The 40421-nt window shown below is 74.4% G+C and carries 35 protein-coding genes; 23 read left to right on the forward strand and 12 right to left on the reverse strand.

All coding sequences use genetic code 11. The annotated features are described in order from the left end of the window. Positions 1 to 441: hypothetical protein (locus tag VKZ81_RS02125; protein ID WP_324239657.1), on the reverse strand; the 441-nt coding region annotated here is incomplete at its 3' end. Between the two features lie 714 nt (positions 442 to 1155). Beyond that, on the reverse strand, positions 1156 to 1290 hold the full coding sequence (locus VKZ81_RS02130) for a hypothetical protein (protein ID WP_324239658.1): 135 nt from the start codon (positions 1288 to 1290) through the stop codon (positions 1156 to 1158). Positions 1291 to 1328: 38 nt separating this feature from the next. On the opposite strand from VKZ81_RS02130, the gene VKZ81_RS02135 reads away from it, so the two are divergent. From VKZ81_RS02135 to VKZ81_RS02165, 7 genes are all read left to right on the forward strand, one after another. Next, complete coding sequence (locus VKZ81_RS02135; RefSeq protein WP_324239659.1) at positions 1329 to 5321, forward strand: Pls/PosA family non-ribosomal peptide synthetase; 3993 nt, start codon at positions 1329 to 1331, stop codon at positions 5319 to 5321. Then, the gene (locus VKZ81_RS02140; RefSeq protein WP_324239660.1) at positions 5318 to 5947 is read left to right on the forward strand and encodes a 4'-phosphopantetheinyl transferase family protein; all 630 of its coding nucleotides are present in this window, start codon (positions 5318 to 5320) and stop codon (positions 5945 to 5947) included. The genes VKZ81_RS02135 and VKZ81_RS02140 overlap by 4 nt, the downstream gene beginning before the upstream one ends. After that, a complete protein-coding gene (locus VKZ81_RS02145) occupies positions 5944 to 6666 on the forward strand; it encodes a BPL-N domain-containing protein (protein WP_324239661.1) in 723 nt (240 codons plus the stop codon). The genes VKZ81_RS02140 and VKZ81_RS02145 overlap by 4 nt, the downstream gene beginning before the upstream one ends. Continuing rightward, positions 6663 to 7487 (forward strand): dimethylarginine dimethylaminohydrolase family protein, encoded by an 825-nt coding sequence (locus tag VKZ81_RS02150; RefSeq protein ID WP_324239662.1) that lies wholly within the window; start codon positions 6663 to 6665, stop codon positions 7485 to 7487. The genes VKZ81_RS02145 and VKZ81_RS02150 overlap by 4 nt, the downstream gene beginning before the upstream one ends. Beyond that, the gene (locus VKZ81_RS02155; protein WP_324239663.1) at positions 7484 to 8758 is read left to right on the forward strand and encodes a heparan-alpha-glucosaminide N-acetyltransferase domain-containing protein; all 1275 of its coding nucleotides are present in this window, start codon (positions 7484 to 7486) and stop codon (positions 8756 to 8758) included. Before VKZ81_RS02150 ends, VKZ81_RS02155 begins: the two co-directional genes overlap by 4 nt. After that, entirely contained in the window at positions 8755 to 10164 is a 1410-nt protein-coding gene (locus tag VKZ81_RS02160) for a M1 family aminopeptidase (protein ID WP_324239664.1), read from the forward strand. The genes VKZ81_RS02155 and VKZ81_RS02160 overlap by 4 nt, the downstream gene beginning before the upstream one ends. A 120-nt stretch (positions 10165 to 10284) precedes the next feature. Then, positions 10285 to 11331 (forward strand): hypothetical protein, encoded by a 1047-nt coding sequence (locus VKZ81_RS02165; RefSeq protein WP_324239665.1) that lies wholly within the window; start codon positions 10285 to 10287, stop codon positions 11329 to 11331. Between the two features lie 99 nt (positions 11332 to 11430). On the opposite strand, the gene VKZ81_RS02170 is transcribed toward VKZ81_RS02165, so the two are convergent. The 5 genes from VKZ81_RS02170 to VKZ81_RS02190 all read right to left on the reverse strand — a co-directional run bounded on the left by VKZ81_RS02170 (position 11431) and on the right by VKZ81_RS02190 (position 15280). Next, positions 11431 to 12027: an HNH endonuclease gene (locus VKZ81_RS02170; RefSeq protein WP_324239666.1), complete on the reverse strand. Its 597-nt coding sequence runs from the start codon at positions 12025 to 12027 to the stop codon at positions 11431 to 11433. 104 nt (positions 12028 to 12131) lie between these two features. After that, positions 12132 to 12770, reverse strand: coding sequence for a TetR/AcrR family transcriptional regulator (locus VKZ81_RS02175; protein ID WP_324239667.1), 639 nt, complete (start codon positions 12768 to 12770; stop codon positions 12132 to 12134). A gap of 46 nt (positions 12771 to 12816) precedes the next feature. After that, complete coding sequence (locus VKZ81_RS02180) at positions 12817 to 13218, reverse strand: Zn-ribbon domain-containing OB-fold protein (protein WP_324239668.1); 402 nt, start codon at positions 13216 to 13218, stop codon at positions 12817 to 12819. A gap of 3 nt (positions 13219 to 13221) precedes the next feature. Beyond that, positions 13222 to 14406 (reverse strand): thiolase C-terminal domain-containing protein, encoded by a 1185-nt coding sequence (locus VKZ81_RS02185; RefSeq protein ID WP_324239669.1) that lies wholly within the window; start codon positions 14404 to 14406, stop codon positions 13222 to 13224. Between the two features lie 13 nt (positions 14407 to 14419). Further along, the gene (locus VKZ81_RS02190; RefSeq protein ID WP_324239670.1) at positions 14420 to 15280 is read right to left on the reverse strand and encodes a MaoC/PaaZ C-terminal domain-containing protein; all 861 of its coding nucleotides are present in this window, start codon (positions 15278 to 15280) and stop codon (positions 14420 to 14422) included. A gap of 152 nt (positions 15281 to 15432) precedes the next feature. Here VKZ81_RS02190 and VKZ81_RS02195 point away from each other — a divergent pair, with 152 nt between their 5' ends. The 12 genes from VKZ81_RS02195 (at position 15433) to VKZ81_RS02250 (ending at position 29490) form a co-directional block, all read left to right on the forward strand. After that, positions 15433 to 17646, forward strand: coding sequence for an acetate--CoA ligase family protein (locus VKZ81_RS02195; RefSeq protein ID WP_324239671.1), 2214 nt, complete (start codon positions 15433 to 15435; stop codon positions 17644 to 17646). Beyond that, on the forward strand, positions 17646 to 18869 hold the full coding sequence (locus VKZ81_RS02200; RefSeq protein ID WP_324239672.1) for an acyl-CoA dehydrogenase family protein: 1224 nt from the start codon (positions 17646 to 17648) through the stop codon (positions 18867 to 18869). The genes VKZ81_RS02195 and VKZ81_RS02200 overlap by 1 nt, the downstream gene beginning before the upstream one ends. Further along, positions 18866 to 19744, forward strand: a complete 879-nt coding sequence (locus tag VKZ81_RS02205; protein WP_324239673.1) for an SDR family NAD(P)-dependent oxidoreductase — start codon at positions 18866 to 18868, stop codon at positions 19742 to 19744. The genes VKZ81_RS02200 and VKZ81_RS02205 overlap by 4 nt, the downstream gene beginning before the upstream one ends. A gap of 9 nt (positions 19745 to 19753) precedes the next feature. Beyond that, complete coding sequence (locus VKZ81_RS02210; RefSeq protein ID WP_324239674.1) at positions 19754 to 20869, forward strand: acyl-CoA dehydrogenase family protein; 1116 nt, start codon at positions 19754 to 19756, stop codon at positions 20867 to 20869. Continuing rightward, positions 20866 to 22401, forward strand: coding sequence for an MFS transporter (locus VKZ81_RS02215; RefSeq protein WP_324239675.1), 1536 nt, complete (start codon positions 20866 to 20868; stop codon positions 22399 to 22401). The genes VKZ81_RS02210 and VKZ81_RS02215 overlap by 4 nt, the downstream gene beginning before the upstream one ends. Positions 22402 to 22412: 11 nt before the next feature. After that, complete coding sequence (locus VKZ81_RS02220) at positions 22413 to 23198, forward strand: SDR family NAD(P)-dependent oxidoreductase (protein WP_324239676.1); 786 nt, start codon at positions 22413 to 22415, stop codon at positions 23196 to 23198. Continuing rightward, entirely contained in the window at positions 23195 to 23869 is a 675-nt protein-coding gene (locus VKZ81_RS02225) for a CehA/McbA family metallohydrolase (RefSeq protein WP_324239677.1), read from the forward strand. The genes VKZ81_RS02220 and VKZ81_RS02225 overlap by 4 nt, the downstream gene beginning before the upstream one ends. Positions 23870 to 23937: 68 nt before the next feature. After that, on the forward strand, positions 23938 to 24969 hold the full coding sequence (locus VKZ81_RS02230; protein ID WP_324239678.1) for an ABC transporter ATP-binding protein: 1032 nt from the start codon (positions 23938 to 23940) through the stop codon (positions 24967 to 24969). After that, entirely contained in the window at positions 24969 to 25997 is a 1029-nt protein-coding gene (locus tag VKZ81_RS02235; RefSeq protein ID WP_324239679.1) for an ABC transporter ATP-binding protein, read from the forward strand. Before VKZ81_RS02230 ends, VKZ81_RS02235 begins: the two co-directional genes overlap by 1 nt. Beyond that, positions 25990 to 26940, forward strand: a complete 951-nt coding sequence (locus tag VKZ81_RS02240; RefSeq protein ID WP_324239680.1) for an ABC transporter permease — start codon at positions 25990 to 25992, stop codon at positions 26938 to 26940. The genes VKZ81_RS02235 and VKZ81_RS02240 overlap by 8 nt, the downstream gene beginning before the upstream one ends. Positions 26941 to 26951: 11 nt before the next feature. Next, complete coding sequence (locus VKZ81_RS02245) at positions 26952 to 27833, forward strand: ABC transporter permease (RefSeq protein ID WP_324239681.1); 882 nt, start codon at positions 26952 to 26954, stop codon at positions 27831 to 27833. Between the two features lie 16 nt (positions 27834 to 27849). Then, positions 27850 to 29490 carry an ABC transporter substrate-binding protein gene (locus tag VKZ81_RS02250; protein WP_324239682.1) on the forward strand — a complete coding sequence of 547 codons (1641 nt, stop codon included), beginning with the start codon at positions 27850 to 27852 and terminating at the stop codon, positions 29488 to 29490. 14 nt (positions 29491 to 29504) lie between these two features. On the opposite strand, the gene VKZ81_RS02255 is transcribed toward VKZ81_RS02250, so the two are convergent. From VKZ81_RS02255 to VKZ81_RS02265, 3 genes are read right to left on the reverse strand one after another with little or no spacing between them, the layout of a single operon-like run. Beyond that, positions 29505 to 30608 (reverse strand): cystathionine gamma-lyase, encoded by a 1104-nt coding sequence (locus VKZ81_RS02255; protein ID WP_324239683.1) that lies wholly within the window; start codon positions 30606 to 30608, stop codon positions 29505 to 29507. Between the two features lie 30 nt (positions 30609 to 30638). Further along, positions 30639 to 31637 carry an NAD(P)H-dependent glycerol-3-phosphate dehydrogenase gene (locus tag VKZ81_RS02260; protein WP_324239690.1) on the reverse strand — a complete coding sequence of 333 codons (999 nt, stop codon included), beginning with the start codon at positions 31635 to 31637 and terminating at the stop codon, positions 30639 to 30641. Between the two features lie 5 nt (positions 31638 to 31642). Continuing rightward, positions 31643 to 32350: a lysophospholipid acyltransferase family protein gene (locus VKZ81_RS02265; RefSeq protein ID WP_324239684.1), complete on the reverse strand. Its 708-nt coding sequence runs from the start codon at positions 32348 to 32350 to the stop codon at positions 31643 to 31645. A 61-nt stretch (positions 32351 to 32411) separates the two neighbouring features. Between VKZ81_RS02265 and cofC the strand changes: the two genes are divergently transcribed. From cofC to VKZ81_RS02280, 3 genes are all read left to right on the forward strand, one after another. Beyond that, a complete protein-coding gene (cofC, locus tag VKZ81_RS02270; protein ID WP_324239685.1) occupies positions 32412 to 33092 on the forward strand; it encodes a 2-phospho-L-lactate guanylyltransferase in 681 nt (226 codons plus the stop codon). Positions 33093 to 33188: 96 nt separating this feature from the next. Continuing rightward, on the forward strand, positions 33189 to 35498 hold the full coding sequence (locus VKZ81_RS02275; RefSeq protein ID WP_414709318.1) for an RNA degradosome polyphosphate kinase: 2310 nt from the start codon (positions 33189 to 33191) through the stop codon (positions 35496 to 35498). Next, entirely contained in the window at positions 35495 to 36418 is a 924-nt protein-coding gene (locus VKZ81_RS02280) for an NUDIX hydrolase (RefSeq protein ID WP_324239686.1), read from the forward strand. The genes VKZ81_RS02275 and VKZ81_RS02280 overlap by 4 nt, the downstream gene beginning before the upstream one ends. On the opposite strand, the gene VKZ81_RS02285 is transcribed toward VKZ81_RS02280, so the two are convergent. Continuing rightward, positions 36415 to 37905 carry an MFS transporter gene (locus tag VKZ81_RS02285; protein WP_324239687.1) on the reverse strand — a complete coding sequence of 497 codons (1491 nt, stop codon included), beginning with the start codon at positions 37903 to 37905 and terminating at the stop codon, positions 36415 to 36417. The two genes, VKZ81_RS02280 and VKZ81_RS02285, sit on opposite strands and share 4 nt — an antisense overlap. A 104-nt stretch (positions 37906 to 38009) precedes the next feature. On the opposite strand from VKZ81_RS02285, the gene VKZ81_RS02290 reads away from it, so the two are divergent. Beyond that, on the forward strand, positions 38010 to 38879 hold the full coding sequence (locus VKZ81_RS02290; RefSeq protein ID WP_324239688.1) for a helix-turn-helix domain-containing protein: 870 nt from the start codon (positions 38010 to 38012) through the stop codon (positions 38877 to 38879). Here VKZ81_RS02290 and VKZ81_RS02295 read toward each other — a convergent pair. Continuing rightward, complete coding sequence (locus VKZ81_RS02295; RefSeq protein ID WP_324239689.1) at positions 38876 to 40057, reverse strand: lanthionine synthetase LanC family protein; 1182 nt, start codon at positions 40055 to 40057, stop codon at positions 38876 to 38878. The two genes, VKZ81_RS02290 and VKZ81_RS02295, sit on opposite strands and share 4 nt — an antisense overlap. Between the last annotated feature and the right edge of the window lie 364 nt (positions 40058 to 40421).

The raw sequence follows: 40421 nt of genomic DNA on the forward strand, positions 1-40421 counted from the left end.
GGCCTCGACTCCGCCCGACAGGTCGATGACGTGCGCCCGCCGTGCGATCCGCGTGATCCCAGGCCCGTCCACCGCCGCCCAGGCGTGCGCCTGCAGCGGATCTGGCCGCACGGTGACCCGCACCGCGTCGAGCGAACGCAGGTCGTCGACGACCGCGGCGACGACCCCCGCGTCGACGCCCGCGCCCGCGAGGCCACCGATGCCCCACCCCGTCGGGTAGGACCCGTACCAGCCACCGGGTGCCGACGGCCCCCGCCGCCGGACGAGCGGCAGGACGAAGCGGCGGCCGTCGCTGAACTCGTACAGGCGGGAGGCGTCCTCGTACGCGCCCCGGGCGACCATCGCGTCGATCCACTCCGGCGCGTGCTCGGGCAGGGCGTGCGGATCCCGGGCAAGCACCTCCCGCCACGGCTCGCGAGGAGCCGGGGCGATCACTCGCATCACGTTCTGCTACTCCCGATGTGCGGTCCCTGGCGTCGAGGACGGGCGTCCCCGTATCCCCGCGGCACGACCCGGAGCATCCGGACGGGGACCGACTCGCCGATCAAGTCGCATCGGTCGTCGTCGGCGTTACCGCGCTCCCCGGATGGGCGGGCGCCCCGTCGAACGGGCGCCCGCGAGCGGTCCCGTTCGGGGCCGTTCCTCCTGTCCGGACAATTGCAGAAAAAGGAAAGGTGAACGCGCCAGTCGGCGCGTGAAGTCATTTTCCAGAAAGGGAACGTCCGATCCGGCAGTAGCCCGAACATCCCCGCGGATTGCACCGTCCAGCGGCTACCGCGGCCCTCCGGACACGCGACCCGCCGCCCGGCATCGGGCCCGGCGGCTGCATTCGTGGAAGGCGATCACACCGACCACGTCCCGGGCGGACAACCCCGCATCGAACGACCGGCACCGGCCCCCCGGAACCGATCATTGCCACGTGGCCGGCACCCGACCGGCCTCACCGTTCACGGTGGACCACACCCCCACGGTCCGCGCCGACCCCGCACCCGGGACGGCGGCTCCACGACTCCCCTCACAACCTGCCCAACGTCGCGGACGCGAACATCGTTACACGAAGCCCGAACAGCGCACCCCCGTGCTCCGTTCGGCGCAGACAATGGCGTGCGCGAGAAGGCCGAACGCAGCAACCGGTGCAGCACCGAAAGCGAACTCTCAGAAATCGGCACCCGCGCCGCGTAACAGCGCCGGTAACACGGGCGAAACCATCAGCGTGCCGCGCGCGACGGGGGATCGGCGGCCGTCCTCGATCGAATCCGACAGGCCGACCAGGCGCTGCGCGACGCGCACGACAACACGCATTGGGGGGGAACGCACGAATGGCGCTGATGCCGCCTCCGGGGCTCCTCGACCGCCGCATTGCGGATCGACGACGACCCCGTCCACCGAGAAGACTCGAGCACTTCTTCGAAGCCAGCTGCGACCGCAATCCGTCGGCGATCGCCGTCGAGGACGGCGACCTCGTCCTCACCTACGCCGAGCTGGAACGACGGGCCAACCAGCTCGCCCACCTGCTCCGCGCGTACGGCGTCGGCGCCGGGTCACGGGTCGGCCTGCTGCTCGAGCGGTCGTGGCTCACGTACACGGCCCTGCTCGGGATCCTCAAGGCCGGCGCCGCGTTCGTGCCGATCGACCCGGGCGCGCCCGCCGAGCGCGTGGCCTACATCGCCGAGAACGCCGACCTCAACCTGCTGCTCAGCAGCACGACGCTGGCCCCGACCACGGCCGAGCTCACCGCCACCCCGGTGTGGCACCTCGACGAGCTGGGCGAACACCTGCACGGCTCCCCCACCACCCGGCCGGGGCCGCTGCCCACCGATCCCGACGACGACCCGGTCTGCTACGTGATCTACACGTCCGGGTCGAGCGGGCGACCGAAGGGCGTCGCCGTCGCGCAGTCGAGCATCTGCAACTTCATCGACGTCGTGCCCCGCATCTACGACGTCCGCCCCACCGACCGCGTCTACCAGGGGATGACGGTCTCCTTCGACTTCTCGATCGAGGAGATCTGGCCGACCTTCGCCGTGGGCGCGACCCTCGTCGTCGGGCCCACCGACTCGCGCAAGCTGGGTGCGGAGCTCGCCGACTTCCTCGACGAGCGCGGGGTCACCGTCCTGTACTGCGTGCCGACGCTCCTCGCGACGATCCCCCGTGACCTGCCCCGGATCCGCAACCTGCTGGTCGGCGGGGAAGCGTGCCCGGCGGGGCTCGTCCAGCGGTGGAGCCGCCCCGGGCGCCGCATGCTCAACACCTACGGGCCGACCGAGACCACGGTCACCTGCACCTGGGGGGAACTCGTCCCCGACAAGCCCGTGACCATCGGGCGCCCGCTGCCCACGTACTCGATCGTCATCCTCGACGACCGGCTGCGCCCGGTGCCCGATGGCGAGGTCGGCGAGATCTGCGTCGGCGGCCCCGGCGTGGCGCTGGGCTACGTCGGTCTGCCCGAGAAGACCGCCGAGCGGTTCGTCTTCCACCCGCTCGCCCCTCCGCTGCCGGACGGCAGGCCGGGCCGGCTCTACCGCACCGGCGACCTCGGGCGCATCGACCCGAACGGCGAGATCGTCTACCTCGGCCGCGCCGACAGCGAGGTCAAGATCCGCGGCCACCGGGTGGACCTCGAGGAGATCGAGAACGTGCTGCTCGAGGACCCCGACGTCGAGAGCGCCGTGGCCGCGCTCAAACGGGTGCGCGGCAACGACGAGCTCGCGGCCTACTTCGTGCCGCGCGACGGCGCCGTCGATCCGGACGCGGCCGTGGACCGCCTGCTCGCGCAGCTGCGCCGGCGCCTACCCGGCTACATGGTGCCCGCCTACCTCGAGGTGCTCGGCGCCCTGCCGATGATGCCCAGCGGCAAGGTCGACCGGAACCGGCTGCCCGACCCGACCGAACGGCGCGTCGCCGCCGGGCCCGGCGGCCCCGTGGTGGGGGCCGCGAGCGAGGTCGAGCAGCGGATCCGCGAGGTGTGGGCCGAGGCGTTCGGCATCGAGCCGGACGCCCTGTCGGTCGAGGCCGACTTCTTCGCCGACCTCGGCGGGCACTCGATGCTCGCGGCCACCGTCGTCTCCGCGCTGCGCGAGCGGGGCATCGGGCGCAGCCCGGCCATCCGCGACCTGTACGCGAACCCGACGGTCCGCTCGCTCGCCGCCGCCCTCGACACGTCCGACGCCACCCAACCCCTCACCGCCGTGGCGGCGCCGCGCGAGCCCGCGAAGCCCCACCCGTGGCGCCGGGTCGCGGCGGCGGGGACGGCGCAGGCGGCGATCCTCTACGCGCTGCTGTTCGTCGCGGGGTTCCCGGTCGTCGCGGTCTACAGCGCGAACGACGGGGACGTCTCGATCGAGGTGCTCGGCGAGCTGGCGCTCGCGATCTCGGCGGCCTTCCTCGGCGCGCGCTGGCTGCTGGTGCCGTTCTTCGTCCGCCTGTGCGCCGCGGACATCCGCCCCGGCCGCTACCCGCTGTGGTCGATGACGTTCGTGCGCCTGTGGGCGATGGACGTGCTGCTCGGGTTCGCACCCCTCCCCGTGCTCAGCGGCTCGCCGTTCATGCCGGGGTTCCTGCGCGCGCTCGGCGCCCGCATCGGGGAGGACGTGCACATCGCCACCAGCGCCGTGTCGATGCCGACGATGCTCGCGGTCGGCCCCGGCGCCTCGCTCGGCTACGGCGTCGAGGTGCGGCCGTGGACCGTCGAGGACGGGTGGGTGCACGTCGCGCCGGTGCAGGTCGGGGCGGACGCCTTCGTCGGCGCCGGGGCGGTCCTCGAGCCCGGCGCGTCCATCGGCAACGAGGCCGCCGTCGCGAACCACTCGATGATCGCGCAGGGCCAGGTCATCGGCGACGGCGAGCGGTGGGCCGGCTCGCCGTCGGCGCGGGTCGAGCGGCTCTCGCCCACGGTCGAGTCGATGCTCGCCGCCGGGCCCGTGCCCGGGTGGACGCAGCGGCTGCGGGGCCGGGCGCTCGCGGGCCTGTGCCTGCTCGAGCTGCTCCCGCTGGTGATGTTCGTGCCCGGCGTCGCGCTCGTGTGGTGGGCGCTGCTCAACCACGGCATCGTCGCCGGCCTCGTGGCGGCCGCGCTCGTCGGGCCGGTGTTCGTGCTCACCGTGTGCGGGCTCGTCGCCGGGACGCGGCGACTCGTCCTCCCCCGGACCCCACCGGGGGTGCACGGCTTGCGCTCCGGCCTCGGCATCCGCAAGTGGATCGTCGACAAGCTGCTCGAGCAGAGCCTCACCCACACCAACTCGCTCTACGCCACCCTCTACACGGTCCCGTGGCTGCGGGCGCTGGGCGCCAAGGTCGGCCGAGGCGCCGAGGTCTCGACCGCGGCCCACCTCGACCCGGCCCTGCTGACGCTGCAGGACGAGAGCTTCGTCGCCGACATGGCGAGCGTCGGCAGCGCCACGTTCGCCAACGGCCGGATGGCCCTGCAGCACACCGTGGTCGGGCGGCGCGCCTTCGTCGGCAACGCCTCCATGGTCCCGGCAGGCACGACGATGGGCGACGACTCGCTCGTGGGCGTGCACACGGTGCCGCCCGCGGGCGGCGTGCCGCCCGGGACGTCCTGGCTCGGGTCCCCGGCGATCTACCTGCCCAAGCGGCAGGACAGCGGGACCTACGACGAGACGCTCACCTTCCGGCCCAGCCGGCGGCAGCGCGCCGAGCGGCTCGTGATCGAGTTCTTCCGGATCACGCTCCCGGCGTCGCTGCTCGCGGTCGCGTTCTACCTGTACCTGCTCGGGATCTCACAGCTCGCCGACCGGTTGGGCCTGCTCATCGTCGCCGCGCTCGCACCGCTGCTCGCGATCGGCGCGAGCCTGGCCGTCGTCATCGCGGTGGCGACGATCAAGTGGTGCGTCGTCGGCGCGTACCGGCCGAGGGTCGAACCGCTGTGGAGCCGGTTCGTGCGGCGCACCGAGTTCGTCACCGGCCTGTACGAGGCCGCGGCCGTGCCCGCGCTGCTCAACCTGGTGATCGGCACGCCGTTCCTCCCGCCGCTGCTGCGCCTGTTCGGCACCCGCATCGGCAAGCGGACCTGGATCGGCACCACCTACCTCACCGAGTTCGACCTCGTGACGATCGACGACCACGCGACCGTCGGCCGCGGGGTGTCCCTGCAGACCCACCTCTTCGAGGACCGCGTCATGAAGATGTCCACCGTCCACATCGGAGCGGGCGCGACCGTCGGGGACCGCGCGATCGTCCTCTACGACGCGGTCGTCGGCCGGCAGGCCGTGCTGAACGCGCTGTCGCTGGTCATGAAGGGCGAGGAGCTCCCGCCCGGCACCCGGTGGCGCGGCATCCCGGCCGAGGGGGTGCCGGCGTGACCAGCGTGCGGATCACGGTGCTCGACCTCGACGGCGTGCCGGAGGAGGCGCTCCGGCACGGCCTCACACCGGGTGACGTCGCGCTGGTCGCGCACGTGCGCAACGAGCGGCGGCGGCTGCGGCTCCTCGCGGCCCGGCACGCGTTCCGGGCCGCGGCCGCCGACGTCGCCGGGCACCCGCCTGCGGAGATCACCCTGCGGCGAGGGCTGGACGGCGGCCCGTTCACCGTCGCCCCCGGCGCGCACGTCGCGGCCACCGAACAGGGGCGCTACTGCGCCGTCGCCACCGCGCGCGGCCTGCCCGTCGGGGTGGACCTCAAGCAGGTGGTGCCCACCCCGCCGACCCCGGCGCTGGTGAGCTTCCTGCCCGCGCGTGGCCGCGCAGCGCTCGAGGCCGCCCGACCCGACGGGGCGCCCCGGGAGTTCGCGCTCTGGTGGTGCCGCGTCGAGGCGGCCGCCCGGGTGTGCGGGGCCGGCCTCGACGACGGCGCGCGCTGCCTCGACGCGTGCGCCGACCACGCCGAGGTGGTCGGGCCGGACCTCGCGGTCGCCGTCGCCGTTCCCGGCGGCGGGCCGCTCGCGGTCCGGGTGTCGTTCGCCGCCACCCCGGCGGGAGCGGTGCGATGAGCGCCCCGCTCGCGCTGGTCTACCGGGGCAAGGCCGCGAAGCCGTCCGCGTGCTCGGACGCGGTCGCCGGCCTGCTCGCGAGCTCCGCCCACGGCTTCGACGTCCGGTTCGTCGGCCCGAAGGAACGCCTCGGGATCACGAGCGACGTGCTGGCCGGGGCGGCCCTGTACGCCCAGCCCGGCGGCGGTGAACTCGGGCCCGCGTACCGCAGGATGCGCCGCTACCGCGACACCATCCGGGACTACGTCGCGGCCGGCGGTCGCTACCTGGGCTTCTGCCTGGGCGGCTACCTCGCGGGCCAGACCCCGGGCTTCGGCCTGCTGCCGGGCGACACCGACCAGTACGTCCGGACGAAGCGCGCGACCGTCCGCACCACCGACGACACCGTGGTCGAGCTCCGGTGGCGCGGATCGCAGCGCTACCTGTTCTTCCAGGACGGGCCGGTGTTCCAGCTCGACCCCGACGCCACCGGCGTGGACGTGCTCGCGCGCTACCCCAACGGGGAGCTCGCCGCGCTCGTCGCGCCGTTCGGCGCCGGCCGGGTCGGGGTGGTCGGCCCGCACCCCGAGGCCACGCCCGACTGGTACGGCGACCTCGGCCTCCCCGACCCCGACCCCGAGCACGCCGAGCTCGGCCACGACCTGATCGATGCACTGATGGGCGGCCCCGCCGCCAACGCCGCCCGGCCCGCCAGGGCCGGCTGGAGGAGGATTTGGTGAACTCCCGTCTCCTGGTCTCCGACGTCGACCACTTCCGGATCGACTACGAGATCAACCCCTACATGGACCGGGCCGACCAGCCCGATCGCGCGGCCGCGGCCGCAGAGCACCGCGCGATCCTCGACGCGCACCGACGGGCCGGCCGCGACCTCGCGTACCTGCCCTCCGTGCCGGGCTGCCCGGACATGGTCTACACGGCGAACGCCGCCGTGGTCCGCGGCGACGTCGCGGTGCTCGGCAACCTCCCCGCCCAGCGCCGCCCCGAGACCCCGCACCACCGCTCGTGGCTGATCGAGGCCGGCTTCATCGTGATCGACACGCCCTACGCGTTCAGCGGCCAGGGCGACGCGCTCCCCTGGGGCGACCTGCTGCTCGCCGGGTACGGCCAGCGGACCGACCGGCGCGTGCACGCCGTCCTGCGCGAGTACCTCGGCTACGAGATCGTCCCGCTGCGCACGGTCGACCCGCGCTGGTACGACCTCGACCTCGCCGTCGCCGTGATCGACGAGAACACCCTCGCCTACTGCCCGGAGGCGCTCGACCTGCCCAGCCGCGCCCGGCTGCAGGCGCTGGGCTGCGACCTCGTCGAGGTGGACGAGGCGGAGGCGCTCGGCTTCGCGCTGAACCTCGTCAGCGACGGGAGCACCGTCACGATGTCCGATGGTGCCCCCCGGTTCGCGGCGGCCCTGCGCGAGCGGGGGCTCGTCGTGGACGAGGTGGTGACCACGCAGCTGCGCAAGGGCGGCGGAGGGGTCCGCTGCACCTCGCTCACGCTCGACAACCCGGCTGCGGTGCGCGCCGTGCAGGCGGTGGCCTCGTGACGCAGACCGCGCCCGTGAACGGGCACGCGCTCCCCACGATCGTCTTCCCGCCACCCCGCCGTCCCCGCCTCGCGGGGATCGACATGGCGCGCGGCCTCGCGTTGCTCGGGATGGTCGCGGTGCACGCGCTCGTCGTCATCACCGACGACGGTGCACCCACCCCGCTCTACACGGTCGTCGCGGGCCGGTCCGCGGCGCTCTTCGCCGTCCTGGCCGGCGTCGGGATCGCGTTCACGACCGGCCGCGCCCGGGTGGTGCCCGGCCGTCCCTTCCTCGCCGCCGCGTCCGCGCTCGTCGCCCGCGCGGTGGGCATCGGCCTGATCGGGCTCGCGCTCGGCGGCACGGACGCGGAGATCGTGTCCGTCATCCTGTGCTACTACGCGGTGCTCTTCCTCTTCGCGGTACCGCTCGTGCTGCTGCCGACCTGGGCGATCGCGGCCACCGGCGCCGTGGTCGCCGCCGGGGTGCCGGTGCTGAGCCACCTGCTGCGCCCAGGGCTGCCGGTGCCCGACCCGGACAACCCGTCGTTCGCCCAGCTGTTCGGTGATCCGCTCGGGCTCCTCGGCGAGCTCACGCTCACCGGCGCCTACCCGGCGCTGCCGTGGCTCGCCTACCTCTGCGCCGGGCTGGTGGTCGGCCGGCTGCGGCTCGAGTCGGTGCGCGTCGCGGCGGGGCTGGTCGGCGCAGGCGTCGGCGCCGCTGTCGCCGCCACCGCCGCGTCGCTGGTCCTGCTGTACCCGCTCGGCGGCATGGCGGGCATCGCGGCCGCCACCCCGGCCGAGGAGGTGGAGGGCTACCGCTCGATCGCCGACTACGTCGCCCTGCTCCCGAGCGGCACCACGCCGACGACGACCTGGTGGTGGCTCGCGGTCGCCTCGCCCCACGCGGGCACCACACCCGACCTCGTCCAGACGACCGGCTCGGCGCTGGCGGTGATCGGGGCGATGCTGCTGCTCGACCGGCTGGCCGGGTCGGGGCCCGCCCGCGTCGTCCGGCTCGTCGGCGTGCCGTTGGCCGCCGCGGGTTCGATGACGCTGACCCTCTACACCGCCTCGGTGCTGTTCATGAGCTCCGACCTCGACGTGTACGAGCCGATGGCAGGATTCCTCGTGCAGGTGGCGGCGGGGGTGGTGTTCGCGGTGATGTGGCGGAAGGCGATGGGCAAGGGGCCGTTGGAGTCGCTCGTGAGCTGGGCGGCGCACCGCTCGCGCGCGGCCGTCGACCGGTGGGACCAGCTCCCCGCACCGACGTGGCGCGACCGCACCTGGTGAGGCCGGCCCGGCCGGCCGCCGTCGTCGGGCTGCTCGCCGCCGTCCTCCTCACCGGGTGCACGGCCGTAGCGGGTCCCACCGCCCCGGCCGAGCCGGAGCGCGCCGATCCCTGGGAAGCGCGTCCGGTCGTCGACCTCGCCTACGACGTCTCGGACGACCTCACGAGCGTGCAGGGCCGCGAGTCGCTCACGTTCACCCCGGACGCGCCGGTCTGCGAGCTGGTCGTGCGGATGTGGCCGAACAAGCCGACGACCGCGGAGAGCGGCAGCGGGATGTCGCTGACCTCCGCCGTGGTCGACGGCGTGGCGACGCAGCCGGTCGTGCAGGCCGCCGGCGCCCCGGACACGCACGACGGCACGCTCGTCGAGCTGCCGCTGCAGCGGTGCCGGCAACCGGGCGAGGCGATCCGGGCGGAGCTGGAGTTCGTGCTCGCGCTCGGCGAGGACGCCCCCGAGCGGATGGGCTACTCGTCGTCGGCCGACGTCGCGTGGTTCGCCACCGCGTTCCCCCTGCTGTCCTGGGTGCGTGGCGAGGGCTGGGCGCGCGACGAGGCGGTCGACCTCGGCGGCGAGACCGTCGTCAGCGAGGACTTCCGACTGGCCCAGCTCACCGTCACCGCCCCCAGCCGGTACCGGGTGCTCGCCACCGGCACCCCGGGCGGCACCAGCGGGCAGGCCGGCCGCACGACCCACCGCTTCACCGCCGAGGCCGTCCGCGACGTGGCCGTCGCCGTCGGCGACTACGACGTGACCGCGTTCCAGGCCGCGGGCGTCGACGTCGCGCTGGGCACCCCGGCGAGCGGCACCCGCGTCCCCCCGGACGTGTGGGCGTCGGAGATCGAGAGCATGCTCACCGCCCTGCAGGAGCTGCTCGGCCCCTACCCCTACCCCGAGCTCTCCGTTGCGATCGCGCCGCCGCAGTCCGACGGCATCGAGTTCCCGGCCGCGCTGCAGTTCGGCGACGTCGACCGCCGCGGCCTGCACTCCCTCATCGCCCACGAGCTCGCCCACCAGTGGTTCTACGCGCTCGTCGGCAACAACCAGGCCCGCGACCCGTGGATCGACGAGGCCTTCGCCACCTACGCCCAGGCCGTCGTCGCCGGGCAGCGCGACGTCTACCGGCTCGACGAGCTCCCCCGGCGACGGCGCGGCAACCTCGGCGCCCCGATGTCGTACTGGGCCGAGCAGGGCGGCTTCGGCCGCTACGAGCAGGGCGTCTACAGCCAGGGTGCGGCGCTGCTGCTCGAGGCGCGCGACCGCGTCGGGGCCGACCGGTTCGACCGCGCCCTGCGCGGCTACATCGCGGCCAACGCCCACCGCGTCGCGCAGCCGGCGGACGTCGAGGCGGCCTTCGCCGAGCTGCCGGAGGTCGTTGAGCTGCTCGGGCGGCACGGGGCGCTGGGCTGAACCGCAGGTCCGGCGCTCGATCGCATCGGTAACGGCACCCACCCGGTTGTCGAAAGGCCGAATGGAGCTCCCCAGCCCCCGGCCGACCACGGCCGCCCCTGACGTCGAGGGGTCACGACCTTGCGCAGCACAACGCCCGGGCATCGCGGCCTGATCGGAACCAGCCGCGCACTCGCCTTCGACCTGCTGGTCCTCGCCGCCCTGTTCAGCGGCGCCGTCCTGCTCGGCATCCTGATCCACGGCAGGCACGCGGTCGCCCACGAGGCGGTCGGCGTGCTCGCGCTCGCGGCGGGGCTCGCCGCCGCGATCCTGCTCGCCGCCGTGGCCGCGCTCACCGGCAGCGCGCGCACCGGGCGGACCGCGGGCGCCGTCGCCCTCTACGCGGGCGTGGCGCTGCTCGTCCGGGCCGCGGGCCTCGCCGACCCGATGAACACCTGGGTGCTGGCCGGGTCCATCGCGATGCTCGGCGCGCTCGGGCTGCTCGTGCTGGCCGTGCGCGGGCCGGTCACCGGGCGGACCGGGCGGTGGGCGGCGTGGGCCGTCGGCGGGCTCACCATGGTGATCGTCGTGGCCGTCGGCGCCGTCGCCGTCGCGCTGCCCGGGCGGATGCCGCCCGGCTGGCTGGTCGCCGGGCTCGACGTCGTCGCGTGGTCGGGCACCGGCGCCGCCGGGATCATCGCGCTGATCGCCGGGACCCGGTCCGGGCGGGCGCTGGTCCGTCGCACCGGGATCGCCTTCGCCACGATGTCGGCCGCGCACGCGGTGCGGATCATCGCGGGCCAGCCGCCGGGGTCGGACCCGGGCGCGGTCGACGCCGCGCTCGAGCTCACGGCGGTCGCGATGCTGCTGGTCGCCGCGGTCGCGTTCTTCGTCGCAGTCCTGCGCGGGCTGAACGCACCCACGGTGTCGCCCGTGCCGGCCCGGTTGGGGGCACCGGAACGCGCCGACGGCCGCCGGGGCGCCGACTCCCCGAGCCGGGTCGGCGCCGTCACCGTGGGCCCGGTGACGGACGGGATCCGCATCCTCGCCCCCGCCGTCGCCGCGGGGCCGCACGCCGACGGGCACGACCGGGCCGGTGGGCCGCCGCGCCGGTGGAGCCGCACCAGCCCGCACCGCAGGGGGCGGCCCGACCGCGGGCGGCCGCCGGGGCGTCGGGCGCGCGGCTGAGCCCGGGCCGCGCGCAGCCCGCGACTCGCCCACACTCAGCGCGCGACTCGCCGACACCCAGCGCGCGACTCGCCCGCACTCAGCGCGCGACTCGCGGGGTCAGGCGGCGCGTTGGCCCAGCCAGGGCTCCCAGGACGGCAGCGGCTCGACCGCCAGCACCAGCAGGCCGTTCGCCGCGCGCGGGGCGCGCGGGGTGACCTGCAGGGTCCAGCCCAGCTCCTCGATGAGCCGGTCGGCCTTCTTGGAGTTGCAGGTGCGGCAGGCCGCGACGCAGTTGTCCCAGCTGTGGGTGCCGCCCCGGCTGCGGGGGACGACGTGGTCGATCGTGTCGGCCCGCTTGCCGCAGTAGGCGCAGCGCCGCCCGTCGCGGCGGAGCACGCCGGCGCGGGTCATCGGGACGGTGTGCCGGTACGGCACCCGCACGTAGCGGGACAGCCGCATCACCGACGGCGCGGGGATGGTGAGGTTCTCGGAGTGGAAGGCGGCGCCGCCGAGGGACTCCTCGACGCACTCGGCCTTGCCGGTGAGCATCAGGACGATCGCGCGCTTCGCCGTGACGACGGCGAGCGGCTCGAAGGTGGCGTTCAGAAGCAGGACCCGGGACCCCGTCGGGACCGCGCTCGGGTGCCGCGCGGCCCCCGGCACCTCCCCTGGCTCGGGGTCGGTACCGATGGGGTCGGGTTGTCGGTGCTTCACACGACCACCTCCCTGCCGCAGATAAGACCACAGTGAGGCGGCTTACGCACGTGTGATATAGGACCGTTTTGCCGATCACACGTTCGGCGGCAGGATGAGGTCGGTCAGCGGGCGGCGTCGGCGAGCAGTTCGCTCTCGATGAGAGCCCGCATCCGGCCGAGCACCTCCATCATCGTGTCGACCAGCTGACGGGCCTCCTTCGCGGAGCGAGCGGAGGCGATCTCGCGGCGGGCGTCGCCGATGAAGCTGGTCAGCAGCGCGACGAGGACCCGGTTGACCGGGCTGTTGCTCGCACCGAGCAGCTTGAAGTTGTCCTTCACCCACGCCTTGCTGGTCTGCCGCAGGAGCTTCTGGAATCCGGGCGGGGTGTCCCCGTCGTGCACGAGCTTCACCATGTCGCGGTTGGCCCACGTGGCCTCGAGGTACGCGCGCGCCCCGGCCTCGAACAGCGTGAACGGGTCGGTCTCGCCCGCGGCCCGCGCCGCGGCGACAGCGCGGGCGGCCACCTCGTGCTGCTCGTCGCGGTAGCGCTCCCAGAGCGCCGTGAACAGCTCCGCCTTGCCGCCGAAGTGGTGGTAGAGGCTCCCGACGCTGGCCCCGGCCCGCTCGACGACCTCCGAGACGCTCGCCTCGGCGAAGCCGCGCTGGGCGAACACGATCCGGGCGGCGTCCAGGAACTGCGACCGCGTCTGTTCGGTTGTGCTCCACTGCCGGCCTGCTCCGCGGCCGCTGCGCACTGTCACGGCGCCTCCTCGGACCCCTGGCTCCCCTCGGGCGCCGGTCGCGAGCTTACGTCGCCGCCGATCCCGCGGGACGGAAGACCGGTACGGCGGTCTCGCCGTGGTCCTCCCAGCCCACCTCCACCCGCATGCCGACGTGAACGGCGTCGGGGTCGGCGTCGACCTCCGCGAGCAGGCGGAAGCCCTCGTCGAGGTCGACGTACGCGACGACGTAGGGGGCGCGGGACCGGAAGTACGGGTGCCCGTGCCGGCGCACGACCGTGTACGTGTACACGACGCCGCGGCCGGCCGAGTCGCGCACCTGCCCGCCGTCGGTGCGGCGCGGGTAGAACACCACCCCGCCGTCCCGGTCGGTGGTGTAGGTGAGGCGGTGCTCGCCGCACGCCCGCCAGAACTCGGCGGTGTCGGGCTCGGTGAGCACGGGCAGCGGACGCGTGGGCTCTCCGGGCACCTCTCAGCCCCTCTCCAGGACGACGGTGGCGGCGGCGTGGCGGGTGCCGAGCAACCCGCCGTTGCCGTGGGCGACCGCGGTCCGGGCGCCTTCGACCTGCGCGGTGGACTCCCCGCGCAGCTGCCGGGTGGCCTCGATGAGCAGGAAGATCCCGCGCATGCCCGGGTGGTTCGACGACAACCCGCCGCCGTCGGTGTTGAGCGCCGGGGCGCCGGGCCGGTCGAAGCGCAGCCGCCCGCCCTCGACGTACGGTCCGCCCTCGCCCTTCTTCGCGAACCCGAGGTCCTCGAGCAGGGTGAGCACGGTGATCGTGAACGAGTCGTAGATCATCGCGATGTCGACGTCCTCGGGGCGCACCCCCGCCTCGGCGAAGGCGGGCGGCCCGGAGAGCGCCGCGGCGCTGGTGGTGATGTCGCGGTCGTTGCCGGGGTAGCCGACCGCCTCGCCCGCGCCGGTGATCCAGACCGGGGTGGTACGGCAGTCCCGCGCGACGTCCGCCGCGGCGATCACGACGGCGCCGCCGCCGTCGGACACCAGGCAGCAGTCGAGCACGTGCAACGGGTCGGCGACGAGCGGCGAGCCCAGCACGTCGTCGACGGTGATCTCGCCCGAGTTGCGGATACCGAGCGCGGCGAGCCCGGCGACGGCCTCCGGGTTGCGGACGGCGTGCGCACGCGTGGTGACCGCGATCTCCGCGAGCTGCTCGGGGGTGGTGCCGTACTGGTGCATGTGGCGCTGCGCGACCAGCGCGTAGTTGCCGATGAGCGGCAGCCCGTAGGGAACCTCCATGTTGTTCCCCGGCGCCGGGTCGCCCATCGACCGGGCGCCGGTGCCGATGGCCCGCGATTCGCTCTTCGCCGTGGACCCGTAGGTCAGCAGGGCGACGCGCGCCCGTCCGGCCGCGATGTCCCGCGCGGCGTGCGCGGCGTGGAACTCGTACGAGCTGCCCCCCACCGCGGTGGTGTCGACCAGCCGCGGCGTGATGCCGAGGTACTCCGGAACCGCGATGCCGGCCATGGGGCCGGTCTCCCCCGCGTCGTACACGGCGTCGACGTCGGCGAGGGTGAGGCCGGCGTCGGCGAGGGCACGGGCCGCGCTCTCGGCCTTGATCTGCCACTTCGACACGCCGTCGACCCGCCTGGACGGGTACTCGTGGATGCCGACGATCGCCGCGGCCCGCGCTGCCATGCGTTACCTCCGGTCAGTGGAAACGGACGCGCCCGCGGTCGATGGCCACGGTGCCGTCGTCGGTGGTGGTGCGGAACAGCGCCGACCCGGCACCGCCGCCCGGCCCGTCGTCCCAGATCGAGACGACGAGCTCCTGGCCCGGCAGCACCGGCCTGGTGAACCGCCCGGACATCGCGTCGAACCGGTCCGGGTCGGATCCGCAGAGCGCGTGCAGCAGCGCCCGGCCGGTGAAGCCGTAGGTGCACAGCCCGTGCAGGATCGGGCGGGGGAACCCGCCGCGTGCGGCGAAGGCGGGATCGGCGTGCAGCGGGTTGCGGTCCCCGGACAGCCGGTAGAGCAGCGCCTGCTCGGGCCGGGTGGCGTAGCGGACCTGTTCGTCGGGGGCCCGCTCGGGCAGCTCCCACGGCTCGCTCGACGGCCCGGACCGTCCGAACCCGCCCTCGCCGCGGATGAACACCCCGCTGCGGCTGGTGACGAGCGGCTTGCCGGTGTCGGCGTCGGTGGCGGTGTTCTCGGTGGTCACCAGGGCCCCGCTGCCCTTGTCGGCGATCCCGGTGACGGTGGAGACCACCCGCACCCGACCGTCGACGGGCAGCGGCGCGTGCAGCTCGAACGCCTGCTCGGCGTGCACGAGCTTGGCCGGGTCGAAGTCGCCGAGGCGGCGCCCGGTGCGGGCCTGGGCGGCCAGCACGCCGAACGTGGGCAGCACGCGCAGCTCGACCCCCGCGGTGTTCTCGGTGGTGAACGCGAGCTCGGCCGTGGGGTCGGGTGCGCCGGCGCCGACGCCGAGCGCGTACAGGATGACGTCGTCGGCGCACCAGGTCCGCTCGACCGGCTCGGACGCGACCCCCACCAGGCTGTGGTCCAGCGCCATCGCTGCCCTCCCGCACACGGTCTTGGAACGCGGTTCTAGGACAGAGTTCCCGGGAGCCGCCTGCGTGTCAAGCCGTTGACATGCGACGCAGCCGGCGCCCATAGTCGAATCCAGTTCTAGGATTCCGATCCAGATCGGTCCGGGAGGACGCGATGGCGCGATCCGCGACGCTCGACGACGAGACCCCCGACCTCGACGCCCCCGGCCTCGACGCCGCACGCAGGAGGCTCGCCACCCCGGACCGGCTGCGGGAGTTCTTCCGGCCGCGCAGCGTGGCGCTCGTCGGGGCGTCCGACGCGTCCGGCTGGGGCCGGTTCATCGTCGACAGCCTGCGCACGGTCGGGTTCACCGGCCCGCTGCGCATGGTCCACCCGAGCCGCCCCACCGCGTTCGACCTGCCGACCGTCCCGAGCCTGCGCGCGCTGGACGAGCCGGTGGATCTGGCCTACGTCCTCGCGCCGACGCACGCCGTCGAGGGGGTCCTCGAGGACGCCGCCGCAGCCGGCATCCGCAACGCGATCGTGCTCGCCTCCGGCTACGGCGACGGCGGTGGCGCGGAGGGCCGCGCGCTCGAGCAGCGGCTCGTGCGGCGCGCCGTCGAGCTCGACATCACGCTGCTGGGTCCCAACTGCCTCGGCTTCGTCAACGCCGCGAGCTCGGTGGCGCCGTTCGGGCTCGGGATCGTGCCGCCCCTGCGCCGCGGACCGGTGGGCATCGTGCTCCAGAGCGGCGCCCTGACCAGCAACGTCCTCGCGTTCGCCCGGGTCCACCAGGTGGGCATCAGCCTGTTGACCTCGATGGGCAACGAGGCCGTGATCACCACGGCGGACGTGGTCGAGCACCTGATCGCCGACGACGACTGCCGCGTGATCGGGCTCTTCCTCGAGTCGGTGCGGGACGCACCGCGGTTCGTCGAGCTCGCCGCGGCGGCGCTCGCGGTCGGCAAGCCGATCGTCGCGCTCAAGGTCGGCCGCACCGAGGCCGGGCAGCGCACCGCGCTCGCGCACACCGGCGCCGTGGCGGGCGACGACGCCGTGGTGGGCGCCGCGTTCCGCCAGTACGGCGTGATCCGGGTCGACAGCCTGGAGGAGCTGCTGGTGACGTGCGGGCTCTTCGGCTCGGGTCAGGTGCCGCGCGGGCGGCGGATGGGCGTGGTCACCGCGTCCGGCGGGGCCTGCGACATCATCGCCGACCGCAGCACCGACGAGGGCATCGCGATCCCGGAGTTCGCCGCGTCGACCACCGAGCGGCTGCGCGCGGCGTTGCCGCCGTTCGCGGCCGCCCAGAACCCGCTCGACGTCACCGGCGTGATCCTCGCCGAGCGCGGGTCGGCGCAGGCCGGGCTCGGCGACGTCGCCCTGGACGCGGTGGTCGAGGACCCCGGCGTCGACTTCGTGTTCAACATGGTGTCCCTGCCGGCCGCCCCACCTCCCGACCCGTCGGTGATCGAGCGGCGGCTGGCCGCGATCGCGGCGACGCGCGACCGTTCCCCGGTCCCGATCGTCAACTTCACCGCCACCTGCACCGACCTCTCGCCCTACGCCCAGTCCCTGCTGGACGCCCACGGGCTGCACGCCCTCGGCGGCATCGAGTTCGGGCTCAGGGCCGTCGGGAACGCGCTGCGCTGGCACGAGACCCGACAGGGCCCACCACCGGTCCGCGCACCGGCCGCGCCGAGCCCGCCCGCCGGGACGCCCGACGGGCCGTGGTCGGAGGCCCGCGGCCGCGAGCTGCTCGCGGCCGCCGGGGTGCCGCTCGTGCCGGCCGAGCTGGTGACGGACGCGGACGCGGCGGTCGCCGCCGCCGAGCGGTTCGGCGGCCCGGTCGCCCTCAAGGTCTGCTCCGCGGAGATCGCCCACAAGAGCGACATCGGCGGCGTCGCGCTCGACGTCGGGAGTTCGGGAGCCGCGGGAGCCGACCAGGTGCGGGCCGCGTTCGCGCGGGTCCTCGCGGCCGGGCGCGCGGCGACGGCGGCCGTCGACGGCGTGCTGGTGAGCCCGATGCGCCCCCGGGCGACGGAGCTCTTCGTCGGCGTCACCGTCGACCCGTCGTTCGGTCCCGTGCTCGCCGTCGGCCTCGGCGGGGTGTTCGTCGAGGTGCTGCACGACGTCGCGCTGCGCCTGCTCCCGGTGGACGAGGCGCAGGTGCGCCGGATGCTCGGCGAGCTGCGCGGGGCGGCCGTGCTCACCGGTGCGCGCGGCGCCCGCCCCGTCGACCTCGACCGCGTGGCCGGGGTCGTCACGGCGATCGCCGCCGCCGCGACCCGGCTCGGGCCGGCCCTGCGAACGCTGGAGATCAACCCGCTGCGCGTCGACGGGAGCGACGTCGAGGCGCTCGACGTGCTCGTGGTGACTGGGAGGAACTGATGGAACTCGACCTGGGGCCGGAGGCCGCCGCCTTCCGGGCGGAGGTCCGCGACTGGATCGCCCGCAACGCCCCCGCCGGGCTCGCCGAGCTGGTCGACTGGACGTCCCCGCCGATGACCGGCGGCGACCGCGCGGCGTGGCAGCGCGCGGAGGCCGACCCCCGCTACGCGGAGTGGGACCGGCGCCTGCTGGAAGGCGGGTGGATCTGCCCCCAATGGCCCAAGCGCTTCGGCGGCCGGGGGCTCACGCCGGTGCAGAACGCGATCTTCAGCGAGGAGCTGGCGCGCGCGGGCCTGCCCCGCGTCCGCCGGGGGTTCGGCGAGAACATGGTCGGCCCGTCGATCATGGTGCACGGCACCGAGGAGCAGCAGAAGCACTTCCTGCCCCGGATCATCACCGCCGAGGACGTCTACTGCCAGGGCTTCTCCGAGCCGGAGCACGGATCCGACCTCGGGGGCGTGCAGACCCGCGGCGTCGTCGTCGGTGACGAGATCGTGGTGACCGGGCAGAAGGTGTGGACGTCCGGGTTCTACCGGGCGAACATGATCTTCGTCCTGTGCCGGACGGACCCGGATGCGCCCAAGCACAAGGGCCTCTCCTACGTCCTGCTCCCGATGCGCGACAACAACATCGACGCGCGGCCGCTCAAGCAGCTGACCGGGTCCGCGGAGTTCGGGGAGGAGTTCATCGACGGCGCCCGGGCCCCGCTGTTCAACGTCATCGGGGGGCTGGGTGGCGGCTGGCGGGTCGCTATGACGACGCTCGGGCACGAACGCGGCGGCAGCGCCACCATCGCCCACCTGCGCTACCGCCGCCAGTTCGAGGAGCTGGTCGAGCTGGCGCGGCGGCAGGGCCGTGACCGCGACCCCGTGGTGCGCCAGGAGCTCGCCTGGTGCTACACGCACGTCGAGATCATGCGCTACCAGGGCATGCGCCTGATGGCGCAGCTCGCTGAGGGCCGCGAGCCGGGGCCCGAGGCGTCGGTGTCGAAGCTGTTCTGGAGCGAGTACGAACGGCGCGTCGGCGAGATCGCGGCGGAGCTGCTGGGCGCGGAGGCGCTGGTGCGGCCGGACGGCGAGGGCTACCGGACCAGCCACTGGCAGGGCGTTTTCCTCGCCAGCCGGGCCGGGACGATCTACTCCGGCACCAGCGAGATCCAGCGCAACATCATCGCGGAACGGGCGTTGGGCCTGCCGCGCGAGCCGGCCGGGGTGGCGCGGTGAGCGGGCGGCTCGAGGGGCGGGTCGCCGTCGTCACCGGGGCCGGACGGGGCATCGGGGCGGGGATCGCCCGGCTGCTCGCCGCCGAGGGCGCCGCCGTCGTCGTCAACGACCTGGGGGTGGAGCTGGACGGCAGCGGCGCCGACACCGGGCCCGCGGCGACGGTGGCCCAGCAGATCGCCGACGCGGGCGGCACGGCCGTGTCCGACGGCGGCGACGTCTCCGACCCGGAGGTCGGTGAGCGCCTCGTCCGTACCGCGGTGGAGAAGTTCGGATCGCTGGACGTGCTGGTCAACGTGGCCGGCATCCTGCGCGATCGGATGATCTTCAACCTGTCCGAGCAGGAGTGGGACGACGTCATCCGCGTCCACCTCAAGGGGCACTTCTCCACGACGAAACCGGCCGCCGCGTACTGGCGCGAGCAGCGCAACCCGGAGGGGCACTACCGGCTGATCAACTTCACGTCGGTGTCCGGCCTGTACGGCGCCCCCGGCCAGCCGAACTACGCCGCCGCGAAGATGGGCATCGTCGGGCTCACGTACTCCTGCGCGAACGCGCTGGCGAAGTACGGGGTCACGGCGAACGCGATCTCCCCCGGCGCGGCCACGCGGATGACCGCGTCGATCCCCACCGAGCGCCGACGCGGCACGTCCGCGGCCGACGACGAGCGCTCGCCGGACAACGTCGCACCGATCGTCGCCTACCTGGCGAGCACCGCGTCGGACTGGCTCACCGGGCAGGTGATCGGCGCGCGCGGTTACGAGGTGCACCTGATGAACAAGCCGGAGCCGATCCGCCACATCGTCTCCGACGGGCCGTGGCAGCCCGACCGGCTCGCCGACATGGTCGAACGCGTCTTCAAACCCGCCGTCCGCTAGGAGCCACCCATGCAGCTCGTGTTCGACACCGAGCAGGAGGACCTGCGCCGCGCCGTGCGCCGGTTCCTGGAGAACGAGGTGCCGCCCTCGAAGGTGCGCACCCTGATGGAGACCCCCGACGCGCACGACCCGGCGCTGTGGCACCGGATGGCCACCGAGCTGGGCCTGCAGGGGCTGCTGGTCCCCGAGGAACACGGCGGGAGCGGAGCGGGTTTCGTCGAGCTCGCGGTGGTGGCCGAGGAGATGGGCCGCGCGGTGCTGCCCGGACCGTTCCTCTCCACCGCCGTCCTCGCGGTGTCGGCCGTGCTCGACGCCGGCGACGACGAGGCGGCGAAGGACCTGCTACCCGGCATCGCGGACGGCTCGACCATCGCCACCCTCGCCGTCACCGAGGGCGGCGGGCGCTGGGAGCTGGACGCCACGACCGCCACCGCACAGCCGACGGGCCAGGGCTGGGCGCTGCACGGCGTCAAGGACTACGTGCCCGACGGCGCGCTCGCCGGGCTCCTGCTCGTGGTGGCCCGTACCGACGCGGGCCTCTCGCTGTTCGCCGTGGACGGCGCCTCCCCCGGTGTCACCCGCACGGCGCGGCCGACGCTGGACCAGACCCGCCCGCTCGCCCGCGTGGAGCTCGACGGGGCGGTCGGCCGGCTCGTCGGTGCGGACGGCGCCGCCGGCGACACGGTCCAGCAGACGCTGCACAAGGCCGCGGTCGCGCTCGCGCTGGAACAGGTCGGCGGCGCGCAGGCCGCGCTGGACATGGCGGTGGACTACGCCAAGCAGCGCGTCCAGTTCGGCCGCGTGATCGGCTCGTTCCAGGCCGTCAAGCACAAGGCGGCCGACGTGATGCTCAAGGTCGAGTCGGCACGGGCGGCGGCCTACTACGGGGCGTGGGCGGTGGCCGCGGGGTCCGCCGAGGTGCCGGCCGTCGCGAGCCTCGCCAAGGCGTACTGCTCCGACGCCTACTTCGCCGCGGCCGCGGAGAACATCCAGATCCACGGCGGCATCGGGTTCACCTGGGAGCACGACGCGCACCTGCACCTGAAGCGCGCCGAGGCCACGAGGCTGTGGCTCGGCGACCCGAGCTGGCACCGTGCGCGGCTGGCTGACGCGATCGGGGTGTGACCGGGTCCGCCGGGCCCGGGTCGGGCGCGCCGCCGGACGAGCGCACCCGGTACGCGTGGCGGCTGCTGTCCGTGGTCTGCCTGGCGTCGCTGATGACCGGGGTCAACGTGAGCTCGCTCAACATCGCGCTCCCGGCGATCGTCGACGGGCTCGACGCCGGCCCGGTCGCGGCGAGCTGGATCCTGCTGTCGTTCCAGCTCACGCACGTCACGCTGATGGTCTTCTTCGGGCGCATGGCCGACGTGCTGGGCCGGCGGACGATGTACCTCACCGGCATCGCCCTGTTCACGACGGCGAGCCTGGTCGCGGGGGCGGCACCGGACGTCGGGCTGCTCATCGCGTGCCGCGTGGCGCAGGCGACGGGCGCGGCCATGCTCATCACGAACAGCGCGGCCCTGGTCACGGCCGCGTTCCCGCAGCGGCTCCTCGGGCAGGGCCTCGGCATCTACATGGCGTCGTTCTCGTTGGCGCAGATGCTCGGCCCCACCGTGGGCGGGCTGGTCACCAGCGAGCTCGGCTGGCGCTGGACGCTGCTGTTGAACGTGCCGGTCGGCGTCGTCTGCCTGCTGTGGGGCCTGCGGGTGATGGAACGGGTGCCGCGCTCGGGCGAGCCGCTGCGGCTGGACCCGGTGGGCAACGTGCTCGTGGTGCTCGGACTCGGCGGCCTGCTCACGGCGCTCTCGCAAGGCGGCACCGCCGGCTGGACGGATCCGGTGGTGGTCGGCGGCCTCGTCGCATTCGCCGTCGCGCTGCCGGCGTTCCTCGTCGTGGAGTTGCGCGTCGCGCACCCGGTGGTGGACGTGCGGCTGTTCCGCGTGCCGGTGGTGGGCGTCGGGGTGCTCGCCGGGTTCCTCGGCGCGATGTCGCGCTTCGCCGTGGTGCTGCTCATGGGCCTGTACTTCCAGGCCGTCCAGGGGGACACGCCCAGCGAGGCAGGCCTGAAGGTGCTGCCGCTCGCGGTGGCCTCGATCGTGTCCGCACCGGGGGCGGGAACGCTGATGCGCTGGGTGCGGGCGCGGACCATGGCGGCGGTCGCCTCGTCGGTCTCGCTGGCCGGGCTGGTGCTGCTGCTGGTGGTGGTGGACGTCGACACGCCGTACGCGCTGCTCATCGCCGCGGTCGTGGTGATCGGGCTCGGCTCGGGAGCGTTCATCCCGGCCAACAGCACGGCGATGCTGCAGGGCGTCCGCTCCGAACGGCTGGGGATCGTCAACGGCGTGCGCCTGATGGCGCAGAGCTCCGGGGTGGTGGTCAGCACCGCCGTGACGCTCACGCTGATCAGCCTCCCGTTGCCGCCCGCCCTGCGCGGACACGTGCTCGACGGCTCGCTCGCCCGGGTCGACCCGTCCGGCCTCGACGGGCTGATCACCGGCTACCGCTGGGCGTTCGGGGTGATGGCGGTGACGGCGGCGCTGTGCGTGCTGACGTCGCTGGTGGGGCGGCGGGTGGCACAGCCAGGGGTTCAGGGAGGCCACCTTCTGGAACCTGCACGACAGCGACGTGGCGTTCCGGAACGTCCGGCATCCGAGTAGGAGGACCGCACATGGGAGTGCTCGACGGACGGGTCGCGCTCGTCACCGGCGCCAGCCGGGGCATCGGGGCGGCCATCGCGCGCCGGCTCGCGGCCGAGGGAGCGGCCGTCGCGGTGTCCGCGCGCACCGCGGCACCGGGCGAGTCGCGCTTCGCGGGCACGATCGCCGAAACGGCCGGGGCCATCGAGGACGCCGGTGGGCGGGCGCTCGCCGTCCGCGCGGACCTGTCCCGTCCCGAGGACCGCGCCGCGCTCGTCGAGCGGGTCGAAGCCGAGCTCGGACCGGTCGACATCCTGGTCAACAACGCGGCGGTCACCTGGTTCGCACCGGTCGCCGAGTTCTCCGACAAGCGCTTCGCGCTGATGTTCGAGGTGCAGGTGACCGCGCCGTTCGATCTGGCCCGGCGCGTGCTGCCGGGCATGCGCGCGCGGGGCGGCGGCGCGATCCTCAACGTCTCCTCGCGGGCGGCGATCCACCCGCCGCCGACGCGCCCCGGTCGCGGCGGGACGGTCTACGGGATGTGCAAGGCGGCGGTCGAGCGGTTCAGCACCGGGCTGGCGGCCGAGGTGCACGCCGACGGCGTGGCGGTCAACGCGCTCTCGCCGAACCGCGTGGTGCCCACCCCCGGCACGCTGCACCACCACCTCACCACCCCCGACGACCCGGCGTCCGAGCCCCAGGCGGTGATGGCGGAGGCCGCGCTCGCGCTGTGCCGGCCGACCGACCCGCTCCTGACCGGCCGGATCGCCTACTCCCAGGACCTGCTCACCGAGCTCGGCATCGCCGTCCCGTCATGAGGCCGGGGTGGGTGCGCGTCGACTGCCACGTCCACACGGTCGCGTCGGGCGACTCGGTGCTCGGGCTGGAGGAGCTGGCCGACCGCGCGCGTGGCGAGGGCATCGACGTGGTGTTCGTGACCGACCACCACGAGATCTCCGCGGCCGTCGCCGCGCGCGGGCGGGACCTCGGCGTGCGCATCGAGGTCGGCGAGGAGATCCGGACGCCCGACGGTGAGGTGCTCGGCCTGTTCCTCACCGAGCGCATCCCGTACGTCCTCCCGCTGCCGCAGGTGGTGGCCCGGATCCGGGCCCAGGGCGGGCTCGTCGGCCTCCCGCACCCCTGTGACCCGGCGCGGGCCGGCACCGGCGCCGTGGCCGACGGGCTCTGCGCGGCCGGCCGGGTGGACTTCGTGGAGGTGTTCAACGCCAAGGTCGCCGACGCGGCGCACAACGCGGCGGCCGCCGCGCTGGCCGCCCGGCACGACCTGCCCGCCACCGCGGGATCCGACGCCCACGACGGGCCCGGGGTGGGCGCCGCGTACGTCGAGATGCCGGAGTTCGACGGCCCCGCGGACTTCCTCGAGCGCCTCGCGGCCGGACGCGTCGTCGGCGAGCTCCGCCCGCACGCACGGCGCTTCCCGAGCCTTGACACGCGCCGTGACGTACCGCACGATCGAGACCGATTCTAGAGCAGGATTCTAGTGGTTTTGGCCGCTCGCAGCGCTGCGAGCGCACTGCGCCCCAACGAGGAGGCCGCATGCCCGCCACCGTGCCGACCCCGCGATCCGTGGCTCCGCTGCTCGAGGTCGAGGACCTCCACGTCGAGTTCGACACCCCGGACGGCCCGGTCGAGGCGGTCACCGGGGTGGGCCTCACCGTCGGGGCGCAGGAGACCGTCGCGGTGGTGGGCGAATCCGGCTCGGGCAAGACCGTCACGGCGCTCGCCGTGCTCCAGCTGCTCGACGGCGGGCGGATCAGCCGCGGCCGGGTGCTGTGGGACGGCACCGACCTCACCGGGCTCGACCGCCGCGCGCTACGCCGGATCCGGGGCAACGAGATCGCGATGATCTTCCAGGACCCGATGACGTCGCTCGACCCCCTCTACAGCGTCGGGCACCAGATCGTCGAGGCGCTGCGGCTGCACAGCCGGATGAGCAAGCGCGCCGCACGGGAGCGGGCCGTCGAGCTGCTGGCGCGGGTCGGCATGCCCGACCCGCGCCGCAGGCTGGACTCCTACCCGCACCAGCTCTCCGGGGGCCAACGGCAGCGGGTGATGATCGCGATCGCGCTGGCCTGCTCGCCCCGGCTGCTCATCGCCGACGAGCCCACCACGGCGCTCGACGTGACGGTCGAGGCGCAGATCCTCGAGCTGCTCCGCGAGCTGCAGGCCGAGTACCGCACGGCGATGCTGCTGGTGACCCACGACATGGGAGTCGTGGCCGAGACCGCCGACCGCGTGATCGTGTTCTACGCCGGGCAGGTCGTCGAGCACGGTCCCGCGGCCGACGTGCTGCGCGACCCGCAGCACCCGTACACCGCGGCGCTCCTGGAAGCCGTGCCCGGGCGGGAGACCGATCGCGCCGAGCCGCTCGCCGCCATCCCAGGCGCGGTCCCGCCGCCCCGGGCGATGCCACCGGGCTGCCGGTTCCACACCCGGTGCGCGATGGCGTGGGACGAGTGCGCGCGCGACGAGCCGCAGCTCTACCCCCTGTCCGGGGCGCGCGCGGCCCGGTGCCTTCGGCACCGCTCGGGCACGGCGGTGCCCGTCGCCACCGGGAAGGGGGCCTGATGTCGTCACCCGCAGCCCGAGCGCTGCCCACCGGCGCCCCACCGGACGAGGACCTGCTGGAGGTCACCGATCTCGTCAAGCACTTCCCGATCACCCGCGGCATCCTGCGGCGCACGATCGGGCACGTCCGGGCGGTCGACGGTGTGTCGTTCCGGATCGCCCCCGGTGAGACCGTCGGGCTGGTCGGCGAGTCCGGGTCCGGCAAGTCGACCGTCGCCCGGCTCGTGCTGCGGCTGCTGGAGCCGACGAGCGGGAGCATCCGGTTCGCGGGCCGCGAGATCGCCCACCTGCCGGCCAAGGAACTCGTTCCGCTGCGGCGCCGGATGTCGATCGTCTTCCAGGACCCGGTGAGCTCGTTCGACCCGCGCATGACGGTCTGCTCGGTGATCACCGAGCCGCTGGAGGCGCAGGGCATCTCGACCGGCCGCGAGGCCCGGCGGCGGGCGGGCGAGCTGCTGGAGCTGGTCGGGCTCTCGGCGGGCGACCTGGACCGCTACCCGCACCAGTTCTCCGGCGGGCAGGCCCAGCGGATCGCCATCGCCAGGGCGCTGTCCACCGACCCGCGGCTGCTCGTCTGCGACGAGGCGGTCAGCGCCCTCGACGTCTCGGTGCAGGCGCAGGTGCTCAACCTGCTGCGCCGGCTGCAGGCCGAGCTGGACCTCGCGTACCTGTTCATCGCGCACGACCTGAACGTCGTCCGCTACGTGTCCGACCGGGTGTGCGTGATGTACCTGGGCCGGATCGTCGAGCAGGGCCCCGCCGACCAGCTGCTCGCCGACCCCCGCCACCCGTACACGCAGAGCCTCGCCGCCGCGATCGCGGCCGACCCGCGCAGCGGTGTGCGGCGCCGCCGAGGTGTCGTCCGCGGGGAGACGCCGAGCCCGAGCGATCCACCACCCGGCTGCCACTTCCACCCCCGCTGCCCGTACGCGTTCGACCGGTGCACCTCCGTCGTCCCGGTTCCCGTCGCGGCGGGACCGGGCCGGACGGCGTCCTGCCACCTCGTCGGGGAGGCCCGCGGTGCTTGAGTACGTCGTCCGCCGCGGGCTCTACGGGGTGCTCGTCGTCGCGCTCGTCACCGTCTTCGTGTTCCTGACGCTGCGGCTGATCCCCGGCGACGTCGTGCGCCTGCAGCTCGCCGACGCACCCGGCGTGGGCCCGGAGCAGATCGCCCAGCGCGCCGCGCAGCTCGGCCTCGACCAACCGCTGCTGACGCAGCTCGGGCGCTTCGTCGCCGACGCGGTCACCGGCGACTTCGGCACGTCGTTCCAGAGCGGCGAGCCGGTCACGGCGCTCATCGCGGAGCGGCTGCCCACCACGCTGCAGCTGGGGGTCATGGCGCTGCTGGTGAGCGTCGTGCTCGGCGTACCGCTCGGGCTGCTGTCGGCCGTGCGCCAGAACAGCTGGCTCGACCAGGGGCTGCGCGCGGTGTCGGTGGCGGGCCTGTCGATCCCGAACTTCTGGCTGGGCCTGCTGCTCGTCACCTACCTCGCCCTGTGGTTCTCGTGGTCGCCGCCGCTGGTGTACCGCACGCCGGCCGAGGACCTCGGCTCCAACCTCGTGCACATGGCGCTGCCCGCGATCGCGCTCGGCGTGACCGGCATGGCCGCGATCGCCCGCATGCTGCGCTCCTCGATGCTGGAGGTGCTGCGCTCGCCGTTCATCCGCACGGTGCGGGCGAAGGGCGCACCGGAGCGGACCGTGCTCCTCACCCACGCCGTGCGCAACTCGCTGGTGCCGGTCTTCAGCCTCATCGGCCTGCAGGTCGGGCACATCCTCGGCGGCACCGTCATCCTCGAGTCGATCTTCGCGATCCCCGGGATGGGGATGCTCATCTTCGAGTCCGTCCAGCTGCGCGACTACCCCGTCGTGCTCGGCTGCGTCGTCGTGTACGGCGCGGTGTTCATCCTGGTCAACCTCGTGGTCGACGTGCTGTACGGCGTGATCGACCCCCGGATCCGGTACGCGTAGAGGAGGCCACGATGAGCGACATCGCGGCATCGGCCCCGCTCCCTCGGCGGACGGTCGGCACTCGGCGGGCGCTGCGCGTGCTGCGCCGCCAGCCGCTCGGCGTCGCCGCGGGTCTCGTGATCGTGCTGCTCGTGGTGGCCGCGGCGCTCGCGCCCGTCATCGCGCCGTTCGACCCCACGGCCCAGAACCGCGCCGATTTCCTCCAGGTCCCCGGCGGGGCCTACCTGATGGGCACCGACGACCTCGGCCGCGACATCTTCAGCCGTGTGCTCCACGGCGCGCGGACATCTCTGCTGGTCGCGGTGTGCACCCTGGCGGTCGGCGGCGCGCTCGGGGTCGCGATCGGCGTGGTGTCGGGGTACTTCGCGGGCGGCTGGGTCGACACGCTGCTGCAGCGCGTCATGGACACGCTGATGGCGATCCCGGGCATCGTGCTGCTGCTGTTCGTGGCCGCGCTGCTCGGCCCGAGCATCCGCAACACGGTGATCGCGCTCAGCCTGCTCGTCGTGCCCTCGTTCAACCGCGTGGCGCGCGGGGAGATGCTGCGCATCCGCGAGGAGCTCTACGTCGAGTCGGCCCGCGCCGCCGGCTGCAGCACGTGGCGCATCCTGCGCCGGCACGGGCTGCCCAACCTGCTGGCGCCGATCCTCGTGGTCACCAGCCTGATGTTCGCGATCGTGATCATCGCGGAGTCCGCGCTGAGCTTCCTCGGCATCGGCACCCCGCCGCCCACCCCGTCGTGGGGCGCCATGCTGAGCGACGGCTCCCGATACATGGAGATCGCCCCGTGGATGGTCGTGTTCCCCGGGGGCGCGCTCACCGTGGCCGTGCTCGCGTTCAACCTGCTCGGTGACGCGCTGCGCGACGTCTTCGACCCGAAGCAGTCCCGCTGACAACCCGGGGGTCCCCATGCGCTCGTTCCGGCTCGCGACCGCGCTCGTGCTCGTCGCACTCCTCGGATCGGCCTGCTTCAGCGCGCCCGGCGGCGACGGCGGCGGCCTCGAGGCCCGCCGCCCCCGGCAGGATGCCGGGCCGGCCCAGCCCGGCGGCGTCTTCCGCTACGCGCTGCCGTCCGACGCCCGCTCGCTCGACCCGCACAGCCAGTCGTCGTTCAACACCCACATCGCGATCGGCTCGACCTACAGCAAGCTCGTCGACTTCCGTACCGGGCCCGACATCCCCTACGGCGCCCCGGAGCTGGAGGGCGACCTGGCGGAGAGCTGGGAGCCCTCCCCCGACGGGCGCACCTGGACCTTCCACCTGCGCCGCGGCGTGCGGTTCCACGACGTGGCGCCGGTGAACGGGCGCGAGTTCACCGCGCAGGACGTCCTCTGCACGGTGCAGCGCATCCGCGAGCTGCCCGGCCACCAGGTCAGCCAGCTCGCGATGGTGCAGGACGTCACCGCGCCCGACCCGTACACCGTCGTCTTCCACCTCACCGAGCCGTACGCCGAGTTCGACACGAACCTCGCCGGGCACTTCATGTGGATGCTGCCGTGCGAGGGCACCCGCGGGGAGTTCGACCTCGCCACCACCGCGATCGGCACCGGGCCGTACGTCCTGGAGCGCTGGGAACGCGACCGGGAACGGGTGCTCACCGCGCACCCCGACTACTACGTCGAGGGCCAGCCCTACATCGATCGCATCGAGATCTCGATCGTGCCCGACCAGGCCGCCGCCATCGCCGCGTTCCGCACCGGGCAGACCGACTACCTCAGCGCGCTCACGCTCGACACCCGGCAGGCCCAGCGCATCCTCGACGAGAACCCCGAGGCGGTGCTGTTCCGCGAGCAGGGCCTCACGCAGACGCGGGTGTACATGAACCAGGAACGCGCGCCGTTCGACGACCTGCGGGTGCGCCGCGCCGTCGCGCTCGCGATCGACCGGCAGGGGATGATCGACTCGATCCGGGCGGGCGGCAGTCCGACGGCCGCCGTCACCCCCACGCTGTTCGGCGGGCTCCCCGCGGAGGAGGTGACGCGGCTGCAGCCGCACGACCCCGAGCAGGCGCGCCGGCTGCTGGCCGAGGCCGGGTACCCGCAGGGCTTCTCCACCAAGATGATCATCACGGACGGCTACGGCGAGAACGTCGTGCGCGAGGCGCAGTGGGTGCAGCAGGACCTCGCGAAGGTCGGCATCCAGGTCGAGCTCGTCGTGCAGGACTACGCCACGTACTTCACCGAGAGCTTCGCCGGCAAGAACTACGACATGGGCTACGGCCTGCAGACCCCGATGCTCTCGGCCGACGAGTACCTGTCCGGCGAGTGGACCTCCGACGGCCCCCGCAACTGGTACGGCATCGCCGACCCGGCGCTCGACCAGATGATCCTCCGGCAGCGCGGCGAGCTCGACCGGGCCGCCCGCGAGCGGCAGCTGCACGACATCCAGCGCTACATCATCGAGAACGTGTCCAACCCGGTGCCGCTCTACGTCTACGACGGCCTGTCCATCTACGCGCCGTACGTGCACGACGTCTTCCCGCACCCGGACTACGGGACCCGGCACCAGGCCCGCATGTGGCTGGGCCCGGAGGCGCCGGGACGGGAGTGAGCGGCCGCCCGTGGTCAGCGGGTGATCGCGTCCAGGGCGGCGCGCACGTCGGCGACCAGGTCCGACGGGTCCTCGCACCCGGCCGAGAAGCGCAGCAGGCCGGGTGCGACGTCGTCGCCCCAGCGCCGACGGCGGTCGACGGTGCTGCGCAGCCCGCCGAAGCTGGTGGCTGATCCGACCAGTCGCGACGCGCCGAGGAAGGCCTCGACGGCCGCCTCCGAGGCGAGCGTGAACCGCAGCACGCCGTTCCAGCGCCGCATCTGCCGTGACGCCACCGCGTGCGCCGGGTCGGCCGGGTCGCCCGGCCAGCGGACGTCGGTGACGGCGGGGTGGTCGCGCAGCACCCCGACGAGCGCCGCGGCGTTCTCGGCCTGACGGGCGAGCCGCAGGTCGAGCGTGGCGAGGCCGCGGTGGGCGAGCCACGCCTCCATCGGGCCGGGGACGGCGCCGCCGCGCGAGCGCGCCTCCCGCAACCTCGCCACCAGCTCGGGGTCGCGGGCGCTGACGTGGCCGAGCACGACGTCGCCGTGCCCGGCGAGCGCCTTGGTGTCGGAGGCGATCACCAGGTCGGCGCCGAGCTCGAGCGGCCGCTGGCCGAGCGGGGTCGCGGTGGTGTTGTCGACGGCGAGCAGAGCGCCCGCTTCGTGGGCGGCCGCCGCGGCCGCGGCGATGTCGACGACGTCGAGCCCGGGGTTGGACGGCGTCTCGACCAGCACGAGCGCGGCCCCGTCCAGCGGCGGCAACGGCGCCGCCGTCGGCGTCTCGCGGACCTCGACGCCCAGCGGCGCGATCTCGGAATGCGCGAGCGAGCGCGCCAGGTAGTAGCCGTCGGAGGGCAGCACGAGCGCCCCGTCAGGGGCGGCGAGGCGCAGCACGGCGGCGATGGCCGCCATCCCGGAGGCGAAGACCACGCACTCGCCGCCGTCGAGCTCGCCGATGGCGGCCTCGAGCGCCCGCCAGGTGGGGTTGTCGGAGCGGCCGTAGAAGTCGGTGGGCGTCGGCTCCGACGGCAGCCCGAGGTGGAACGTCGACGACAGCACCGGCCCCGGGTGCATCGGAGCCCCGGTCTCGCCCGGTGCGTGCCCGCCGTGCACGCACCGCGTGCCGTCCCCGATCACGCGAGGCACCCTACGTCGCGCCGCGGGGCGTCACTCGGGGCGGGGCGCCCGGCTGATCAGCTCCTTGCCCATCTCCGCCGCCGAGAGGCCCTCGTGGCAGACCCGGCGCACCGCGTCGGCGATCGGCAGCTCCACGCCCGTCCGCTCGCCGAGCGCGCAGATCGACTTGCAGCTCTTCACCCCCTCCGCGACCTGCCCGTGGTTGGCCGCCTCGGCCTGGGCGAGCGACTCACCGCGGCCGAGGTGCTCGCCGAAGGTCCGGTTGCGCGACAGCGGGGACGAGCAGGTGGCCACGAGGTCGCCGAGCCCGGCCAGCCCGGCGAACGTCAGCGGGTCGGCCCCGAGCGCCGTGCCCAGCCGGGCGGTCTCGGCGAGCCCGCGGGTGATGAGCGACGCCCTGGTGTTGTCGCCGAAACCCATCCCGGCGGCGATGCCGCAGGCGAGCGCGATGACGTTCTTGCACGCCCCGCCCAGCTCGCAGCCGATGACGTCGGTGTTGGTGTAGGAGCGGAAGTAGCCGGTGGTGCAGGCCTGCTGCAGCTCGACCGCGCGGTCGTGGTCGGTGCAGGCGATCACGGTGGCGGTCGGCTCCTCGGCGGCGATCTCCCGGGCGAGGTTCGGGCCGGACACGACGGCCACCTGGTCCGGGGGCACGTCGGCGACCTCGCAGATCACCTCGCTCATGCGCATCAGCGTGCCCAGCTCCACGCCCTTGGCGAGGCTCACCAGCGTCCGTCCGCGCGGCAGCAGGTCGCGCCACCGCTCGAGGTTCTCCCGCAGCGTCTGCGACGGCACCGCGAACACCACGGCGTCGGCGCCGTCGAGCGCCTCCGCCGGGTCCGGGGTGGCCGTGAGCAGCGTGGGCAGCACGATGCCGGGCAGGTAGTCGGGGTTGGCGTGCTGCTCGTTGATCGCGGCGGCGATCTCGGGGCGGCGCGCCCACAGCTTCACCTCGCGGCCTGCGTCGGCCAGCACCTTGGCGAACGTGGTGCCCCACGAGCCGGCACCGAGCACGGCGACGCGACGCACCGTCGTCACGAGGCGGTCCTCCTGTAGAACTCCTCGGGGGCCTGCTCGCCCCGCACCTCGGCGAGGAGGTCGCGGATCCGGACCATGATCAGGTCGGTGACCTCGCGCAGCAGCTCCGCGTCGACGGGACGGCCCCGGTAGGCCGACAGGTCCACGGGCGGCCCGCAGCGCACCACGACCTTCTTGCGCGGCAACGGGCGGAACTTGCGGTTGTACTTGTCGAGCACATCGCGGGTGCCCCAGTGCACGGCGGGGAGCACCGGAACGTCGGTGGCGAGCGCGAGCCGGGCGACGCCGGTGCGCGCGGCCATCGGCCAGCCGTCCGGATCGCGGGTGATCGTGCCCTCGGGGTAGATCACGACGACCTTGCCCTCCCGCAGCGCCCGCGCGCCGTGCTCGAGGCTCTGCTGGGCGTCGGCCGACTCGCGGAAGACGGGGATCTGCCCGCTGCCGTTCAGCACGGCCCGCAGCACCGGGATGTTCCACAGGCTGTGCTTGGCCAGGAAGCGCGGGACCCGGCGCGCGGTGTGCACGAACAGCGCGCTGTAGATCGGGTCGAGGTGGGAGATGTGGTTGGCGACGAAGAGGGCGCCGCCTGTGGCCGGTAAGTGCTCCCTGCCCTCGTAGCGGGCGCGGGAGAGCAGCCAGCCCAGCGGATACACGAACACCGCCGCGAAGGCGATCCAGAATCCGCCCTTCTCACGCTTGACCACGACCCAGAGTGTTCCTGCCTCGGTGGCGGAGGTCCACCACGGGGTCGGGCACGATGGAGAGGTGACCTCGATCGACGACCGGGCGAGGGTGGATCTCGTCGTCCCCGTCAAGCCGCTGGCCAAGGCGAAGTCGCGGCTGCGCGGTGCCGCCGACGGCGGCATCGGCGAACCCCGCGCCCATGCGCGGCTGGCCATGGCGCTGCTGCGCGACACGGTCGACGCCGTGCGCGCCGCCCGCGCCGTGCGGCACCTGCTGGTGGTCAGCTCCGACCCGGTCGTCGCGGCCGAGCTGGGCGTCTTCGGCATCGACGTGGCGCCGGACGGCCCGGTGCCCGGCCTCAACCCGGCCTACGAGCGCGGCGCCGCGATCCTGCGCGAACGCGACCCCGCCGCGGCGGTCGGCGCGCTGCAGGCCGACCTGCCCGCTCTGCGCCCGGAGGAGCTCGACGACGCCATCGCCGCGGCGCTCGCGCTGTTCGCGGGCGGGGCGCGGCGGGCCTTCGTCCCCGACACCGAGGGCACCGGCACCACGTTCCTGCTCGCCGCTCCCCTCGAACCGCTCGCCCCGAGGTTCGGGGAGGGCTCCGCGCGCGAGCACCAGGCGTCCGGGGCGCTCCGCCTCGCCGGGGAGTGGCCGGGCCTGCGCCGCGACGTCGACACCGCCGCCGACCTGCGCGAGGCGACCACCCTCGGTCTCGGCGAGCACACCGCCTGCGCGCTGGCCCTGATCCCGGGCTGCTGAGAGGGGATCGCGCCACCCGGTTCGTCACCGAGCGTTCACCTCGAAATCCGCCCCGGTCACGAACACATCACCCGCCCGGTGCGGAACAATCGTCCCGTGGCTGAGGACGCGCGCAGGAAGCAGGCGAACGGCGCGGGTGACGGTGCCCGGCGGGCCCGCACGGGCCGCGGCGCACCCCGACCGTCGCGGCGCCGCGTCAGCCCGGCGGGCACCCCGGCGAACGCCGTCGCCGCCCCGGCGGCGCCCTCGGGTGGCGCGGCCCGCACGTCGAACGCGCCGTCGGAGGCCGCGGTGCCGGTGAGCCCGCCCGCCCGCACCCGCGCCCCGGTCTCCGAGCTGCCCGAGGACCGCTACTTCAACCGCGAACTGTCCTGGCTGGACTTCAACGCGCGGGTGCTCGCCCTGGCCGAGGACCCCAGCCAGCCGCTGCTGGAGCGGGCGAAGTTCCTGGCGATCTTCGCCTCGAACCTCGACGAGTTCTACATGGTCCGCGTCGCCGGCCTGAAGCGCCGCGACGAGACCGGGCTCGCCGTGCGCAGCGCCGACGGCCTGTCCCCCCGCGAGCAGCTGGCCCGCATCTCCGCGCGCACGCAGGCGATCCAGGTGGCGCACGCGCGGGTGTTCCTCGACCACGTGCGGCCCGAGCTGGAGGCGGAGGGGATCCGCATCCTGCGCTGGGCGGACCTCACCGACGACCAGCGGGCGCGGCTGTCGGCGTACTTCTCCGCCCAGGTGTTCCCGGTGCTCACGCCGCTCGCGGTGGACCCGGCGCACCCCTTCCCGTACATCTCGGGGCTGTCGCTCAACCTGGCCGTCACCGTCCGCGACCCGGACGGTCGCACCGAACGCTTCGCCCGCGTGAAGGTGCCCGACAACGTGCCGCGGCTGGTGCGGGTCGACACCGACGACGACACCGTCACGTTCCTGCCCATCGAGGACCTGATCTCCGCCCACCTCGGCGAGCTGTTCACCGGGGTCGAGGTGGCCGAGGTGCACGCGTTCCGGGTCACCCGCAACGCCGACCTCGAGGTCGAGGAGGACCGCGACGAGGACCTCCTGCAGTCGCTCGAACGCGAGCTCGCGCGCCGCCGGTTCGGCCCACCGGTGCGCCTCGAGGTCACCGACACGATGAGCGACCACGTGCTGGAGCTGCTGCTGCGCGAGCTCGACGTCGACCCGCACGACGTGGTCACCGTGCCCGGCCTGCTCGACCTCACCGCGCTGTGGGCCGTGCACGCGGTCGACCGGCCCGATCTCAAGGACGAGCCGTGGGTGCCCGCCACCCACCCCGCCTTCGCCGACCGGGAGACCCCGCGCAGCGTGTTCGCCACGCTGCGGGAGGGCGACGTGCTGGTGCACCACCCGTACGACTCGTTCTCCACGAGCGTGCAGCGGTTCATCGAGCAGGCGGCGTCCGACCCGAACGTGCTCGCGATCAAGCAGACGCTCTACCGCACCTCGGGCGACTCGCCGATCGTCGACGCCCTCATCGACGCCGCCGCGGCGGGCAAGCAGGTCGTCGCGCTCGTCGAGATCAAGGCGCGCTTCGACGAGCAGGCCAACATCCGCTGGGCCCGCGAGCTGGAGAAGGCGGGCGTCCACGTCGTCTACGGGCTCGTGGGTCTCAAGACCCACTGCAAGACCTCGCTCGTCGTACGCCAGGAGGGCTCGACGATCCGCCGCTACTGCCACATCGGCACCGGCAACTACAACCCGAAGACCGCCCGGCTCTACGAGGACATCGGCGTGCTCACCGCCGACCCGACGATCGGCGCGGACCTCACCGACCTGTTCAACTCGCTCACCGGCTACTCCCGCCAGACCTCCTACCGCAGCCTGCTCGTCGCGCCCTACGGCGTGCGGCGCGGCATCGTGCGGCGCATCGAGGACGAGATCGAGGCCAAGCGGGAGGGCCGCGCGGCGGGCATCCGCATCAAGGTCAACTCGCTGGTCGACGAGCAGGTGATCGACGCGCTGTACCGGGCGTCGCAGGCGGGCGTGCCGGTCGACATCGTGGTGCGCAGCATCTGCGCGCTGCGCCCCGGCCGGCCGGGGCTGTCGGAGAACATCCGCGTGCGCTCGATCCTCGGCCGGTTCCTCGAGCACTCGCGGATCTTCCACTTCGCCGCGGCCGACGAGTACTGGATCGGCAGCGCCGACATGATGCACCGCAACCTCGACCGGCGGGTCGAGGTGCTGCTGCGCGTGCAGGACCCGCGCCTGGCCAAGCAACTGGGCGACGTGCTCGACTCCGCGCTCGACCCGGCCACCCGGTGCTGGACGCTGAGCCCGGACGGTCCCTGGGAGCCGTCGCCGCCCCCCGACTCGGGGATCACGCACGTGCGCGACCACCAGGCCGAGATGATGCTCCGCCACGCCTCCGGGTCGGCCACGGAGGCGGAGTGACGGCGCCCCGCGTCGTCGCCACACCCACCGCCGACGTGCTCGCAGCCGGGGCCGTGCTGTGGCGAAGAGCGGCGTCCGGCGGGGTCGAGGTCGCCGTCGTGCACCGGCCCAGGTACGACGACTGGTCGTTCCCGAAGGGCAAGCTCGACGCGGGCGAGACGATGCCCTTCGCCGCGGTCCGCGAGATCGCCGAGGAGACCGGGCAGTCGGCGCGGCTCGGCCCGCTGCTCGGCGACGTCCGCTACGCCGTCGCGGCCGGCGGCAAGGTCGTGCGGTACTGGGCGGCCGAGGCGCGCGGCGGCGGGTTCACGCCGGGCGAGGAGACCGACGAGCTGCGCTGGCTCCCGCCCGACCGGGCCACCGAGCTGCTGTCCTACGCACACGACCGCGACCTCCTGGCGCGGTTCACGCGGACCGGCCCGCCGTTCTCGGTGATCGCGCTCGTCCGGCACGCCAAGGCGGGCAGCCGCGACCAGTGGGACGGCGACGACGCCCTGCGCCCGCTCTCCGGCTCGGGCCGGGAGCAGGCGCAGCAACTCGACCGGCTGCTCGGGCTGTTCGGCCCCGACCGCCTGGTGTCCGCCCCTCCGGTGCGCTGCCGCGACACCGTGGCCCCGCTGGCCGAACGGCTGGCGCTGCCGGTCGCCGACGAGCCCCTGCTCGGCGAGGTCGGCTACCGGGAGGACCCGGCGGCGGGCCTCGCGCGCATCCGTGAGCTGGCGAGGGTCGCCGGGGTCACGGTCGTGTGCAGCCAGGGCGGGGTGATCCCGCACGTGGTCGAGACCCTCGCCGGCGCGGCGGGGCTCACCGGCGTGGACCAGGACGGCGTGCCGGCCAGGAAGGGCAGCACCTGGCTGCTCACGTTCGGCCCCGGCGCCACGCTGCGCACGGCCGACTACTACGACACCCCCACCGGCTAGCGCGCCGCCGCCTCGACGGCGGGCGCGGGCCGCGCGCCGGGGATCCACCGCAGGGCCAGGCCGCCGAGGACGAGGTGGACGACGCCCGCCACCGCGGCGACGGCGTGCAACCCGGTCACGAACGCACCCTTCGCCCCGTCGGCGAGCGCGGGCGCGAGGTCGGGCAGTTGGAGCGTCCCGTCCAGGGTCGGGGCGAGGCCGGGCCCGGTGAGCCGGAACAGCAGGGCGGCGAGCGAGCCCAGGAGCGCGATTCCCAGCGCGTTGCCGATCTCGTTGCTGGTCTCGGCGATCGCGCCCGCCGAGCCCGCCCGCTCGACCGGTACGGCGCCGACGGCGGTGTCGGCGACCAGCGAGAAGGAGATGCCGTACCCGACGCCCGCGATCGCCGTGGACGCCACGTACCAGCCGACGCCGCCGGTGGTGGCGGTGGGCAGCAGCGCCAGCAGGCCGGCGGCGATGGACAGGTGGCAGCCGACGAGCGCGGCGCGCTTCCCGACCCGGTCGACGACGGCCGGGGTGACGATGCAGGTGGTGGTGAGCACCACCGCGCCGGGCAGGGCGAGCAGCGCGGCGGCGAGGACCGGCAGGCCGAGCACCGACTGGAGGTAGACCCCCGACAGGTACGCCGTCGCCGACCAGGCGGCCAGCGGAACCAGGCCGGTGATGATCGCCACGGTGAAGACGCGGTCGCGGAAGAGGGAGAAGTCCACCAAGGGGTGTTCGAGACGCTGCTGCCGCCGGGCGAACCATGCGAGCAGCACCACGCCCGCGGCCCCGGAACCGACCGCGGTGGCCGAGACGCCCTCGGCGGCGACGTGCTTGAGGGCGTGGACCGCGAGCAGGAGACCGGCCGCGGAGGCCACCACGCTCGCGGCGTCGACCCGGCCGGGGCGGGTGGCGCGGACCTCGCGGAGCAGGACCGGCGCGAGGAGCAGGAACACGGCGATGACCGGGAGGTTGACCAGGAAGACCGAGCCCCACCAGAACCGCTGCAGCAGGACGCCGCCGAGGATCGGGCCGATGGCGAACCCGGCCGCGAACGCCGCGGCGAAGATGCCGATGGCCTGCGCCCGGCGCCGCGGGTCGGCGAAGAGCTCGCTCAGCACGGCGAGCGCCGACGGCAGCAGCGTCGCGCCCGCGATCCCCATCAGGGCGCGGGCGGCGATGAGCAGCTCCGCGGTCGGCGCGAACGCCGCCGCGGCCGAGCCGACGCCGAACACGGTCGCGCCGATCGTGAGGAGCTTGCGCCGGCCGTACCGGTCGCCGATGGAGCCGAAGGCGATGAGCAGCGAACCGACGGCGAAGCCGTAGACGTCGAGGATCCACAGGGCCTGGTCGGCCGTCGGGGCGAGCGCCTGGCTGATCCGGGGCATCGCCAGGAACAGGATCGACCCGTCCATCGAGACCAGCAGGACGGGCCCGAGGACCACCAGGAGCCCGAGCCAAGCCCGCAGGCCGGGGGCGTCATGCGCGTGCTGTCGTGGCATGACGGCGACGCTGCGCCTGCGCACGGCGGCCGACCAGCCCCGTGCCGTGGGTAGACCCAGCAGGGGTACCCGGCGGGGCGCCCGCCGCGCATAACCTCGGCCGGGTGGAGAGCCTCGGCGCGTTCCTGAAGAGCCGGCGCGACCGCGTCACGCCCGCCGACGTCGGCCTGCGCACCCACGGCGCGGTGCGCAGGGTGCCCGGCCTGCGCCGGGAGGAGCTCGCCCTGCTCGCCGGGGTGAGCGCGGGCTACTACACGCGCCTGGAGCAGGGGCAGGCCGAGACCGCCTCCCCGCAGGTCCTCGACGCGCTGGCCCGCGCGCTGCGGCTCGACGAGATCGAGACCGTCCACCTGCACAACCTCGCCCGCCGGCCCGCCGCGCGCCGGCTCGCCGAACCGCCGCCGGAGGAACCCGCCCCGCACGTCCTCGCGCTGCTGGACGCGATCGCGGACGCGACGCCCGCGATCGTGCTCGGCAGGCGCGGCGACGTGCTCGCCTGGAACCGCACCGGCCACGCGCTGCGGGCCGAGCACGTCCCGTTCGGCGCGCCGGGGCACCCGGCGCAGCGGCCGTCGATCACCCGCATGCTCTTCCTGGACCCGCTCGCCCGCGACCTGTACCGCAACTGGGCGGAGGTGGCGCTCGCCCACGTCGCCCACCTGCGGCTCACCGCGGGCCGCCACCCCACGGACGCGCGGCTGGCCGAGCTGATCGGCGAGCTCTCGATGCGCAGCGACGAGTTCGCCGCGATGTGGGCCAGCGGCGTGGTGGCCGACTGCACCACGGGCACGATGGAGCTGCAGCACCCGACCGTCGGGCCGGTCGAGGTGACCTACCACGTCTGGCTCCAGCCCGACAGCCCGGACGTCCGGCTGGAGATCTACACCCCGAACGACCCCGGCTCCGCCGACGCCCTGCGCATCCTGGCCCAGCAGAGCCATCCGGACCGGGAGCCCGCGGCGCGCCGGCGCTAGCTGAGCAGCAGCGGCGCGTCCCAGACGTCCGGGCCGACGGTGCCCGGGTGGTGGGCGAACGTCGCGAGCGCGAGGGCCACGCCCGCCGCGCCGGTGAGCAGCCCCGGCTCGTCCGCGGCGACGAAGCGGCCCGCGCGGGTCCGGTACGCGTGCCGGAAGCCGAAGGGGGCGGTCCGGTCGAACGAGTACAGCAGGCGCTGCGCGAGCACGCCCGCCGCGGCGCGCAGCACCGGGTCGGGGTCGTGCTCGGAGACGCGCAGCACGACCTGCAGCAGCCCGGCCAGCCCGTGGCAGACCGTCGGCCCGACGAGACGCGCCTGCGACCAGGGGCGGAGCACGACGCCGCGCAGGGCCCGCACCGCCGCGCCGCACAGCTCGGCGTCGCCGAGCGCGATCCCGGCGAGGTGCAGGGCCCGGGCGACGCCCGCGGTGCCGCGGCACCAGGCCGCGCTCGCGGCCGCGTCCGGGGACGGGGCCTCGTCGCCCTCGTCGCCGACGGCGCGGAGCAGCGGATCGACGAGCGCGCGCATCGCGTCGGCCATGCCCTCGACCCGGTGGCCGCGGTCGTGGGCGAGCGCCATCAGGGCGAGCGGCGCGGCAAGGCCGTTCGCGAGGCCGACGTCCGGCTGCGCGGTCGCGGCGACGGGGCGGGTGCGGGAGACGAGGTGGCGCAGCAGCGTGTCGAGCGCCTCGCCGCAGTGGTCGTCACCGAGCGCGAGCAGGAGCCTGCCCACACCGGCGAGGCCGCGCACCCCGCCGTGGTCGGCGCCCGGCTCGGCCCGCCGGGCGTGCGTCGCGACCCGCTCCTCGCACGACTCGGCCACCGCGTGGGCGAGCGAGCGCAGGAGCTTCGGGTAGCCGCCGTGGACGCTGGTGTGCAGCACGACCGCGGGCACCAGGTCGGCAGCGGGCCCGGGGGCGGCCGCGGCGAGGTGGGCGTGCGTCGCGGCGGCGAACGACGGCTCGGCCACCGACATCGTGGCGTGCACCAGCGCGATGCCGGGGTGGCCTGCCGGCAGCGCCGTCGCGTCCCACCCCGGGTGGCCCGCCGGGCGCCGGACCCGGCGGGCGGTGGCGATGACCGACTCTGGGGAGCGGAGCCGGTCGGCCACCTCGATCGCGACGGTGATCGCCCGCCGCCGCAGGTCCGGCGAGACGGGGAGCGAGAGCGCGGTCACCGCCCGCGCCCCGCCCCACCGCGCCGCACCGCGGCGTGCGAACGGCCCACCGGGAGGACGGACACGGTCACCGCCGTCCCGTCGTCCGCGTGGGCCGCTCCAGGTCCTCGGCGCCGGCTGGGGCGAACGTCTCGGTCGGCATCGCGCAGTCTCCGATCCTCGGTGGTGGGCCACCGCCCAGCCCACTGTAAGGATCGTTCAACGATCCGACAAGACGTTGATCCCCTGATCCTCAGCCGCTAGGGTGTCGACGACCGCGCGGGGACTACTTCTTGTTGTTCTTCGCCTTGGCCTTCTTGCCCTTGCCGGCCTTGGCCTTGTCCTTCTTGTCGGCGTCCTTCTTGTCGGCGTCCTTCTTGTCGGC

Source organism: Pseudonocardia sp., assembly GCF_035305885.1.
In the GTDB taxonomy this organism is placed as follows: Bacteria; Actinomycetota; Actinomycetes; order Mycobacteriales; family Pseudonocardiaceae; genus Pseudonocardia.

Excerpts from the sequence above, each read along its gene's own strand:
- VKZ81_RS02135 (WP_324239659.1), top strand. The coding sequence starts at position 1,329 with ATGCCGCCTCCGGGGCTCCTCGACCGCCGCATTGCGGATCGACGACGA.
- VKZ81_RS02145 (WP_324239661.1), top strand. The coding sequence starts at position 5,944 with ATGAGCGCCCCGCTCGCGCTGGTCTACCGGGGCAAGGCCGCGAAGCCG.
- VKZ81_RS02185 (WP_324239669.1), bottom strand. The coding sequence starts at position 14,406 with ATGGCAGCGCGGGCCGCGGCGATCGTCGGCATCCACGAGTACCCGTCC.
- VKZ81_RS02190 (WP_324239670.1), bottom strand. The coding sequence starts at position 15,280 with ATGGCGCTGGACCACAGCCTGGTGGGGGTCGCGTCCGAGCCGGTCGAG.
- VKZ81_RS02195 (WP_324239671.1), top strand. The coding sequence starts at position 15,433 with ATGGCGCGATCCGCGACGCTCGACGACGAGACCCCCGACCTCGACGCC.
- VKZ81_RS02200 (WP_324239672.1), top strand. The coding sequence starts at position 17,646 with ATGGAACTCGACCTGGGGCCGGAGGCCGCCGCCTTCCGGGCGGAGGTC.
- VKZ81_RS02210 (WP_324239674.1), top strand. The coding sequence starts at position 19,754 with ATGCAGCTCGTGTTCGACACCGAGCAGGAGGACCTGCGCCGCGCCGTG.
- VKZ81_RS02220 (WP_324239676.1), top strand. The coding sequence starts at position 22,413 with ATGGGAGTGCTCGACGGACGGGTCGCGCTCGTCACCGGCGCCAGCCGG.
- VKZ81_RS02225 (WP_324239677.1), top strand. The coding sequence starts at position 23,195 with ATGAGGCCGGGGTGGGTGCGCGTCGACTGCCACGTCCACACGGTCGCG.
- VKZ81_RS02230 (WP_324239678.1), top strand. The coding sequence starts at position 23,938 with ATGCCCGCCACCGTGCCGACCCCGCGATCCGTGGCTCCGCTGCTCGAG.
- VKZ81_RS02235 (WP_324239679.1), top strand. The coding sequence starts at position 24,969 with ATGTCGTCACCCGCAGCCCGAGCGCTGCCCACCGGCGCCCCACCGGAC.
- VKZ81_RS02245 (WP_324239681.1), top strand. The coding sequence starts at position 26,952 with ATGAGCGACATCGCGGCATCGGCCCCGCTCCCTCGGCGGACGGTCGGC.
- VKZ81_RS02250 (WP_324239682.1), top strand. The coding sequence starts at position 27,850 with ATGCGCTCGTTCCGGCTCGCGACCGCGCTCGTGCTCGTCGCACTCCTC.
- VKZ81_RS02285 (WP_324239687.1), bottom strand. The coding sequence starts at position 37,905 with ATGCCACGACAGCACGCGCATGACGCCCCCGGCCTGCGGGCTTGGCTC.